This is a genomic window from Streptomyces sp. NPDC096310 (genome assembly GCF_044763125.1).
In the GTDB taxonomy this organism is placed as follows: domain Bacteria; phylum Actinomycetota; class Actinomycetes; order Streptomycetales; family Streptomycetaceae; genus Streptomyces.
The window spans coordinates 1-57,671 of record NZ_JBIWFO010000011.1 but is presented as its reverse complement, the minus strand read 5'-3'; the positions used below and the strand labels follow the sequence as shown (position 1 = coordinate 57,671).

42 protein-coding genes, 7 pseudogenes and 1 riboswitch (1 of these 50 running past the window's edge) are annotated in these 57,671 nt (G+C 72.4%); of the genes and pseudogenes, 22 read left to right on the top strand and 27 right to left on the bottom strand.

The genetic code is table 11. The annotated features are described in order from the left end of the window. The 19 genes and pseudogenes from ACIQ7D_RS21445 to ACIQ7D_RS21355 all read right to left on the bottom strand — a co-directional run. Positions 1–1,131, bottom strand: the beginning of a protein-coding gene (locus ACIQ7D_RS21445) for a hypothetical protein (RefSeq protein ID WP_403939800.1). Its footprint begins 1,200 nt before the window's first position; the window shows 1,131 of its 2,331 coding nt (coding positions 1–1,131); it begins with the start codon at positions 1,129–1,131; the stop codon falls past the left edge of the window. Beyond that, positions 1,131–3,347 carry a hypothetical protein gene (locus ACIQ7D_RS21440; RefSeq protein WP_403939798.1) on the bottom strand — a complete coding sequence of 739 codons (2,217 nt, stop codon included), beginning with the start codon at positions 3,345–3,347 and terminating at the stop codon, positions 1,131–1,133. The genes ACIQ7D_RS21445 and ACIQ7D_RS21440 overlap by 1 nt, the downstream gene beginning before the upstream one ends. After that, positions 3,344–5,944 (bottom strand): hypothetical protein, encoded by a 2,601-nt coding sequence (locus ACIQ7D_RS21435; protein ID WP_403939796.1) that lies wholly within the window; start codon positions 5,942–5,944, stop codon positions 3,344–3,346. The genes ACIQ7D_RS21440 and ACIQ7D_RS21435 overlap by 4 nt, the downstream gene beginning before the upstream one ends. Beyond that, the gene (locus tag ACIQ7D_RS21430) at positions 5,941–9,807 is read right to left on the bottom strand and encodes a tubulin-like doman-containing protein (protein ID WP_403939794.1); all 3,867 of its coding nucleotides are present in this window, start codon (positions 9,805–9,807) and stop codon (positions 5,941–5,943) included. The genes ACIQ7D_RS21435 and ACIQ7D_RS21430 overlap by 4 nt, the downstream gene beginning before the upstream one ends. A gap of 57 nt (positions 9,808–9,864) precedes the next feature. Continuing rightward, positions 9,865–12,327 (bottom strand): VWA domain-containing protein, encoded by a 2,463-nt coding sequence (locus tag ACIQ7D_RS21425; RefSeq protein ID WP_403939792.1) that lies wholly within the window; start codon positions 12,325–12,327, stop codon positions 9,865–9,867. A gap of 12 nt (positions 12,328–12,339) precedes the next feature. After that, on the bottom strand, positions 12,340–12,846 hold the full coding sequence (locus tag ACIQ7D_RS21420; RefSeq protein WP_403939790.1) for a Pycsar system effector family protein: 507 nt from the start codon (positions 12,844–12,846) through the stop codon (positions 12,340–12,342). Continuing rightward, the gene (locus ACIQ7D_RS21415) at positions 12,843–14,381 is read right to left on the bottom strand and encodes a hypothetical protein (protein WP_403939788.1); all 1,539 of its coding nucleotides are present in this window, start codon (positions 14,379–14,381) and stop codon (positions 12,843–12,845) included. Before ACIQ7D_RS21415 ends, ACIQ7D_RS21420 begins: the two co-directional genes overlap by 4 nt. Beyond that, a complete protein-coding gene (locus ACIQ7D_RS21410) occupies positions 14,378–16,732 on the bottom strand; it encodes a hypothetical protein (protein ID WP_403939786.1) in 2,355 nt (784 codons plus the stop codon). Before ACIQ7D_RS21410 ends, ACIQ7D_RS21415 begins: the two co-directional genes overlap by 4 nt. Next, positions 16,729–17,556 carry a hypothetical protein gene (locus tag ACIQ7D_RS21405; protein ID WP_403939784.1) on the bottom strand — a complete coding sequence of 276 codons (828 nt, stop codon included), beginning with the start codon at positions 17,554–17,556 and terminating at the stop codon, positions 16,729–16,731. Before ACIQ7D_RS21405 ends, ACIQ7D_RS21410 begins: the two co-directional genes overlap by 4 nt. Positions 17,557–17,621: 65 nt before the next feature. Beyond that, on the bottom strand, positions 17,622–18,353 hold the full coding sequence (locus tag ACIQ7D_RS21400; RefSeq protein WP_403939782.1) for a Crp/Fnr family transcriptional regulator: 732 nt from the start codon (positions 18,351–18,353) through the stop codon (positions 17,622–17,624). 331 nt (positions 18,354–18,684) lie between these two features. Further along, positions 18,685–19,551, bottom strand: a pseudogene (locus ACIQ7D_RS21395) (polynucleotide kinase-phosphatase); the annotation flags it as partial. Between the two features lie 4 nt (positions 19,552–19,555). Continuing rightward, a pseudogene (locus tag ACIQ7D_RS21390) lies at positions 19,556–19,927 on the bottom strand (3' terminal RNA ribose 2'-O-methyltransferase Hen1); the annotation flags it as partial. Between the two features lie 112 nt (positions 19,928–20,039). Further along, the gene (gene mmuM, locus ACIQ7D_RS21385; RefSeq protein WP_403939780.1) at positions 20,040–20,942 is read right to left on the bottom strand and encodes a homocysteine S-methyltransferase; all 903 of its coding nucleotides are present in this window, start codon (positions 20,940–20,942) and stop codon (positions 20,040–20,042) included. A 117-nt stretch (positions 20,943–21,059) separates the two neighbouring features. Further along, positions 21,060–21,983: an LLM class F420-dependent oxidoreductase gene (locus tag ACIQ7D_RS21380; RefSeq protein ID WP_403939778.1), complete on the bottom strand. Its 924-nt coding sequence runs from the start codon at positions 21,981–21,983 to the stop codon at positions 21,060–21,062. Between the two features lie 309 nt (positions 21,984–22,292). After that, positions 22,293–22,763, bottom strand: a pseudogene (locus tag ACIQ7D_RS21375) (DUF6099 family protein); the annotation flags it as partial. Positions 22,764–22,913: 150 nt separating this feature from the next. After that, positions 22,914–23,258, bottom strand: coding sequence for a nucleotide pyrophosphohydrolase (locus ACIQ7D_RS21370; protein WP_403939776.1), 345 nt, complete (start codon positions 23,256–23,258; stop codon positions 22,914–22,916). Between the two features lie 119 nt (positions 23,259–23,377). Continuing rightward, a pseudogene (locus tag ACIQ7D_RS21365) lies at positions 23,378–23,785 on the bottom strand (ATP-binding protein); the annotation flags it as partial. Between the two features lie 64 nt (positions 23,786–23,849). Next, positions 23,850–24,254, bottom strand: a complete 405-nt coding sequence (locus ACIQ7D_RS21360) for a cell division protein SepF (RefSeq protein WP_403939774.1) — start codon at positions 24,252–24,254, stop codon at positions 23,850–23,852. A gap of 293 nt (positions 24,255–24,547) precedes the next feature. Then, a complete protein-coding gene (locus ACIQ7D_RS21355) occupies positions 24,548–26,725 on the bottom strand; it encodes a glycogen debranching N-terminal domain-containing protein (protein ID WP_403939772.1) in 2,178 nt (725 codons plus the stop codon). Positions 26,726–26,954: 229 nt separating this feature from the next. On the opposite strand from ACIQ7D_RS21355, the gene ACIQ7D_RS21350 reads away from it, so the two are divergent. The 7 genes from ACIQ7D_RS21350 to ACIQ7D_RS21320 all read left to right on the top strand — a co-directional run bounded on the left by ACIQ7D_RS21350 (position 26,955) and on the right by ACIQ7D_RS21320 (position 34,144). Further along, complete coding sequence (locus tag ACIQ7D_RS21350; protein ID WP_403939770.1) at positions 26,955–28,004, top strand: LacI family DNA-binding transcriptional regulator; 1,050 nt, start codon at positions 26,955–26,957, stop codon at positions 28,002–28,004. Between the two features lie 174 nt (positions 28,005–28,178). Then, entirely contained in the window at positions 28,179–29,423 is a 1,245-nt protein-coding gene (locus ACIQ7D_RS21345; RefSeq protein WP_403939768.1) for an extracellular solute-binding protein, read from the top strand. Positions 29,424–29,428: 5 nt separating this feature from the next. Continuing rightward, complete coding sequence (locus ACIQ7D_RS21340) at positions 29,429–30,607, top strand: carbohydrate ABC transporter permease (protein WP_403939766.1); 1,179 nt, start codon at positions 29,429–29,431, stop codon at positions 30,605–30,607. Next, positions 30,604–31,503, top strand: coding sequence for a carbohydrate ABC transporter permease (locus ACIQ7D_RS21335; protein WP_403939764.1), 900 nt, complete (start codon positions 30,604–30,606; stop codon positions 31,501–31,503). The genes ACIQ7D_RS21340 and ACIQ7D_RS21335 overlap by 4 nt, the downstream gene beginning before the upstream one ends. A gap of 148 nt (positions 31,504–31,651) precedes the next feature. Then, complete coding sequence (locus ACIQ7D_RS21330; protein ID WP_403939762.1) at positions 31,652–32,329, top strand: ferritin-like domain-containing protein; 678 nt, start codon at positions 31,652–31,654, stop codon at positions 32,327–32,329. Further along, positions 32,326–33,135 (top strand): ferritin-like domain-containing protein, encoded by an 810-nt coding sequence (locus tag ACIQ7D_RS21325; RefSeq protein ID WP_403939761.1) that lies wholly within the window; start codon positions 32,326–32,328, stop codon positions 33,133–33,135. Before ACIQ7D_RS21330 ends, ACIQ7D_RS21325 begins: the two co-directional genes overlap by 4 nt. A 148-nt stretch (positions 33,136–33,283) precedes the next feature. Beyond that, positions 33,284–34,144, top strand: coding sequence for an endo alpha-1,4 polygalactosaminidase (locus ACIQ7D_RS21320; RefSeq protein WP_403939759.1), 861 nt, complete (start codon positions 33,284–33,286; stop codon positions 34,142–34,144). 47 nt (positions 34,145–34,191) lie between these two features. Here the strand turns inward: ACIQ7D_RS21320 and ACIQ7D_RS21315 are convergent, their stop codons facing one another. The 3 genes from ACIQ7D_RS21315 to ACIQ7D_RS21305 all read right to left on the bottom strand — a co-directional run bounded on the left by ACIQ7D_RS21315 (position 34,192) and on the right by ACIQ7D_RS21305 (position 36,500). After that, positions 34,192–34,587: a hypothetical protein gene (locus tag ACIQ7D_RS21315; protein ID WP_403939758.1), complete on the bottom strand. Its 396-nt coding sequence runs from the start codon at positions 34,585–34,587 to the stop codon at positions 34,192–34,194. A gap of 46 nt (positions 34,588–34,633) precedes the next feature. Then, positions 34,634–35,353 carry an HAD family hydrolase gene (locus ACIQ7D_RS21310; RefSeq protein WP_403939756.1) on the bottom strand — a complete coding sequence of 240 codons (720 nt, stop codon included), beginning with the start codon at positions 35,351–35,353 and terminating at the stop codon, positions 34,634–34,636. Between the two features lie 235 nt (positions 35,354–35,588). Continuing rightward, complete coding sequence (locus ACIQ7D_RS21305; protein WP_403939754.1) at positions 35,589–36,500, bottom strand: ScbA/BarX family gamma-butyrolactone biosynthesis protein; 912 nt, start codon at positions 36,498–36,500, stop codon at positions 35,589–35,591. A 101-nt stretch (positions 36,501–36,601) separates the two neighbouring features. Here ACIQ7D_RS21305 and ACIQ7D_RS21300 point away from each other — a divergent pair, with 101 nt between their 5' ends. The 7 genes and pseudogenes from ACIQ7D_RS21300 to ACIQ7D_RS21270 form a co-directional block, all read left to right on the top strand. Beyond that, positions 36,602–37,444, top strand: coding sequence for a ScbR family autoregulator-binding transcription factor (locus tag ACIQ7D_RS21300; protein WP_403939753.1), 843 nt, complete (start codon positions 36,602–36,604; stop codon positions 37,442–37,444). A 2-nt stretch (positions 37,445–37,446) separates the two neighbouring features. Further along, on the top strand, positions 37,447–37,578 hold the full coding sequence (locus ACIQ7D_RS21295) for a hypothetical protein (RefSeq protein ID WP_403939751.1): 132 nt from the start codon (positions 37,447–37,449) through the stop codon (positions 37,576–37,578). A gap of 80 nt (positions 37,579–37,658) precedes the next feature. Next, complete coding sequence (gene iolC / locus ACIQ7D_RS21290) at positions 37,659–38,723, top strand: 5-dehydro-2-deoxygluconokinase (protein WP_403939749.1); 1,065 nt, start codon at positions 37,659–37,661, stop codon at positions 38,721–38,723. Continuing rightward, positions 38,716–39,585: an aldolase gene (locus ACIQ7D_RS21285; RefSeq protein WP_403939747.1), complete on the top strand. Its 870-nt coding sequence runs from the start codon at positions 38,716–38,718 to the stop codon at positions 39,583–39,585. The genes iolC and ACIQ7D_RS21285 overlap by 8 nt, the downstream gene beginning before the upstream one ends. Before the next feature lie 17 nt (positions 39,586–39,602). Continuing rightward, positions 39,603–40,508, top strand: coding sequence for a 5-deoxy-glucuronate isomerase (gene iolB, locus ACIQ7D_RS21280; RefSeq protein ID WP_403940026.1), 906 nt, complete (start codon positions 39,603–39,605; stop codon positions 40,506–40,508). Further along, complete coding sequence (gene iolD, locus ACIQ7D_RS21275) at positions 40,508–42,391, top strand: 3D-(3,5/4)-trihydroxycyclohexane-1,2-dione acylhydrolase (decyclizing) (protein ID WP_403939745.1); 1,884 nt, start codon at positions 40,508–40,510, stop codon at positions 42,389–42,391. The genes iolB and iolD overlap by 1 nt, the downstream gene beginning before the upstream one ends. A gap of 112 nt (positions 42,392–42,503) precedes the next feature. Next, positions 42,504–42,824: pseudogene (locus ACIQ7D_RS21270) on the top strand (aldehyde dehydrogenase family protein); the annotation flags it as partial. Here the strand turns inward: ACIQ7D_RS21270 and ACIQ7D_RS21265 are convergent. Then, positions 42,820–42,972, bottom strand: a pseudogene (locus ACIQ7D_RS21265) (aldehyde dehydrogenase family protein); the annotation flags it as partial. The pseudogenes ACIQ7D_RS21270 and ACIQ7D_RS21265 sit on opposite strands and share 5 nt — an antisense overlap. A gap of 135 nt (positions 42,973–43,107) precedes the next feature. On the opposite strand from ACIQ7D_RS21265, the gene ACIQ7D_RS21260 reads away from it, so the two are divergent. From ACIQ7D_RS21260 to ACIQ7D_RS21250, 3 genes and pseudogenes are all read left to right on the top strand, one after another. Next, positions 43,108–43,473, top strand: a complete 366-nt coding sequence (locus ACIQ7D_RS21260) for an MFS transporter (protein ID WP_403939743.1) — start codon at positions 43,108–43,110, stop codon at positions 43,471–43,473. A gap of 40 nt (positions 43,474–43,513) precedes the next feature. Further along, on the top strand, positions 43,514–44,536 hold the full coding sequence (locus ACIQ7D_RS21255; protein ID WP_403939741.1) for a Gfo/Idh/MocA family protein: 1,023 nt from the start codon (positions 43,514–43,516) through the stop codon (positions 44,534–44,536). Continuing rightward, positions 44,533–45,143: pseudogene (locus ACIQ7D_RS21250) on the top strand (TIM barrel protein). The gene ACIQ7D_RS21255 and the pseudogene ACIQ7D_RS21250 overlap by 4 nt, the downstream one beginning before the upstream one ends. Here ACIQ7D_RS21250 and ACIQ7D_RS21245 read toward each other — a convergent pair. After that, positions 45,121–46,293: a PP2C family protein-serine/threonine phosphatase gene (locus tag ACIQ7D_RS21245; RefSeq protein WP_403939739.1), complete on the bottom strand. Its 1,173-nt coding sequence runs from the start codon at positions 46,291–46,293 to the stop codon at positions 45,121–45,123. The pseudogene ACIQ7D_RS21250 and the gene ACIQ7D_RS21245 overlap by 23 nt on opposite strands. A gap of 256 nt (positions 46,294–46,549) precedes the next feature. Between ACIQ7D_RS21245 and ACIQ7D_RS21240 the strand changes: the two genes are divergently transcribed. The 4 genes from ACIQ7D_RS21240 to ACIQ7D_RS21225 all read left to right on the top strand — a co-directional run bounded on the left by ACIQ7D_RS21240 (position 46,550) and on the right by ACIQ7D_RS21225 (position 50,551). Further along, entirely contained in the window at positions 46,550–47,089 is a 540-nt protein-coding gene (locus ACIQ7D_RS21240) for a nitroreductase family deazaflavin-dependent oxidoreductase (RefSeq protein ID WP_403939737.1), read from the top strand. Positions 47,090–47,278: 189 nt separating this feature from the next. Beyond that, on the top strand, positions 47,279–48,403 hold the full coding sequence (locus ACIQ7D_RS21235) for a trypsin-like serine peptidase (protein ID WP_403939735.1): 1,125 nt from the start codon (positions 47,279–47,281) through the stop codon (positions 48,401–48,403). 131 nt (positions 48,404–48,534) lie between these two features. Continuing rightward, entirely contained in the window at positions 48,535–48,945 is a 411-nt protein-coding gene (locus ACIQ7D_RS21230) for a hypothetical protein (RefSeq protein ID WP_403939733.1), read from the top strand. Positions 48,946–49,150: 205 nt separating this feature from the next. Beyond that, positions 49,151–50,551 carry an amino acid permease gene (locus tag ACIQ7D_RS21225; RefSeq protein ID WP_403939731.1) on the top strand — a complete coding sequence of 467 codons (1,401 nt, stop codon included), beginning with the start codon at positions 49,151–49,153 and terminating at the stop codon, positions 50,549–50,551. Positions 50,552–50,647: 96 nt separating this feature from the next. On the opposite strand, the gene ACIQ7D_RS21220 is transcribed toward ACIQ7D_RS21225, so the two are convergent. From ACIQ7D_RS21220 to ACIQ7D_RS21210, 3 genes are all read right to left on the bottom strand, one after another. After that, entirely contained in the window at positions 50,648–51,433 is a 786-nt protein-coding gene (locus tag ACIQ7D_RS21220) for a transglycosylase SLT domain-containing protein (RefSeq protein ID WP_403939729.1), read from the bottom strand. Between the two features lie 4 nt (positions 51,434–51,437). Further along, positions 51,438–51,602: riboswitch (cyclic di-AMP (ydaO/yuaA leader) on the bottom strand. Positions 51,603–52,045: 443 nt separating this feature from the next. Further along, positions 52,046–53,374: an enolase C-terminal domain-like protein gene (locus tag ACIQ7D_RS21215; protein WP_403939726.1), complete on the bottom strand. Its 1,329-nt coding sequence runs from the start codon at positions 53,372–53,374 to the stop codon at positions 52,046–52,048. Between the two features lie 58 nt (positions 53,375–53,432). Continuing rightward, positions 53,433–54,770: a gluconate:H+ symporter gene (locus ACIQ7D_RS21210; RefSeq protein WP_403939723.1), complete on the bottom strand. Its 1,338-nt coding sequence runs from the start codon at positions 54,768–54,770 to the stop codon at positions 53,433–53,435. A gap of 270 nt (positions 54,771–55,040) precedes the next feature. On the opposite strand from ACIQ7D_RS21210, the gene ACIQ7D_RS21205 reads away from it, so the two are divergent. Beyond that, complete coding sequence (locus ACIQ7D_RS21205; protein WP_403939721.1) at positions 55,041–57,509, top strand: SpoIIE family protein phosphatase; 2,469 nt, start codon at positions 55,041–55,043, stop codon at positions 57,507–57,509. Positions 57,510–57,671: the final 162 nt, after the last annotated feature.

Here is a 57,671-nt window from a genome sequence, read left to right as displayed (position 1 = left end):
GCGGTCGTCGTGGCGGTCACCGTCGCCGTAGGGGTCGCGGCGCGGCCGGTCGTACGCGTCGCCCGTCCCGTACGGGTTCCCTTGCTCCTCCGGGCGGTCGCGGTCGTACGGCACCCGCTGCGGGGACGGCGGACGCTCCTCGTACAGATCCCGCTCCGTGGGGTTCCGCTCCCTGGTGTCCCGTTCCCGCAGCTCCCTTTCCCGTCCGCGCGGCTGCCGCTCGGTCAGCCGTGCGAGCGCGTCTTCCGCCGTGTCCAGGAGGGTGCCGCGGGCGCCGGGCGGCCACGGGCCGGAGAGCGCCGCCAGCGCCTCGGCCACCTCGTACTCGCGGCCCTCTCCCCGTTCGATCCGGCGCAGATAGTGCCCGACCAGCCCGGCCGCCAGCGCCTGGGCCCGGTCGTCGGTCCGTTCCCCGGGGTCCGTCCGCAGCCGCTCGGTGGACTGCGGGGCCGGGCCCGGCCAGCGCCGTACGAAGACGAAGCGGGTCGCCGGGGTCTCGACCGTGTCGTGCGTCGCGAACGTCCAGCCCTCGGGGAACAGCCCGCTGAAGATGCCGTACAGCCCCCACAGCACCCGGTCGGGCGCGTCGCCGCCGTGCCGGTCGAGCACCGTGAACCGCTGGCCCGGGTGGCGCAGCAGCTCCGCGGCCATCGTGGTCAGGGAGTCCGCCAGCCCGGGCAGTCCGGCGAGCAGCGCGCGCTGGCCCTTCTCGGCGGACGCCAGCAGCTCCGCCACGCGCACCTGTTCCAGTACGCCCCTGACCCTGCCCAGCGGCAGCCCGCTGCCCTCCCACTCCCAGTCGTGCAGCCCGAGGCAGGTCTCGGGGTCGAGGGTCTTGGCCGGGCCCAGCAGGGCATGGCACACCGCACCGGAACGTCCGTCCGAATCAAGTACGGGGGCTCGGCGCACGAACAGCACTTGTCCTCGGTTCCCCAGCCTGACCAGGGCCGGGACCGTCTCGGAGGCCGTGGTGCGCAGCAGCGGCGCGGCGCTGTTGAACAGGCTCTCTGCGGTGTCCCGGTCGCAGGACCAGGCCACCGGGCCGAATCCGGTCGTACCGAGGCTGTTCTCGGTGTCCCAGCGGAAGACGATCTGGTCCACCAGCTCTTCCTGACGGGCGATCGGAGCCATCAGGTCCCCACCTCTCTCAGTTCCGCTCCGGGGAGGAGCCCGCACATGGCGAAGATCGACAACAGCGGTGCCAGGACGCGTCGCGGCCTGACGCCGTGGGGGTAGACGTCGCCGCGCTCCTGCGCCCCGGTCGCCGCCACGAAGTGGAGGGTGCAGCGCGCGCAGTCGTCGAACGGCTTCAGCCAGGCGGGGCTCCCGTGGTGGGCGACGAACGCGTAGGCGTCACGGCTCTCCGCGCGCAGGGTCTCCTCGTCCAGTTCCACGGGCAGGGCGCGGCTGAGCCAGCGGTCGGCGGACGGGTCGAAGCGGATCAGGTCGCTCTTGTTGAGGGCGACGGCGGCGGGCGCCTCGATATAGGCGCCGAGCCGCGGGATCCGGTTGAGGACGGTGGTGAACGCCTCGTCGCCCAGGTCGCGCTGCTGGAGCCTGGTGCGCGCGCGGACGGGGTCGAGCGAGGGCAGCCGCAGGGCACGCAGCGGGTCGAGGACGAAGATGAAGGCGCCCACGCCCATGAGGAAGCTGGTCACCTCGCCGTTCTGTGCCAGGTCCTCGCCCGCGAGGTCGAAGAAGACCACGGGCCGGGTGCCGTCGGCTCCCGTGACCAGCAGTCCGTCCGTGAAATGCGCGAAGGAGGCGTGCCCGGTGGATTCGAGCACCTTGCCGCGGTGCAGCCGCTGGACCCGTTCCTGAAGGAACTCGCGGTGGGTGTCAGGGTTGAGGGGCAGGCACTTCAGTCCGTACGGTTCGAGGCCGCCCTGTTCGATCTCGCCGAGCATCGCGGCGAGCAGATGGGTCTTGCCGGCCGCCGAGCTGCCCACGAGGGCGATGGTGAGCGGTTCGCCGCTGTTGAGATAGGGGACGGGCAGGTAGTGCGGCGCCCCCACCGGGGCGTGCGGGCAGGCCTGGTACGCCTGGCGCAGCGCGTCCTGGTAGTGCATGGGGCGCCGTTCCGCGCTGAGGTCCAGCGGTTTGGCGACCTTCTTGGAGTCGAGGGTGACCAGCCGGCTCTGGTCGAAGGAGACCGGGAGCAGGCAGTGCGGGCAGAGTGTGGGGCGGCGCGTCGGCTGCGCAGGGCGCGGGGTGTTCTCGACGGGCCGGGGCGGCGGAGCGGGGGTCGTCCCGGTCAGCCAGGAGCGCAGGGAGCGGCGCGGGGGCGGCGACTCGTAGTACGTCAGGTCCTCGGCCGCCTCCTCCGGTGGGTCGTCCCGCCCGGTCTCCTGGCGCTTCTTCGCCCGCTGGATGTCGAACTCGGCGCGGGCCCGGCTGAGTACGTCCGCGCCGCCGGTCGCGTGCGCGAGCGGGTCGGGGACGTTCAGGAGCCGCATCAGCTCGCGGGCGGACGGGCGCCGGTCGGCGCGCGGTGCGAAGGCACCGCCCTCGTGGAGGGCCGCGAGCCGGCGGAACTCCCCGAGGTCGGCGGGTGGTCCTGTACCGGGTCCCGGTCGGCCTGCCAGCAGGAAGTAGACGAGCTGGGCGACGGACCACAGGTCGTCCCTGGGATCGGCCCTGCCGGCGCCCTCCCGCTGCTCGGGGGAGGCCCAGGGCGCGGCGCCGTAGGCCTCCCGGGGCTCGCCGGCACGCAGCGCCCCGTACGGCTCGGCGAGCCGGACATGGGTCCCGTCCCAGCGGACGGTGTACGGGGTGATCGCCCGATGGACCAGTCCCACCTCTTCCAGCAGCCGTACGGCCAGGACGAGTTGCGCGATCACCTTGCCCTGTTCCTCGACCGTGAGGGTGCCCTGGCGGCGGGCGATCGGCTCGCCCTCGGGGACGCGGTAGAGCACGAAGGGCTCCGGCGCCTCCAGGTGGAAGCCGACCATGCGGGTGAAGACCTCGCCGTACCGCTCGGAGCCGTACCGCCGCTCCATCGCGACCCCGGCGCTGACCTGACGCTCCAGTGCGCTGTACGCGGCGGGGTCGGTCTGCGCGCTGAAGGGCAGCCGGTACTGAAGGACGCGCCATCCCTCGCCGAGGGTGACCGGACGGGCCAGCAGCGGGGCGGGTTCGGGCATCCGGAGGTCGGGGTGCAGCCGGGCGGCGAAGCGGACCGCCTCGCCGCCGTGGGTGAAGAACTCCAGCTCCACGGAGTCGCCGTGCGCCCGTGTACCGGCGGGGCCGCCTCCGCCGGGCCCGTTCCCGTTGTCGCGGGGGGCCCTGCCGGGCTCCCCGGCGGTGGGGTCGTCGCCCTTCCTCGTACCGTCGTTGCCTGTGATCATGGCGCGTCCCTCTGCTCGGCCCGGACGGTCCTGACGATCTCTCCGCGCAGCGGGACCAGCCGCAGCACACCCGCGTGGCGGCCGCCGGGCGTCCACACCACGTCCTCGCCGGCCCCCGCCCCGCTGTCGTGCGCGGGGTCCTGTTCGGTGCCCCGGCGCATCGCCTCGGGGGCGAATCTGACCCTCCGTATCCCCATCGGATCCCTGGACAGCATCCTGCGGTCCTCGGCGGCGCACAACGGCACCACCTCGTCCGTGTCGTCGGCGGTGGAGATCAGCCGTGCCGCGTGGTCGGCCGCCACGCCCAGCAACTCGGCCGCCCCCGGGCGCAGTTCCGGGTCGGCGGCGAAGTGCGGTGCCGAGGTGGCGCCGTCGCGCAGCAGGACGGCGTGCTCCTCGTCGAGCACATCCAGCAGCGGACGGCGCAGGGAGACCCGGCCCGCCTCGGCAGGGTCGCGTTCGACGGCCGCCCACCGTCCGGCGAGGATCCCCCGGACACCGTGGGCGAGATCGGCGAGCAGCGTGTCCACGAGGGCGGGGCCGCCGTCGCCCCACTCGCGCTCCAGCCAGGGCGGATCGGCCGGGGCGGCGGAGGGCCAGGGGTCCTCGGGGAGGTCGTACTCCAGCGGCGCGGCCGGTTCCGTGCCCGCCGCGCCGCCCGACCAGCCGTCGTCGGCGGAGCTGTCGCCCCAACTGTCCCAGTTCCAGGCATCACCGGGCTGCTGAGCCGGGCCGTCCTGGGCGAAGGCGTCCTCGGCGGCGGGGGCCGTGGAGTACGTGGCCCGGCTGGCCGTGTGCGCGGCTCCGCCCCGGTCGCCCCGGTCGGCGGCCGGCGCGGCGGTCATCAGCCGTTCCTCGACCGTCTCGGCGAGGCTTCTCACCATCAGGGAGACCGCGCGCGCCCCGTCCGAGCAGTGGTAGCGGGCGTCGGCGAAGAGCCAGTCGTGCAGGACGGTCTCGATGAGCAGCCCGTCGACGGCGACGAGGGCGTCCGCCGCGAACGCCGTCTCCGTCTCCCGCCACCACAGGTCGACGGCGGCCGTCCAGTCCCGCGCCACGAGCAGCCCGAGAGCGATGAGCGCCAGGCCCAGCCCGGCCGCCCCCGCCCAGAGCGGCAGATCGAGCAACTGCCCGGTCAGCGCGCCGCCGACGCCGCCCGCCACGCCCGCGACCAGCCGGAGGCCGGAGCGGGTGGTGCCGCCTCCGTCGAGACGGCCGTCGTAGGAGCGGCTGGGCCTGCGCCGCACCATGAGCAGGGTCAGGGCCGCCGCCGCGAACCCCGTCAGCGGGCCCAGCACCCAGCCGAGCACCGGCCACAGCCCCGCGACGAACGCCAGCAGGAAGACGGGCGCCGCGTGGACGAAGGGCGAGCCCCGCACCGTGAACGGCGGCGACACGGCCAGCTCCGCCACCCGGCGGGCGGGGCAGATCTCGTCGAGCCTGGCCAGCCGCGCCGCGCTGCCCGCCGGGGCGGACAGGTCCGACAGCGCGCCGAGCCGGGCGGCGACGGAGCGCAGCGGCAACCCGTACGCCAGCAGCCTTTCGGTGTACGTCCGCAGGCCGGGGCCGACATCGGCGCGGGGCGCCGCGGGGAGTTCGGGCAGTTGGATGCCGCGCTTGAGGAGACGGCCGCGCTGCTCCGGCCGCAGCCGGTCGCCGCCTCCGTCGCTGAGGGCGCCCGCGATGGTGTCCCGGTACGCGCCGAGCGCCTCCGAGAGCTCCTCAAGACGCTCGGGCAGGTCCACGGCGCGGGCGCGCGGGATGAAGAGCGAGGTGGGGCGCCGTACCTGTTCGTAGTCGTCCTCGGCGTCCCGCAGCGCCCGGTCGCCGGCCAGCCGCGCCTCCTCGGCCGGTCCGCCGGGCACCAGGCAGGAGCCGTCGGCCAGGGTCCCCGTCGGCACCTCGCCGAGGAAGCGGGCCAGCCCGGCGGGGACGGAGTCGCCCGCGCCGGAGCCGGGCGCCGTCGAGCCGGACCAGGCCCGTGTCTCCGTACGCGCGCCGGGCGAGCCCTCGGTGACCAGGACGGGCGCCGGGATGTCCTGGCCCGCCAGGTTCTCCAGCGTCCGCCGCCAGGCGCGGGTCCTGGCCTCCTCGGTCAGATCGTGCTCCAGGACCTGGGCGGCGGGCACCGCGACGCCGTGCAGGACCTCACCCAGTTCACCGAGGACGGTGTCGAAGAGGGCGGCGTCGGCGAGCAGTTCGACCAGCGGACGCAGCGCCTCGTCGGCCTCCTCGGGGAGCGGTACGTGTTCGCCGTCCCGGCCGCCCGCCCCGGCGAACACGTCGGGGATCCACAGCACTCCGGCGGACGGCGGACTCAGCGCGTGCGGGCGGCGCAGGGCGCGGTCGCCCCCGCCGCTCTGGGCCAGACAGAGCACCTGGGCCGGTCCGTACGCGTAGAGCCGTTCGTAGAGGAGCTGGTGCGCGACGAGTTCGGCGGCGTCGTCGAGGACGAGGAAGCGCCGTACGTCCGACTGCCGCGTCCGCGCCAGGGCGTCGCCCACCTCACCGTGGAGGGCGGCGGGGGCGTCGGCCGGGTCGCCGCGGTGACGCAGGTCGAGGCAGACCACCCCGGCCTGGAGTCGGTCCGTGATCACAGCCTGGTCCCCTCCTGCCCGTCTCCGCGCCGGCGCGGCGCGCCCCGTCCCGCATCGCCCCGTCCTGAGCCGCCCCGTCCCGGGTCGCCCTGGTCGGCGTCGCCGCGTCCCGGGCCGCCCCGGTCGGCCTCGCCGGGTTCGCCGTCGCCCCACTCGTCCTCGTCCCACGGGTCGGCCCCGCCTTCCGGGCCCGCCGTGCCCCCGCGCTCGTCGGGCTTCGGCCCCCGGGACCGGGCCGGCTTCCTGTACGGCGACTCCTCGTACCGGGATTCCTCATGGCGGGACTCCGCGCGCCGGGGGCGCTCCACACGGGGCTCCTCGTCACGCGGTTCCTCGTAGGACGGGTCCTCGTACGGCGGGTCCTCGTACCGCCGTGGCTCGCTCCGCGTGTCCTCGTGGCGAGGTTCGTCGTACCGCAGGTCGTCGTAGCGCGACGGCTCGTGCCGGGTGTCGTCGTACCGAGGGTCCTCGTAGCGCGACGGCTCATGGCGCGCACCGGCGTACCGCGGGTCTTCCTCGTACCCCGGGTCCTCCTCGTACCGGGAGTCCTCGTACCGCCGGTCCTCCTCGTACCGCGACGGCCGCGCCTCTCCACGCGGCCGTTCCTCCTGGCGCGGTGGCTCCTCGTGGCGGGGCCTGACGATCCTCGGCTCCTCCTCGCGGTACTCCGTGGAGGGCGCCGCGCGGCGGTGGCCGTTGGTCCTCGCGGCGGCGGGGGCTCCCCTGCCCGTCCCCGCGCCCTGCGTGTGACGCTGGTCGAGCGCCCGCAGAGTGGGCCGCGTGGGCCGCTGCGCGCCCGGGAAGCGCAGGTCGAGCGCGCCCGCGAAGGTCTGCTCCCAGAAGTGCCGCAGCGGTACGAGCCATTCCTCGTCCTCCGCGGTGAACTGCCCCGACAGCTCGTTCAGCAGCTTCAGTTGGCGGGGCGCCACCTCGTGCACCAGTGTGCGGAAGAGGCGGGAGGGCGGGGCCGGCGTCGTGGACAGGCCGGTGGGCTGGGTCCGCATCAGCCGGTCGCAGAAGTCCTCGATGATCTGCCCCTCGTCCAGCAGGGCCCACTGCTCGTACGCGCGCAGCAGCCCCGCCCAGCTCGACACATTTCCGTCGAACGAGTCCAGCCGCAGCGTCATCGTCGCCGCGTCGCCCTCCTGGAGCCGGATACGGATCAGCCCGGGTGAGGCGGGATCGCCCTCGATGTCGACGCGGTCGTTCCACATCGCGCACAGCAGCCGGTGCAGGATGCGCCGGCGGTCCTCCTCCGTGCTGGCGAGCCAGTCGTCGCGGTGGCCCAGGCGCTGCCTCCAGTGCAGGAAGTCGTCCCCGCCGGAAGCTTCGCGCGCCTCTGCCCACAGCCGCAGCGCGTGCCGGACCTCGGAGACATCGGTGAGGCTCATACCGCTGCGGAAGAGCACGACGGTGATGGCCTCCGCCTCCACGGCCCGGAACTCCGGGGCGATGCCCGGATCCCTGGGCAGGTTCAGCTCCTGCTGAAGGTAGCGGGCGGCCCGCCCGTCGGCCTCGCTCTGCGGGTGCACGATGAGCACCTTCAGCGGGCCGCTGCCGTCCGGGGTGAAGCCCACCGGCAGCAGCCCGGCGAGCTGTGAGCGGAACTGCTCCAGCCAGCGGCTGTCGACCGTGGCCTCCGCGTCCTCGTCACCGGCCGCCGCGCGCAGCAGCACACCGAGGGAGGGCAGCAGAGGACGGTCGTCCAGCACGCTCGCCTCGCCGAACAGCGCCTTGACGCGCCGCTCCACGACCTGCTTGATCTCCTTCACCGCGGCGCGCGGGGAGCGGCGTACCGCGTCCAGGGCGCGCTGCCAGTCCTCGGGGTGGACCAGCCTGCTCAGCAGCCCCGCGGCGTCCGCGTTCTCCGGCAGGCTCTCGTGCTGGGCCAGCCGGTCGAAGACATCGTCGTAGAAGGCCCGGAGGTTGTTCTGCGGGGGCAGCAGATACGACACCCCCGTACGGTCGTCCCGGTACAGCTCCTTGCGGCGCTCGGCGAACAGCTTGCGCTCGTCCTCCTCATGCGCGCGCAGCGCCCGGACCAGCTCCGTGACCTCCTTCATGGAGCGCATCAGCGGCGGGCGCCAGCGGGACTCCTGCTCCTTCCAGCCGCGGTGCCACTGCCGGTTGGCCCGCCAGCGGTACCACGCGTCCTGCTCGTCCACCGCTTCCTGCGCGTCGGGGTCGCCCCAGCGGGCCGGGACCATTCCGCCCACCGAGCCCTTGATCCGGGGGATCGGCGGCGCGGAGGGCTCGACGCCCTCGGGGCGCTCCGGATCGTTCTTCCGGTTGTCCAGCATCCCGGCGAATCCGGCCTCGGCCGGGCGCTGCGGATGGCCCGGCAGCCCGGCGATCACCCGTTCGAGCCGGAACGGGCCGAGCAGGCCGAGCAGTTCGCGGGCGCCGGTGCCCGGCTTGAAGTCCTCCACGAGCCGGGGGATGTCCCGGTCCAGCTCCCGGTCGAGCCGGCCGAGGCCGACCTCCATGTCGCCGATCCGGTCGCGCAACGCCTGGCTGATCGCCCGGCTGCCCTTGGGGAGCGGGTCGGGCGCGGGCACCTCGGGCGCCTCGCGGGTCCACAGCCGTCCGATGCCCGACCGGTCGAAGAGGTCCCTGACGAGCTGGGTGCCGTCCTCGTCGTGGCGCCTGGCGTCCTCGGCCATGCCGCGTACGGCCTGGGCCAGCAGCCGTCCCGCGACAATCTCCGCGAGGTCGTCGACGGGGACGGTGAGGGAGGCGGCCAGGCTCGTGGACATGCCCCGGTAGCCGATTCCGGAGCGGGACGGGGTGGAGCGCTCGACGCTCTTGTTGACGAACCCGGCGGCGAACGACTGGTGGTCACCCTCCGTGCGCCCCTGGGCGGTCTCGTCGCCGAGTTCCGTGCCGATCAGGGAGAGCACCATCGCGGTGATGGACCGGCGCAGGTCCTCGGGCCGGATGCCGGAAGGCCGGCTGAAGAGGAACGCGGTCTGTACGGTCGAGGGGCGCAGCGCGACGTAACCGTCCCCCGGGTAGCGGACGCCGAGCACGCCGCGCTGTTCGACGTCGCCGAAGTCGGCCTGCGCGTCGGGCACGTTCTGGTCGTCGACCAGCCGGGAGAGGTCCACCAGCGCGCGGGCCGAGTTCAGTTCGGCCTCCCGGCCCCCGCCGGCCTCCGGCGGGAACGCCGACGGCATGACCACCAGCGGATAGATCTTCACCCCGGGCACCTTGGACTTGCGGAACTCGTGCCCGATGAGGTGGAGGAAGTCGTAGAAGATACCGGCGCCGGTACCGCCCGCCACGGAGAACGCCACGAACACGTCGCAGCCGCGGATCTGCCGGCCGCCCATCTCACGCAGATCGCCCGCCGAGCCGGAGATGGTGCCGATGGCTGCGCGGAGTTGGCGCAGCACCGGCTCCAGTCCACTGCGCAGGGTCGCGAAGAGCGCGGCACGGCCCACCGTGGGGAGCTGTCCCGCACCGTTGTGCAGCGGCGCCACGCGCGGCTGCCGGTCCTGGGGCGGCAGCCAGTCGTGGGTCTCGTCGTGCAGGGCGACCCGCAGCATGCGGGTCACCTCGGGCGAACTGTCGTAGTTGGCCGGCAGCAGGTCGTGGATCACGCGCGCGGTACGGGCGTACGCCGCGGCCTCGGTGCCCTTGGCGCTGAGGTGCGGCAGCCGGTTCAGCTCGGACTCGCTGAAGTCGGCGTACACGAACTGGAGGCAGTCCGGAAGCTGGAAGGGGGCCCGCCGGCCGTCCGACACCAGTTTCGTACCGTCGGGGCCGCACAGTTCCCGGCGCAGGCCGCGTTCCAGTTCGGCGCCGATTCTGCCTCCGGTGCCGCCCAGACCGACGAACAGCATGGGCTGGTAGATCTTCATGTCGTCTCCCGTAGGGCCGTCGCCGCGTCGCGGTGACGGCCCGTCGTCACTCAGAACTCAGAAATTCGGGTCGAACCGGCTCGCGCCCGCCCGCCGCTCCCCCTCCCCGGTCGGCGCGCCACCGCCGTCGCCGGGCGGTCCGTTCTCTCCCCCGGCTGGCGTACGGGGCGACCTGACCCGGGCACTGTCGCGGTCCCCGCCACGGTCGCGGTTCCTGCCCCGGAGCCCGGTGCGGGCGTGGTCCCCGTCGCCGGTACGCGATGCCCTGCCACCCCGGGTCCGGTCACGGTCGCCGCGTCCCCGGCCGGTGGCCGCGCGCCGGTCGTGGACCACCAGTTCCAGCCCGTCGCCCAGCGCGGCGGGCTCCTCAGGCCGCAGCGCGCGCTCACGGCCCTCCGGTGGCTTGAGCAGGAACTCGCCCGCAGCGGTGCGCCGCAGCCGGTAGGAGGCGGCCGCGCCCGGTCCGCCGCGCTGGAGCGAGGGCGCCGCGCCCCGGGCCCGGTCGATCACGAAGTGGAACACGCCGCCGGGGCTCTGTCCCGTCCTCACGGTCAGTTCGTCGGGCCGGACCCCCTCGCCGCGCAACTCCAGCTTCACGCCGACGAGATCGCGGCGGCGCCGCTTCGCCACGTACCGCACCGCCAGGAACCCGGCGAGGGCCAGCAGTACGCCGGCCGCCAGAGCGACCGCCCACCACAGCCGGTCCCACCAGGTGGGCACGGGGTCGACGTCGGCCTCCAGGAACGCGTTGTCCAGGACGCGCCCCCCGTCGGCGGTGTCGGCGGCCGTGACCCGGGCACCGATCTCGCCGGGCGCGGTGCCGGAGCCGATCCTGACCCGGAAGGGAACGCTCTTGCCGGTGCCCGCGGCGATCTCCACCTCGGCGGGGCTGATCGTCAGCTCCTTGCCGGGCGGCTGGTCGGCGAGGGCGAGCCGTACCGTACGTGTCTCCTCGGCCTTGTTGTCCACCTTCAGGAGGCCCTTGACGCTCCCGCCCGGGTGCACGATGTCCCGCTCGACGGTCAGCGACGCGGTGACCGGCGGAGGCTCCGAGGTGATGCGGGCGTTGAACGGCCGGTGGTCGCCCGTGACTCCGGGCGCGGCCATCTCGGCGGTCAGGGCGAGGTCCCCGTCGGCGGTGGACGGCACGGTCAGCGTCCCGGTGAACCGGACGTCCCCCGCGCGCGCGTCCGGCGCCTTGCCGTCGTCCGCGAGCGGCACGGACACCGGTTCGAAGCCGCTGCCCGTGAGCCGGGCCGCGACCGTGATGCCCTTCAGCTCGTCCGGGTCGTCGAGGACGACGCCGCGCCGGGTCTGCATCCGTACCTCGACGGAGGTCTTCTCGCCGGGGCGGGGGGACGCGGGGTCCAGGATGACGGAGGAGCGCAGCCGGCCCTGCCAGATGGCGCGCACGGCGACGACACGCTCCCGGTGTCCCTCCGGCGCTTCGAGATGGACGCGCCAGCGTCCGGGACGCGGATTTTTCACCCGCAGCGCCTCGACCGGCCCGCTCTGACCGGTGATCTCGAAGGTCGAGCCGTCGAACGACCCGTCGGTGACGACCTTCCGGCCGCGCGGGTCGTAGTAGGTCGCGCTCACCTTCGGATCATGTTTGCTGACCGTGATCGAACCGTCCGTGGCGATCTTGGGGATGGTCACGTACAGATCGGTGGGCGGCTTGCCCTCCGTGCCCTGGACGACCTGGGCGCAGCGGGCGGCGGCGAAGGTCTCCTGGAGCGCCTTGTCGATCCCGGCGGCGCTGCCGACCACCCTCAGCCGCGGGGTGGCCGAGGGCAGTTCGGCGCAGCCGTTGCGGAAGCCGCCCTCGGCCATCTTCTTGAGCGCGTCCCGGTCGATGGCGTCGCCGAATCCGAGCGGCCAGATCTGTACGGACTCCTCGCGGGCCCGGGCGAGCTGTTCGGTGAGCTGGCGGGCAGCGTCGGCCTGGCGGCCGGCCGCGTCGGCGCCGTACTCCGGGCTGTCGCGGACGTCGAGCTTGCCGTCGGTGAGCAGGAAGATCACCTTCGGTGCGTCGGGCGCGCCCTTCTCGGTGAGCCGGGTGAGCGCCTGGCGCAGGGCGGCCGGGAAGTCGGTGCCCGGGCCCATCCTGGCGTCGCGGCGGGAGAGTTCCTTGACGCAGCCGTTCAGGTACGAGCGTCCCGAGGAGTTGACGACGGTCGGGGGGCACACCTCGTCGACCGGGGTCTGGCCGGGCTTCTCGGAGCTGCCGAAGCCGATGACGGTGGCGCGTGAGCGGTCCGAGATCTCACCCTGGGCGATCAGCGCCGCGGCCTCCACCTCACGGTTCAGGTCCTCCTCGGAGAGGCTGTCCGACTGGTCGACGACCACGGCGAAGTCGATGGGGTCGGCCCCTTCGGTCACCGCGCCGGTCCGGCCGGGCGCGCCGGCGGCCTGGCCCGGGGCCGCGCCGGTGACGGCGATCAGCCCGGCCAGGGCGAGCAGGACGCCGGCCAGATGTCTCACCGCGGCCAGATGGGTCGCGCGGGTCGTGTCTCTCATGTGCACCGTCTCTCACCACAGCTCACTCAGTAGGACCAGCACCGCGCCGAGCATCAGGGAGCAGCCCCCCATGCGCAGCCAGCGGTACTTGGCGGCCAGCACCGCGGCGTGCACGGTCGCCTGGCTCAGCAGCCAGCCCACGACGTCCTCGCCTGTCGTGTTCAGCCGGACCAGCAGTTCGTCGGACGGGGTACCGGCGAGGAGGTCGCGCAGGAAGGTGTTCTCCGCCCCTATCCGGGTGCGGGGCAGGACGACCGCTATGAGCATGAGCAGTCCGGCCACGCAGAGGACCCCGCCGGCGGAGAGCAGGGAGATCCGTACCGGGGCGAGGGGCTGGTGCAGTCCGTCCTTGGTGAACGCGACGGCGCAGAAGGCGATGGCCCCGGAGAGCAGGATCGCGGCCTTCGTGTCGGCCCTGCCGATGTCCTCCCGGACCGAGACGACCAGCCGCTCGGCCAGATATCTGACGTCGGCGCTCTCGGATCCGTCCGGCCGCAGGGCCGGGACTCCGCTGCTCATTCGTCCCCCCAGTCGTCGAAGTCGGCGCTCGGCCTGGAGCCGTGCCGCGCGCTGCCGTGTTCGTCGCCCCGGTCGCCCCGGTCGCCCCGGTCGCGGCGGTCGGCGCGCCCGCGGCGCGCGTCGCGGTCGCGTTCCGCGGACGACTCGACCCTGGTCGGCCGGTAGACCCGCGGTTCGTCGTCCCACGGGGGGCGGTCCGGTTCGCCGCGGTCGTCCCCGTAGCCGTTCTCGCGGTCGTCGCGGTGGCCACCGCGCCGGTCGTCGGCGAAGCCGTCCCCGTCGTCCGCCCGTCCGGCACGGTAGGGCTCCTCGCGCCGGCGGCGGACGGGGCCCTCCTCCAGCTCGCGCCTCGGCCGCTGTCCGAGCAGCACCTGGTCCGCGACTCCGCCGATCACCGCGCCTCCGCTCTCCCGGAGCAGCCGCAGAGTTTCGAACATCTGGTCGCCGATGTCGTGGCGTTCGAGGTGTCCGGTGTCGAGCAGCCGGTTGAAGAGGTTGATGAGGTCGGTCTGTCCCTCGCGCTTCTGCTCCCTGATGGCCTCGCGGATCTCCCACTCCTTGGCGGGGTTGCGCGCCATGAGGTGGATGATCTCGGCCTCCTGGCCGCGGCGGAGCACCGCTTCGAGTTCGGCGGCGCGCTCCCTGACGAGCCTGCGCTCCATTGCCTCCTTGCGGCGGTCCGCCTCGGCCTGCGCCTCGTCCCTGGTCATGTCGAAGTCGATGTCGTCGCGCTCGCTCTTGCGCTGGCGGACGACATCGCTCAGATCGATGAACACATGGATGCGCAGCCGCAGTCCGAGATCGCGGCCCAGGTCGATACGGCCCTTGGCCAGTTCCTCCTGGACGGCCTCGTCGGCGCGCTGCGCGTCCGTGAGCCGGAAGCGGCGGGAGAGCTGGCGCAGCGCGAGGAGGAGTTCGCCGTGGAGCAATTCGCGTACGTCCCAGACGCGCTTCACGACGACGGTGTGCGGCTCCTCGACCTCCCAGTGCACCTCGGCCCTGGCCTCGAAGAACTGGGCGTCGCCCGCGGCGGGCAGGGCCAGTTCGAACGAGGTCACGTTCCGCCCGAGCAGCACCTCGAACACGGTGTACGGGGCCCGGAGTCTGGGTCTGTCGACATCGTCACGGCGGTCGGGCCACACCACGCTGTGCCCGCCGTTCTGGTACAGGAGTACGGCGGCGATCTGGCCGCTCTCGCGCCGGTAGGGCGGCCTGCGTTCGCGCACCAGCGGGCCGACGGGGATGTCCCGGTACTGCTCCACCTCGTCCTCGGTCCCCGGCTGCTCCGTCATCCCCGGGCCCCGCCGGTCCGGTGTCGCGTGGTCGGGGCGGCGCTCGGCGTACCGCTGCTCCCCGTACCGTCGTTCCCCCTCGCGGCGGACGGCGGGGCGCTGCTCGCCGGCGCGCTGGTCACCGGCCTGCCGTTCGCCGTCGCGCCGGGGCGGCTCCTCGTGCAGCCACTGCGCGTACTGCTGTTCGCCACCACGGTCACGGTTCCCCTCGGCGGATCGCTCTTCGTACGGTGACGGGCTCATGCCTCGGCCCCCTCTCCCACCGCGTCCCACATCGTGCGGGCGGCGGTCTTGTCCAACGGTTCGTCGGGGTCCTTGACCAGCCGGGCCAGCAGGTGGCGCAGCCGGTCGCGGTCCCTGCGCTCCTCGGCCAGCCGGACCAGGAAGTGGCGGACGAGCTCCAACTGGTGGGTGTCCGCGGCGGCCTGGCGCAGCAGGAGGGCGAGGGCGTCCTGGGTCGCGGCGCCGGCGCGTGGGGTGGCCAGTGTGCGCCGCACCAGGGAGGCCAGCCGTCCGGTCAGTCCGGGATGGGTCTCCAGCAGGGCGGAGAGCAGCATCCGTTTGGCGTGCGCTTCGAGTGCGGGCATGTCCTGGAGGCCCCACAGGAAGGTGGTACGGGTGCGCAGCGCGCGGATCACGGTCAGCAGGGCGAGGGTGGCGGGGCCCCGCCGGGTGTCGCGCAGCCAGGCGTCGAGACGGTGGACGACGGTCTCCGGCTCCGGTCCGGCCAGCAGCCGGGTGACGCTGAACGACGCGTCGGACAGGATGTCCGTGTCGTGGGCCGAGTCGGTCTCGTCGTGCGCGCGGACGGCCACCTTGGCCAGGGCGTCGAGCGACGCGGTGACGGACCCGGCCGCCATCCCGTAGCCGTGCGCCAGGACCGCGGTGGTCAGCAGCTCTTCGTGGCCGCTCTTCGTCCAGTCCTTGAGCAGGGCGGCGACGGCGGGTTGTACGGAGGGTTCACGCGCCGCCTCCGCCAGGGCGGTCGCCGCAGACATCCGCTGTACGGGGCTGTCGGAGGAGGCCATGGGGACGACCAGCTCGCCGGAGACGTAGGGCAGGTCCCAGGAGCACAGCACTCCGGCGGCGATGGACGCCCGTACCCACAGGACGGGCCGCGGATCGTCGCACAGGGTCCGCAGCCAGCGGACGAGGGGGCCGCGCGCGTTGTGGTAGCCGTGCCACACCTCGCGCAGCACCGCGGTCGCCAGGGCCTGGCCCTGGAAGCGGATGACCCGTACCGGTACCTGGGCGTCGCCGAGGTCCAGCTCGCCGTCCTGGAGCACGGATCTCGCGGCGACCGGCCTGACCTCCGCGTGGGTGCCGAAGAGCCTGCGGCCCGTGGGGGTCCCGGGGTCGAGCGTGACCGCCAGCTCCCAGGCGAGCTGTTCGCCCGCCTCCGCGGTGAGGCTGTACGGGGAGCCGTTGAAGACGGCGACGGCGATACGGAACGCGGCGGCGCTCAGCGTGGGCAGGGCCTCGGGCAGGGTGCCGGGCCGGTCCGCGCCCGCGAACCAGCTCCTGGCCTGCGCGTCGACGAAGGTCGCACAGTCGGCGAGGAGCTGGCGGTGGGTCAGTTCCGACTTCTGGCGCCGGGCGAGATGGTCGGCGAGCCGGGCGGCCTCGCCGGGCCGCAGCTCGTCCAGGCCGAGCGCGTCGGTGACGTCCTCCCCCGCGGCGAGGGCCAAGGCCTCGTCCAGGGCGCCCTCGTCCGCGTCCGCCAGGAGGACCCGGAGGTGCTGGAGGAGGACCTTCTCGGAGGGCGGCGAGGCGCAGACCACTCCGTACCGGCCGCGCAGCAGCCGGTCGGCCAGTTCGCCGTTCTCCACGACGAGCACGCCGAAGGCCCCCGCCTTGACGAGCTTGCTCCGCAGGCCGTCGAGGTGCAGCTCGGTGGGGCCGGCCCGCCGGACGCGGGTCCTGGTGCGGCCGCCCACCTGCTCGGTCTCCTGCCATCCGGTGTCCTCGGACTCGATCGCCAGGAGATGGCCGTGACCCGGCTCGATCTCCTCGATCTCGTGGACCTTGACGCCGGGGTCGAGCCGCGTGACCTTGTCCCCCGCCACGCCCGCGAGCAGGGAGAGCGCTGTCGCCGTACGGCCGCTGTTGCGCTCCCCGCAGAGCACCAGCAGTCCGTGCTTGCGCAGCCGCTTCTCCATCTCCTCGTAGTCGGGGGCCTCGCAGTACACACCGATGAGGCGGGTCAGCTCCTCGGCCGGGACGGGGCCCTGGACCATGGCGTGTCCGCCGCCGATGCCGAGCCGTCCGATGAAGGTGTTGCCTTCGTAGTACTGGCCGTCGGCGCCGAAGCCGATGGCGCGTCCCGTCTTGCCGGCCGCGAAGGTCTGGAGGGCCGCGTGCGCCGTACCGGAGCCGCCCGTACCGCCGCCGCCGAGGGGGTTCCGGCCCGCCTGGTCGAAGGGGTTGGGTTCGGGGGGTTCGGGGCCGTCGCCCTGCGTCCGCCGGTCGGCGCCCTTCTCGGGCTTGTCGGCCTTCTTGTCGGACCGCTTGTCGGCCGCGTTCCTCTCGGGCGACCGGTCCTCGGACTCGTCCTGGGGATCCGGTACGTCCGGTGTCTCGTCCTGGTCGCTCATGCGGGCTCACCCGGCTCCGGAGAGGCGGGGCCCCGGCTCTTGCGGATGCCGGTGAATCCGTGCATCACGTTGTTCTCGAAGTACTGGAGGTCACCCTGGGCGGTGATGACCCTCCCCGTGGAAGGTGGCGGTGGGCCGTCCCCCGGTGTCGGCCCACCGCCGGTCTGTTGCCGCGCCGCACCGCCGCCGTCCGGAGGCGCGCCCCCGTCGGGCGCTCCGGCCGCCCCGGCCAGGCCGGAGAGGGTGGACGCGGGTAACCGCGGGATGTGTAACCAGGCGGTCTCGTCCGTCTCCTTGAACCGGACCCGTGTCCTCACATAGTGCTCGGGCTCCACGTGGCGCCCGCCTTCCGCCACCACGTTCACGTACAGCCAGTCGGAGACGACCAGCAGCAGGTCGGAGCCGGGGGCGTCCGTCATGGTCCGCTTGGCCGTCGGGCTGTCGCAGAGCCGGCAGGCGAGGTCCACCGCCCGGCCCACCAGCCCCCTGCCGTCGTCGAGCACGGGGCCCGCGTTCATCCCGATCCGCAGCCGCAGCCGCTGCGCGCTGCCCGCGTTGTGCTCGCGCAGGTACTGGTAGAGCGCTTCGAGCCAGCCCCCGACCATCAGGGACGACGGTGTGCCCGGGTCGAGCGCGGTGAGGATGCCGTCCCCGCGGTCCTCCTGGTGACGGCCGCGCGGATCGATGTCCACGGCGGCGAACGCCTCGTCGAACGCGCCGTACAGGGCGTTCCGCATCCGCTTCTTGGCTTCCATCCCCAGCCTGCCCGAACCACTGACATCGCCGAAGACCACCAGTCTGCTGACCGCTCCCACACTGCTCACTGTTCCCCCTGTGCCGTGGTGACAGATCAAGCCTGGCCGCGAAACGCGGCGGGCGGTGTAGCCGTTTACACAGCCGGAGGAGTTTTCTCCGGCCGTTCCCCGCGAGGCCGCTGCGACTGCCGTCCGTCGGCGAGCAGCCGCAGCACCTGTATGTCCGTGACCATGAGCCGCCGGTTGCCCGTCCGTACGACGTCCTGCTCCCGCAGCAGGCGCAGCGCCTTGGCGACGGCTTCCCGGGTGGCGCCGATGGCCGCCGCCAGGTCGTGCTGGGGCAGCGGCAGTTCGACCACGGTGCCGTCGCCGCCCGTGCGCCCGACCCGCTCCGTCAGCTCCACGAGCCGGGCGGCGAGGCGTTGCAGGACCGAGCCGGAGGCCAGCGAGCGGCGTTCGACGTCGGAGCTGCGCAGCCGGGCGCTGAGCTGGCGCATGATCAGTGAGGTGGCGTGCGGGCGCGCGGCGAGGAAGCTGCGGAACCGCTCGCCGGAGACGGCCGTGGCGTCCACCCGGCCGAGCGCGGTGACGGTCGCGCTGCGCGGCCCCTGGTCGAACGCGGCCAGGTCGCCGACCACTTCACCCGCGCCGCGCAGCGCCAGGATGAGCCGGGCGCCCCGGTCGGTGTCGACGGAGACGACGGACCAGCCCGAGCGCAGGGCCAGGACGAAGGTCGTCGTGTCCCGCTCCCTGAGCATCACCTCGCCCGGGGCGTAGACCCGGCGTGAGCCGAGGGCCAGCAGCGCGGCACGGTCCTGGGGGGTGAGGGCGTCGAGGAAGGAACGATTACGTTCGAAAAGACTCATACTCACCCCCGTGAGAATTACATATTCCGGACAGCCGTCACACCGGTAACAGCCGCCACGCGCGGTGCGCTTGTTATGCGCCAAGTTGCCTTGACCGACAAGCTTTTGACTGGCGGTCAACTGACGGGGACGAAACGTTAGGACCTCGTCACAGCCCCGTCAACTCGACCATGATGCTCCTCAAAACCTCCCGTTACCGCCGGAATGGCAGGATCGATTTCCAGACGGCGGCGAACGTGATACGCGCGTTCGTCCCCGTGCCTGGAGAACACCGTAGGGGGAGGCACTGACAGCGCCCCCCCTACCTGTGGATAACCCGCGCGACCGCAGGTCAGAGCCTTGGGTCCACCGGTTCCGACTCCAGGGCCAGTACCGCGAAGACCGCTTCGTGGATCCGCCACAGCGGTTCGCCGTCGGTCAGCCGGTCCAGCGCCTCAAGACCGAGGGCGTACTCCCTGAGCGCCAGCGAGCGCTTGTGGCCGAGGACCCGGCCGCGCAGCCGCGCCAGATTCTCCGGCCGGGTGTACTCCGGACCGTAGATGATCCGCAGGTACTCGCGGCCCCGGACCTTGATCCCCGGCTGGAGCAGCCGTCCCCTGCCGTCCTTCACCAGCGCCTGGAGCGGCTTGACGACCATGCCCTCGCCGCCGCGCACCGAGTCCGCGTCGCCCGTGTCGACCAGTAGCCGCCGGGTGACCTGGAGCAGCCCCGCCGGGTCGTGCTCGACGAGCCGGTCCAGCCAGGCCGACTGACGGTCGTGCGGCACACCGGCGAGGTTGCGGCCCCGCACCGCCAGAAGCTGGAACGGCGCCAGGCGCACCCCGTCCAGACCGTCCGTGGTCCAGCAGTACCGCTGGTACGCCTCGGTGAACGCGGCGGCGTCGGCCGCCCGTTCACGCTGGGCCGCCAGCAGCCCGGCCGCCGGCACGCCCCGCGCCACCGCGGCTTCGAGGGCGCCGGTGACCGCGGGGAACGCCGCGCCCGCCGCGGCCCCCACCGCCGCGTACTGGGTGCGCAGCAGTCCGGTCGCCTTCAGGGATCAGGGCATCAGTTCGGCGTCCAGCAGCAGCCAGCCCGTGTCCAGTTCTCGCCAGAGACCGGCGGCGGTCACGGCGGTCCGCAGCCGGCCGAGGATCTCCTCGGTGCCCCCGGGGTCGTCGAAGAACGGCCGTCCGGTGCGGGTGTGCAGCGCGCCCGTGACGGGGCGTGCGCGCGGACCCGGCCCGAGGTGCGGCCGTGGTACTTCTCGGGCAGCCCGGCGTGAACACCGTGGCCAGCGCCACCGCGAGCAGCGAGGAGGCCGCGTAGGGGCGGTCGTTGACGTACTGCGCGAGCGCCGCGTCGGGGGCGCCGCCCCGGCCCTTCCCCCTGCCCCGCCGGACCAGAGCAACCGGATCGATCTCCAGCAGCAGCGCCGCCGTGCGGCGCTCGGCGGACGCCTCGGGGTAGAGCACATGGGCGGTGCCATGCGATGTGGAGAACGTCTGCGCCCGGTCGGGATGCTTGTGCAGCAGAAATCCGAGGTCGGTCGCGGGGCGCTCTGGAGTGCCGGTGGTACTGATCGTCAGGAACACCTCATCGAGTATTGCCCGGTCGGCCCACCACCACGAGGGGTTTTCCCCGCCGACACCGACACCGCCGACGACGCCGCCGCCGTCCCGGCCACCACCTTGCGGCGCCCAGGCGTCAGTGGCCTGTGCGGCCGGCGAGTGCGGTGATCTCCGCCGGGCCGACCCGGCAGCACCCGCCCACCAGCCGTGCGCCCGCCGTCTGCCAGGAGCGCACCCGGGACGGGTCGAACGCCGGTTCCCCGTGCCAGGCACGCGCGGCCGCGTCCCACTCCTCGCCGCTGTTCGGGTAGACGACGACGGGCTTCCCCGTCACCTCGGCGGCGATCTCCACGGCACGGTCGGTGTCACCCGGCTCACAGCAGTTGACACCCACCGCGATCACCGACGCGTTCCCCGCCGCCAGGGCGAAGGCGTCGGCGAGCGGCTGACCGGCCCGGGTGCGCTCCCCCGCGATGGAGTACGAGAGCCACACCGGCACCCCGCACCCTTCGACGGCACGCAGCAGCGCCTGCGCCTCGTCGGAGTCCGGCACCGTCTCCAGCGCCAGCACATCGGGGCCGGCCGCGGCGAGGGTTTCGATCCTCGGCCGGTGGAAGCGCTCCAGCTCCGCCACCGTCAGCCCGTAGCGTCCGCGGTACTCGCTGCCGTCCGCGAGCATCGCGCCGTACGGGCCGACCGAGGCGGCCACCCACACCTCGCGCGGCTCCACCTCGGCCGCGCGGCGTGCCAGTTCCACGCTTCGGGCCAGCAGCGCGCTCGCCTCGTCCCGGCCCGCACCGCGCCGCGCGAACCCCTCGTACGTCGCCTGATAGCTGGAGGTGATGAGCACCTGCGCGCCCGCGCGCACGTACGCCGCGTGGGCGGCCTCGATCTGTTCGGGGCTGTCGACGAGGAGCCGCGCCGACCATAGTTCGTCGGACAGGTCGCAGCCCTGCGCCCTGAGCTGGTTGGAGAGACCGCCGTCGAGGACGACGGTCCCCTCGGCGAGGGCGGCGGCGAGGGTACGGGCGGGCTTCACGGCGGCTCCAGAACTCAGGGACGGCGAACGCACAGCGGTGTCGGGCGGGCCGGTCGCACTCCGGCCGGTCGCCCCGGCCGGTCACCAGGGCCGGGGGCGTCAGGACGTACGGGTGGGTCAGCCCAACTGCGACTGGACCTGTGCGGAGATCAGTTCCAGGTGGTCGAGATCGTCCAGATCCATCACCTGGAGGTAGATCCGCGAGGACCCGACCGCGGCGTACCGGCCGATCTTGTCGACCACCTCGGCGGGCGAACCCGCCAGCCCGTTCGCCTTCAGCTCCGCCACCTCCCGTCCGAGGGCGGCGGCCCGGCGGGCCACCTCCGCGTCGTCCTTGCCCACGCACACGACCAGCGCGTTCGAGTACACCAGGTCGTCCGCGGCGCGCCCCTCCTTCTCGGCCGCCGCCCGCACCCGGCCGAACTGCCGCTCGGTGTCCTCGACGGAGGCGAACGGGATGTTGAACTCGTCCGCGTACTGCGCGCTGAGCCGCGGGGTGCGCGTCGCGCCGTGCCCACCGATCAGCACCGGCACCTTGCGCTGCGCGGGTTTGGGCAGCGCGGGCGAGTCGGTGAGCTGGTAATACGTGCCGTCGTACGAGAAGGTCTTGCCGGCCTCGGTGGCCCACAGCCCCGTCACGACGGCGAGCTGCTCCTCCAGCCGGGCGAACTTCTCCTTGGGGAACGGGATCCCGTACGCCTTGTGCTCCTCCTCGAACCAGCCCGCGCCCAGGCCCAGTTCGACCCGGCCGCCGGACATCTGGTCGACCTGGGCGACCTGGATGGCCAGGACGCCCGGGAGCCGGAACGTACCGGCCGTCATCAATGTGCCCAGCCGGATCCGCTTGGTCTCCCGGGCCAGCCCGGCCAGGGTGATCCAGGCGTCCGTCGGTCCGGGCAGACCGTCCACGGAACCCATCCGCAGATAGTGGTCGGACCGGAAGAAGGCGTCGAAGCCCAGATCCTCGGTGGCCTTGGCCACGGTCAGCAGTGTGTCGTAGCTCGCCCCTTGCTGGGGCTCGGTGAAGATGCGCAGATCCATGGCTCCATCCTGCACCTTCGTGCCCGGTGCCCTCTCCGGTGTCCCCCGTCAGAGGGGCCCCACCGGCGAGTCGGCCGCCTCCTCCCTGCCGCGCCCTCTGCTCCGCTCCCGTCCGCGATCCCCGCCGTGGTCCACACCCCGGTCCCCGACGCGGTCCGGAACACGGTCCGGAACGCGGTCCGGGATGTGATCCCCGGCACGTCCCCGGTCACGGCCTCCGGCCGGCATCCCGTCCCACCCGCGCTCGCGGCGCCACTCGCTCGGCCAGACCCGCTCCTCCTCCCTGTTCCGCTCCCGCTCCCTCACCCGTTCCTCCTCACGCTCCTGCGTGAGGAGCCGCCGCAGCATCCCACCCACCCGGTCGTTCGACTCGTCCGCCGCGTCGATCGCTTCGATGCACTGCCAGTACAGAGCCTCCTCCTCCGTCGCACACGCCACCGCGACCAGCGCGATGCCCACCTCGCCCAGCAGGGCGCCGAGTCCGGTCAGCGCCGCCCGTACATCCCGTACCCCCGAGAGCTGAAGCGCCCGTATCGCTCCGACGCCGAGCCCCGGTATCTCCGGCGGGACACAGCCGCCCCCGCCCGCCCCGTACAACTCCCGCAGGTCGCGCAGATCCCGCGCCTCGCCTCGCAGTTCCTTCGGGCCCCTCAACACCAGCTGATGGCCGATCGCCTGGGCGAGGGCCTGTGCCTGCCACGCCTCCGCGATGACGTCCATTTCCTCCGCGCTCGCCGCCAGGGCATGCCGGCTCACGCCGATGAGCCGTTCCGCATCCATCCGCAGTCCCCATTCCCACGAGAATCCTGCCCATGAACTCCACTACCCAGAGTGAGCGCATCGGAGCAGAAAAGCTAGAGCATTGCGGAAATCTGTGGACAGCAGGCTCGTTGTGCATAACTCGGCCACTCCGGAGAGTGACAATCGCCATCAATCATCATGATCGACAGGCCTCTTGGGCGGGAAGCGTGCCTCGTTCCGCTCCACCTTCGCGGCGAGCGCCGCGAGCGGATCGACACCCAGCACTCCGCAGAACTGGAGGAGATACGCGAGGACATCCGCGACCTCGTCCCGCACACGGTGGGCCGTCTCCGGGTCGGTCATCACCCGCGCCGACTCCTCGGGCGTCAGCCACTGGAAGATCTCCAGCAGCTCCGACGCCTCGACGCTCAGCGCCGCCGCCAGGTTCTTGGGAGTGTGGTACGACTCCCAGTCCCGCGCCGCCGCGAACGCGGCCAGCCTCCGTTGCAGTTCCGCCACATCGAGTTCGCTCACGGGTCCAGGTCTACCACCGTCACCCCGGCCGCCCCTCGGGCGGACGACGCGTCGGAGACCGCCCCCACCAGTCCCGTCCGGCCCTCCGCGCAGACCGCCGCCGCATGGGAGAGCAGTTCGCCGGTCTGCCGCTCGCCGACGACACGGAGTTCGCGCTCGGCCTGGACGGCGAGGTCGAGCTGTACGGGGCAGGCCGGGCCGTCGACGCTGCAGCCGATCCGGAAGCCGCGTCTCCCCTGCGCGTCGGCCGCGGCCCGTTCGGGGACGCAGGCCACCGGGTCGGGGAAGACCTCGCCGAGCGTGGCGCCCGCGCCGAGCCTGGCCAGCGACTCGTACGCCGCCGGCGCGGTCGACTTTCCGCTGCCGCTCGCGCCGGTGAAGAGCGTCACGGGACCGAGCGGGAAGGCCGCCCCTCGGTGCGAGGTGTAGGCGGAGAGCCGGAGTTCGGTGACGACGGGGCGGGGCCGAGAGGCCACGGCCCCCTGCCGGAAAGGACCGGTGGCACGGGCGGCGTGGACGGGGCGGATGGCTTCCGTGGCCGGACCGTATCCGGCGGCCCGGGCGGCGAACCGTTCCGCCTGCGGGACCTTCCTACGATCGGGGGATGGTGTCCGCCGCGATCCCCTCGACCTCCGTGCCGATCGGGGCCAGCAGGAAGACGTTCTTGTCGACCCGGTGCATCCCGCTGCCCAGGCCGAAGACCACCCCGCTGCTGAAGTCGAGGATGCGCTTGGCCACATCGGGCTCGGCGCTGGTCAGGTCCAGCAGCACCGGGATCCGGGCGATGAGATGGTCGGCCACCTCCCGCGCGTCCGCGAAGACCTGGACCCGCAGCACGATGAAGCGCCGGTGCTCCTCGACGGGTTCCCGGGGGACGGTCGTGTGGTCCACCCGCGAGGGCCACTCGTTGCGGCCCCGCAACGGGACGACCTGGGCCAGGCCCTCCCACTGTTCGTCGGTGGCGTCATACCCGTCGTAACGGCCGTACCTGCTCACCGGACCACCCTGCCCGCACGCTCTGTCTGCATCAGGTCATCCTCCCGTGTATCACTCGTTCGGCCCATCAGCGACACGGCCGTCCACGTCTGTGTGACGATCGACTCCCCGGACAATCCGAGCGGACACGACCAGGCGGACACGACCGAGGGACATGACCGGGCGGACATGCCCGAGGGACATGACCGGGCGGACATGCCCGAGGACATGGCCGGAGCGGAGATGGCCGCAGGGATGGGCCCCCGCCCCCGTACCCTCCGGGGTCCCATCCTCACATCGCGCGCGCCCTCGTCTCAACGGGAGGGCAGGTGCTCCCTCCTGATCTCCAGTCCGGCGGGCGCGTCGATGTGCGCCGTACCGTCCGCGTCGACCGCGATGTCGAGCCGGCCGCCCGCGATGTCGAACCCCTCGGCCTTCAGCGGCCGGTACGCCTCCGTGAAGGTGGGCGCGACGGTGAGGGTGCCGCCCGGGACATCGGCGGAGAGCCCCAGCGCGGACTGGAGGACGAGTACGGACGAGGCCGCAGCCCACGCCTGCGGACGGCAGGACGCCGGATACGGCGAGGGCACCCGGTCGGTCGCCGCGCCGTGCCCGGCGAAGAGCTCGGGCAGCCGCGCCTCGAACCCCGCCGACGCGGTCAGCAGCCCGGCGGCGAGCGGCGCCGCGGCGTCCGGGAAGCCGGCCCTGGCCAGCCCGTGGACCGCGATCGCGGTGTCGTGCGGCCAGATCGAACCGATGTGGTAGCCGTACGGGTTGTACCCCACGGAGTCGCTGCTCAGCGTGCGCAGCCCGTGCCCGGAGTCCAGGTCGGGCGCGCTGATCCGGGCCGCGAGCAGCGCGCTCTCCTCGTGGTCGAGCAGCCCCGTGCCGAGCAGGTGGCCGAAGCCGGAGGTGACGGAGTCCACCGGCCGGCCGTCCCGGTCCAGCGCGACGGCCGGGTACGCGCCACGCTCGTCCTCCACCCAGAAGCGGCTGCGGAACCGGTCGCGCAGCCGCTCCGCCCACTCCTCCCAGCGGTCGGCGCCGGGCCGGCCGAAGGCGCGCAGCAGGGCGGCGCCGCCGCGGGCCGCCTCGTACGCGTACGCCTGGACCTCGCAGAGCGCGATCGGCGAGGTGGCGAGGCGTCCGTCGCGGTGCCGGATCGCGTCGCCGGAGTCCTTCCAGCCCTGGTTGGCCAGGCCCCGGCCGGTGCTGTCGACGTACTTCAGGAAGCCGTCGCCCTCGCCGTCGCTCCGGTCGCCGATCCAGCCGAGGGCCGCCTCGGCGTGCGGCAGCAGCTCCTCGACCTCCTCGGGGGCGAGCCCCCAGCGCCAGGAGTCGTGCAGCAGCGTGATCCAGAGCGGGGTGGCGTCGACGGTGCCGTAGTAGCTGGGCGGCAGGGCGAAGGTGTCGTGGAACGACTGGGCGGCGCGGCGCACTTCGTGCAGGATCTTGCCGGGCTGCTCCTCGGTCTCCTGGTCGGTGCGTACGCCCTGGCGGCGGGCGAGCGTACGGAGCGTCCCCGCGGCGAGTCCGGTGCCCAGCGGCAGCAGCATACGGGCCGCCCACAGGGAGTCGCGGCCGAAGAGCGTGAGGAACCAGGGGGCTCCGGCGGCCAGGAACTGGTCGGTGGGGCGGTCCGGGGCCGTGAGCGCGGCCGGGTCGGCACCGTCGGGGGCCCCGCCCGGCGCCACCGGGTCGCTGAGCCGCAGCCGGTCGAGGTCCGCCGCCGACTGGTCGATCCACTGGTCGAAGCGGCGGTCGGCGCTGCGCAGCACCGGCGTGCGCCAGGGCACGCTCTCCGCCGTCGGCGCCGGGAACTGGTCGCCGTCCTCGTGGGCCGCGTCGCAGCGCAGTACGGCGGTCCACTCCGTGCCGGGCGCCAGTTCGACGTCGTACGTCAGCCGTCCGGTCGCCGCGTCGAGGGTGGCGGGCTCCGGGGTGCTGGTCAGCCGTACGGAGAAGGTGTCCCTGGCCCAGTCGAGCCCGGCTTCCGTGGCGGTGGGGGCGAGGACGGGCTGGGTGTCGCCCTGCTTGACACGCTCCATGAGGGCGAGGTCGGTGGCGGCCGTGACGATCAGGGTGACGCGGACGTACTGCCGCCCCGCGTTGACGAGTTCGAGGGTCTCCTCCAGCCGGCCCGGGGTGACCCGGCGGCGGCGCAACAGGGTGACGGCGGGGTCCGGGGTGGACTCGCCGAGGCCGCGCAGCACCCCGCGGAAGGAGGCGCGGTCCGCTCCTTCGAGGGCGCCGCGCACCGGCGCGATCCCGATGCCGTCGGCCTCGACGGTCAGCCGGGCGAGGGCTCTGCTGTCGCCGTGGTAGAAGCCGTCGGCACCGCTGTGGAACTGCCCGTCCGCGTGGGATATCGCGAAGCTCGGCGCGTACAGCGTGACGTGGGCGTCGTGCAGGAACGGCTGAAGTCCCTCGGCCGCCGGGATGGCCTGTGCGACGGAGTTCATAGTGTCGTGGGTCTTGACAGTGGTGGACAACAGAGCAGAACCTCTCAGTCATTGGAGCGTTCCAAGAACCCTAACGACGACTTCAGCTCGTTGACAATGGCATTGGAACGCTCCAATAAACTCGTAGAGTCACCAGAAGATCCACCCGCCAGATCCACAGCCGAACAGCCGAACAGATCCCCAGCCCCAGATCCACAGCCCCACAGATCCACCCGCCAGATTCACTCGTCGATGCGTGAGAACGGTTCCGGAGACAGCCATGCCCCGCTCCACCCAGCCCCCTTCGTCCAAGCCGGGTCCCGTGACCCTGGCCATGGTGGCGCGGCGGGCCGGAGTCTCCCCGCAGACCGTCTCGAACGCCCTCAACGCCCCGGGACTGCTCAGGCCCGAGACCCTGGAACGGGTCCGCGCCACCGTCGACGCGATGGGCTACCGCCCGCACCGGGCCGCGCAGACCCTGCGCACCCGCTCCAGCAAGCTCATCGGGTACGGCATCCGCCCCACCGCCCCCGGAATCACCGCCCCGGTGATGGACCGCTTCCTGCACGCCCTGTCGCAGGCCGCGGACGAGGCCGGCTACCGGATCCTGCTGTTCGCCTCACCGCCCGGCAGCCCCGGGCTCGACGGCCACGAGGAACTGCTCGACCTGCACAGCGTCGACGGTTTCGTGCTGAGCGGCACCGACCGCGGCGACCCCCGCCAGGCGTGGCTGGCCAAGCGCGGCGTGCCGTTCGTCGGGTTCGGCCGGATGTGGTCGGGCCGTCAGATCGGTGACTGGGCGGACGTCGACGGCGCATCGGGCACCGACGCCGCGGTCGAGCATCTGGTGGCCCTGGGCCACCGGAAGATCGCGTTCCTCGGCTGGCCGCGCGGCTCGGGCGTCGGTGACGACCGCGCCGAGGGGTGGCACCGCGCGATGCGCCGGCACCGGCTGCCCGTACGCGGCCGGCGGGCGCAGAGCGTCGACGACCTCGACGCCGCGCACACCGCCGTACGACCGCTGCTCGACGCGGGCGCGACGGCGGTGATCGCCGCCAGCGACATGCTCGCGCTCGGCTGCTACCGGGCGCTGCGCGAACGTGACGCCGTACCCGGCCGGGACGTGGCCGTCGTCGGCTTCGACGACTCGCCCACCGCCGCGCTCCTCTCCCCCGGACTCTCCACGATCGCCCAGCCCCTGGAGGCCGTCGGGCGCGAGTGCGTCCGGCTGCTGCTGGCCAGGATGGCGGCCCCGGACGCGCCGCCCGAGCGCGTCCTGCTCGAACCGTCCCTGGTCATTCGGGACAGCACGCCCCCACCGGGCGGCTGAGCCCGGCCCCGAACCCCCGGGGCGGGTCCGCCCCGTTACCGCCCCGGGCCTTTTCCGTACCTGCCTCAACACGCCTGAACACGCCCGTACGCCCCCGGCACCGCCCGCCCCCACCGGGCGCCCGGGTCCGTGTCCGTACGCGTGCCGCACATTTCATCTTTTCTGGAGGAATACATGGTCACCCGCACGGCCGTCGCCGCCCTCGCCACCTGCGCGGCGCTGCTGACCGTCACCGCCTGTTCGTCCGGCTTCGACAAGGAGAAGGAGCCGGCCCAGGCCATCACCGGCAAGCAGAACCTGACCGTACTGATCGCCACGTCGGGGGATGCCGAGACACAGGCCGTCAAGAAGGCCGCCGCGGCGTACGCGAAGAAGTCCGGCAACACGGTCGACGTCCAGGTCGCCAAGGACATGAACCAGCAGCTCGCCCAGGCGTTCGCCGGGCACAAGCCGCCGGACGTCTTCTACGTCAACTCCGACCAGTTCGCCAACTACGCCAAGGGCGGCTCGCTCTACGCGTACGGGGACCGGATATCCGACGCGGACGACTTCTCGCAGCAGCTCCGCACGTCCTTCTCGTACGACGGAAAGCTCGTCTGCCTGCCCAAGGACACCTCCACGCTCGGGCTCGCCATCAACACCGACCTGTGGAAGAAGGCCGGGCTGACGGAGAAGGACTACCCGAAGAGCTGGGCCGACCTGAAGAAGGTCGCGGACAAGCTCACCGGCGGCGGCGTCACCGGCCTGGTCACCAGCGACGAGTTCCAGCGCCTCGGTGTCTTCATGAAGCAGGCGGGCGGGTGGATCACCGATCCCGGCCAGACGAAGATGACGGCGGACACCGCGCAGAACGCCGAAGGACTCTCCTATGTGCGGTCCCTGCTGAAGTCGGGCTCCATGAAGTTCGCCAAGCAGGTCGACACGAGCTGGGGCGGCGAGGCCCTGGGCAAGGGCAAGGCCGCCATGACCATCGAGGGCAACTGGCTCGACGGCGGGATGAAGAACGACTACCCGGACGTGAAGTACGCCGTCGCCCCGCTCCCCGCGGGCCCGGCAGGCCAGGGCACCCTCGCCTTCAGCAACTGCTGGGGGGTCGCCGCCGACAGCGCGCACCGCGCCGCCGGGGTCGACCTGGTGAAGTCCCTCACCTCCGCCGACCAGCAGCTCGCCTTCGCCGACGCGTTCGGCGTCATGCCCTCGCGCACCAGCGCGCTGAAGACGTACGCGGCGCAGGAGCCCCAGGCCAAGGCGTGGGTGGACGGCAGCGCCTACGCGCAGGGCCCGGTGACCATCGCCGGCTTCGACAAGGTGCTCAGCCAGTTCAACACCGACCTCCAGTCGCTGCGCACCGCCGACCCGAAGAAGATCCTCGCCGACCTTCAGCGCAACGGCGAACAGGCGATCGCGAAGGGCAACTGAGCACCATGCCCCTCCGTACCACGCCACGCCGTACGGTGCGCGCGAGCCGCGCACCCCGGACCACCGGCGCGCCGGGCGAACCTGACACGCCCGGCGCGGCCGGTACGGCCGCGAAGGGCCGCGCCTCGCGCGCGGCCCTTCGCGGGGAGAACGCCTGGGGCTGGTTCTTCGTCAGCCCCATGGTGATCGTCCTCAGCCTCTTCCTGGTGCTGCCGATCCTGATGGCGCTGTGGGTGAGCCTGCTGCACTGGGAGGGGCAGTCCAACCCGTTCTCCGCCGACGCCGACTTCGTCGGTCTGGACAACTACCGGACGCTGCTCACCCAGGACGGTCTGGACCGCACGCTCTTCGCGACCGCCCTGCGCAACAACGCCTACTTCGTGGTGCTGACGGTGCCGCTCCAGACCGGCCTGGCGCTGGCCCTGGCGCTGATCGTCAACCAGAAGATGCTGCGGGGGCGCGGCGCGCTGCGCACCACGTTCTTCTTCCCTTCGGTCACCAGCTCCATCGCCGTCTCCACGGTCTTCCTCTTCCTCTTCCAGGGCAGCGGGGCCGTCAACTCCCTGTTGTCGTGGATCGGGGTCAAGGGGCCGAACTGGTTCGCGGACCCGCGCGGTGTGCTCTCCCTGCTCCTCGGCGCCCTCGGCGTCGTCGACCCGGACCATCCGGCCGGGATGCTGGCCGAGCACACCACCATGGGGCTGTCGTGGTTCGAGTGGCTGTCGGGCCCGTCGATCGCGATGTGCACGATCATCCTGCTGTCGGTGTGGACCACCTCGGGCACCTTCATGCTGATCTTCCTCGCGGCGCTCCAGGACATCCCGAGAGAGCTGGAGGAGGCCGCGGCGCTCGAAGGGGTGAACCGCCGCCAGCTCCTGCGGTACGTGACGCTCCCCGCGCTGCGTCCCGTGCTCTTCCTGGTCCTCACCCTGGGACTGATCGCCACATGGCAGGTCTTCGACCAGGTGTACGTGATGGGCCAGGGCGCCCCGGGCAACACGACGCTGACGCCCGCGTTCCTGTCGTACTCCGCGGGCTTCGACAACGCGGACTTCGGCCAGGGCTCGGCGATCGCGTTCATCCTGCTCGCCCTGATCCTCTGCCTCACCGCCTTCCAGCGCTGGGCGCTGCGCGAGCGCGGTGCCCGTACCAGGGGGAACCGACGTACCAGGAGGAACCGATGACCGCCTCGGGCACGCGCGTACGGGACCGGGCCCGCCCCGTACTGCCCCGGTTCCCGCTGCCGCTGCGCGCGGTGGGGTACGCGCTGGTGGTCGGGATGGCGCTGCTCTATCTGCTGCCGTTCGCGCTCCAGTTGGTGACCGGGTTCAAGACCGATCCGGACGCCGCCGCGCATCCGCTGTCGCTCATGCCGACGACGCCGACGACCGCCGCCTACCAGCGGCTGTTCGGGCTGAGCCAGTCCGGGGACGGGGTGCCGTTCCTGCGCTGGCTCTCCAACTCGACGCTGGTGGCGGTCCTGGTGACGGCGGGGCGGGTGCTGTTCAACTCGATGGCGGGGTACGCGCTGGCGCGGCTGCGCTTCCGGGGCCGTTCGCTGCTGTTCGGCTTCGTCCTCGCGGTGATGGCGGTGCCCGGGGTGGCGCTGCTCATCCCGAAGTTCCTGGTACTCAACACCTTCGGGATCTTCGACACGTACACCGGCATGATCCTGCCGCTGATGGTGGACGCGGCGGGCATCTTCATCATGAAGCAGTTCTTCGAGTCGGTGCCGCGCGAGGTGGAGGAGGCGGCGCGGGTCGACGGGGCGGGGGTGTTCCGTATCTTCTGGTCGGTCGTGCTGCCGATGGCGCGGCCCGCGCTGATCACCCTGACGATCCTGTCGTTCCAGGGGTCGTGGAACGAGTTCACGCACTTCCTGGTCGCCACGCAGTCCGCGCAGTACGAGACCCTCACCACCGGCCTGGCGCGCTTCGTCTCGGGCGGGCTCGGCGGCGGTACGCAGTATCCGCTGAAGCTGGCGGCGGCGCTGCTCTCCACCCTGCCGGTGGCCGCGCTGTTCTTCTGCTTCCAGCGGTACTTCGTCAGCGGCGCCAACTCGGGGGCCGTCAAGGAGTAGCGCCGCCCGGGCGGGGCGGGGCGCGTAATCGGCCGATCCGGTGAAACACCACCGTCCCGCCGGTGACGCCCCCGCCCCGCCCGCGCTCCGCTCGCGAAGGTGTCGTGGGGCGCCCGCGTCCGTGCGGGCCCCGACGAGAGGGGGCGTGATGGGAGCGGAGCGCGTGGGCACCCGGCCGCTCGCACCACACACCGGGCGGCCGTGGGATCCGTACAGCGGCACGTCGCGCGGCACGGGCGGGGTGCGGGCGCCGGTCGCGTCCGAGGACGACATCATGGCGCTGCGGACGGCGGCGTCGCTGGAGAACCTGGCGGTCGGCGCCTATCGGGCCTTCGCCCGGCTGCCGTTCGTCAGGAACGGCAACAGGACCGTGGCGGAGTTCGTCGCCAGGACCACCCGCCATCACGAGGAGCACGCCAAGGCGTTCAACGAGGCGGTGACCCGGGCGGGCGGCCGGGCCCAGAACGGCACCGACCCGAAGTACGCGGCCGTGGTCGCCAAGGCGCTGCCGACCCTGCGGACCCCGGGGGACGTGGTCGGGCTGGCGATCTCGCTGGAGGACGTCACCGCGCAGACGTACACGAAGAACATCGGCCAGGTCGGCAGTGGATCGCTGCGCCGGCTCTTCGGCTCGGTCGCCCCGGTCGAGGCGCAGCACCGCGCGACACTGCTGGTGGTACGGGCGCTGCTCTCGGCCGGTGACGAGAGGCTGATCGCGCGCCCCACCGATGGGGCGAGGCTCCCGGCGGCGGTCGGTTCGGCCGGCTTCCCCGACGCGTTCCAGTCGACGGCCGACGCGTCGCCCGTCTCGGAAGGAGCCCGATGAATACGGGTACGGGTACGGCGCACGGTGGCTGGGAACTGCCCATCGGCGAGGACCTGCTCGACCGTCTCACCCGTGAGCTGGCCGAGGCGCACCGGGAGACCCTGCCCGCACTGCGGGCGTCCGCCGCCGCTCCGGCGCGGCGGCTCCGGGCCGGCCGTACGGAGCGGGAGGGGCCCGCGGACGCCGGGCGCCGCCGGTTCCTGCGGGGCGCCGGGGGCGCGGGAGCCGCGTGGGCGCTGGCCGGCTGCTCGGGCGCCGCGTCCTTCGGTGACGCGGCGTCCCCTGTCGCGGACCCGGCCATGTACACCGGCGATCTGCGGACCGTCGCGCTGGCGGCGGCGCTGGAGAACCAGGTGGCCGACACCTACCGGAAGGCCCTGGCGGCGGGCGAGGCGGGCCGGTTCGGCGCCGTACCACCCGCGGTGTCGGCCTTCCTCACCACGGCGATGGCGCACCACACCGACCACGCGAAGGCGTGGAACGCGGTGCTGGCGGGCGCGGACAGGCCCGCGGTCACGGGGGTGCCGCTCTCCGACCGCGAGGAGGTCGCCGCGGCGCTGGGCAAGGCCCGGAGCGTGGGCGATGTCGCGGCGCTGGCGCTTCAGTTGGAGAACCAGGCGGCGCAGACATATCTGCTCTCGACCTACAGCGTGCGGACCGAGGCGGTGATCGGGACGGCGGCGACGATCGCGCCCGTGGAGGCGATGCACGCGGCCGTCCTGTCCTTCGTGGTGGGGCGTTCCCCGGTGCCGGACGCGTTCCTGCCGGTCCACCGGGCGGCGCGGCCCACCCTTCTGACGGTGTGAGCGGGTCGCGCGGCGCGCCCCGCGCGACCCCTCCGACCGGGGGCGGAGCCGTCCCGGGGCGGATGCGGTGGGACAATGGGCCCGTCACATCGCACCACCCCGCACCCCATCGCACCACACCTCACCGCACCGAGATCGAGGCACCACCTTGCCGTTCGCCCCAGCCGCCCGCGCGTCGGCGGCTCCCCTGCTCGCCCTGTCCCTCGCGCTCACCAGCTGCGGCCCCGCCGAGAACTCCCCCGGCAAGACCGCCGGCACGTCCCCGGCCGCGAGCGCGAGTTCGGCCCCTCAGGTGAAGCAGCCGAAGGCGAACGAGCCCTTCGACTACCAGCTCGGCGGGGCGTACGACCCGCCCGCCGGGGTGCGTACGGTGATCAGGGACCGTACGGCGCGGCCCGCGCCCGGGGCGTACAACATCTGTTACGTCAACGCCTATCAGGCCCAGCCGGACGCCGTGGAGTGGTGGGAGAAGAACCACCCGGACCTGCTGCTGCGGGACACGGACGGCGGCACCGTCATCGACGAGGACTGGGACGAACCGCTGCTGAACGTCTCCACCGCCGACCGGCGCGAACGGCTCGCGGGCATCGTCGGCGGCTGGATAGACGGCTGCGCGCGGGACGGCTTCGACGCCGTCGAGGCGGACAACCTGGACTCGTATCTGCGCTCGGACTCCCTCCTCGACCGCGAGCAGGCGGTCGCCTTCGCCGATCTGCTGGCGGCCCGCGCCCACCGGGCGGGGCTGGCGATCGGCCAGAAGAACGCGGTGGAGATGAGCGGGGCCCGGGACGAGATCGGCTTCGACTTCGCGGTCGCCGAGGAGTGCGGGCGCTACGACGAGTGCGAGGAGTACGCCGACGCGTACGACGACAAGGTGCTGGTGGTCGAGTACCGGCGGGCGGACTTCACCACGGCGTGCGAGAAGTGGGGCGACCGTCTGTCGATCGTGCTCCGCGACCTCGACGTCGTACCGGCGGGCGAACCGGACCACGTCAACGCGCGCTGCTGAGCTTTCCCCCCGTACGCCCGTACGGGTGCGGTGCGGCCGGAGCCGGGTCAGTGACGGCGGAGCCAGCGGGGCCAGCGGGGGGTTCGGCGGGGGCGGTGCGGGGGGAGGGCCGGGGCCGCGCCGGGGGGCCGGGCGGGGGTGTCCGTGTCGACCGGGAGGCGCAGCCCCTCCTTGTCGTAGCGGGTGGCCGCGATCACCTCGACGAGCCGTTCCTCGTCGAAGTCCTCCGAGCCCCGCACATGCGGGACGAAGCCGACGAGCACCCCGTCCTCGACGACCTCGGCCCGCAGTCCCAGCTCCCCGTCGATGTCCCAGACGGCCTCACCGCCGCCGAACAGGACGACCCGTACACCGCACTGGTACACGCCCAGGTGCGCGAGATGGGCCGGTACGCCCCGGGCGCGCAGCGACGACACGAGACGGCCGGCACGTTCCTCGTCCATCCGATGGCCATCTCCCTGTGCGGCGGCTTCTAGGAGGGATTGGTCCTCAGGGGTTCATGGTAGGCCGATTCCACAGGATCTGGGCGGGCACGCGGTCGCCCGCCCAGCCGCGTACCTCCGGCTCGTCCAGTGAGCGCACCCACAGGTCGACCAGTGCCGCGGTGCGGTCGGCGGGCGACGGGCCGACGCCCAGGATGCGCATCCCGGCCCGTTCCGCGGCCTCGATCCCGCAGTGGGAGTCCTCGACCGCGAGGGTGTCGGCCGGGTCCGTGCCGCAGAGCCGGGCCGCGGTGAGATACACGTCCGGGTGCGGCTTGGGTCTGATGCCCAGGCCGTCGTCGGGTACGACGACATGCGCGAAGCGGTCGAGCAGCCCGGCGGTGGCGAGCGAGGACTCCACCACCTCTCTGGGGCAGTTGCTGGCGACGGCCAGCGGCGCGAATCTGGCCGTCTGTTCGACGAGCCGGCGCGCGCCCGGCATGGTCAGGGGCCGGTCGGCGACCAGGGCGCCGAAGTGTGCGAGCAACCGTTCCGTCAGGTCCTCGCCCAACTCGGGGTGGCCCGCCTCCTCGGCCATGAGAACGCCGCACTCCGTGTAGTGCAGTCCTTGGGCGCGCTCGGCGAAGCCCGGCGCCGGGGTGAATCCGAACTCGCGCAGGGCGCGGAGGCGCGCGTCCTGCCAGTGGCATTCGGTGTCCATGAGAGTGCCGTCACAGTCGAAGACGATGGCGGCGGGTGTCCAGGAAAGGATGCGTTGAGCTGTCATCCGATTGTTTCCGTTCAGGAGAGCCCTGACAGCGGTAGCGCCTGCCACCGCATCGATGTGGATACACCGCGGGCGCGGGGGCACCCGCGGAAATGCGGGTGCGGTTCCAGGTGGTCGTCGGATACGACCTCGAAATGGAGGCCGGATCCAGCGACCACCGAAGAACATAACGATCGCTACGCTAGAGAGGGCAACATTGAGCAGTCAAGCGATCGCATTTAGTATCGCTATCTGCTTATTGGTAGCGCAGCACCCCGAAAGCCTTCTGCCGATCGTCCTGGAAAATGCGGAAAACGCAGGTCGCGTGGTGCGGAACGCACAGCACACGGGCAGGCGGCGCGTATTCGATGAAGCGCGCCGTTTTCAGCCGACCGGCGGTAGGGCGCAGCAGTCTGCCCCGGCTCACGAAGGCCGCCGCCTGACGCGCGGCCTCCAGAACGATCATGCCGGGCAGATGGTCGGTCACGTGGTCGAAGAAGTACGGATGCCTCATGTCCGCGGGTTCCACCAGCAGGGTGGCGCCGTCCGTGCCGATCACGACGTCGTGCGCGCCGCTCACCCCGACCCCGGCCGGCTCGGGGCGGATCCGGTCGGCGGGCCCGGCGGGCGCGGTGGCCGTCGTACGGCCCTCCCGTACGGCGGCGTACTGCTCGGGGCGGAAGAACCGGGCGCCGCCCCCGGCCCGCGCGAAACGCACCCCGCCGGCCAGGTAGTCGACGTCCAGCCGGAGTCCGGTGACCGCGCCGTCGGCGTCGTGCCGCACACCGCTCACGGCGACCCGGCAGGTGACGCCGGTGGCACCGGAGACCAGCCGCGGTTCGGCGGCCGGATCGGTCTCGAAGAACAGATCGGTGATGACCAGGTTCGCGGACGGCGGGACCGCGAAGTACCGCAGGGGGATGTAGATACCGAGCTGGCGCAGCGTCTCGACGATCATCAGCGGGCTGTGCAGTTCACCGCCCCCGCGCGGGAAGGTCGGATGGGAGCGCGGCCAGGAGGCCGCGGCCTCGAATCCGCCGCCCCTCGCCCGCCGTACGTCGGTGAGCAGCACCTCGGCGACGGAGGCGCGGTGCACCAGTTCACGGGCGACGGTGCGCGACCAGGAGAGCGGTCTGTCGTACCCGTCGATATCCACCGATGTGTTCATGCGACAAGAACATCGTAATTCTCATGTCTGCGCACCCGCTCCTGTCCCGGGGGAGCGCCGCCGGGGCCCGCCGGTAAAGGCGCTAGATTGCCTATCGTCAGGTGACGGAACGGCAATTCGGGGTACACGTGCAGGTACGGGCGGAGCAGGTGCGGGCGAAAACGACACGGAGGTTTCTGCTGGAGGCGGCGGCACGTTTGTTCGATGAACGGGGTTATGTCGGAACCAGTATCAGTGATATCAGCACACAATCAGGTCGCACCAGTGGGGCAATTTATTTCCATTACGCCAGCAAGGAGAATCTCGCACTCGCCATCGTGCAGGAGCATTTCGCGGCCTGGCCCGAGCTGATCGGCCGCTACCGGGCAGCGGAATTCCCCGCGCTGGAGCGACTGGTCGCACTGAGTTTCGATGTGGCCAGGGCCTTCCGGGACGATGTGGTGATCCGCGCCGGATCCCGGCTCTGGGCGGAGCGCACCGCCATCGACGTCACGCTGCCGCGCCCCTTCGTGGGATGGCTGGAGACGGTCACCCAACTGCTCGAAGAGGCGCGCGAGGAGGCGGCGCTCGCCGAGGGGATCGCCCCGGACATGGCCGCGCACGGACTGGTCTGCGCGTTCTTCGGGCTGCACACCGTCTCGGACGCGCTGGAGGGGCGCCGGCAGATCGAGGAGGGGCTGCACGATCTGTGGCTGCTGCTTCTGACGGCGCTCCAGCCGGAGTGCGACGCGCGGGCGCTGATCGGCCGGGCGCGCGAACAGGGCGAGCGGATGCGGCGGTCCGCGGAAGCGGCCGAGACCGCGACAGCGGCCGGGGAGGAGACCCCGGGGAAGCGCCCGGGGAAGACTCCGCGGAAGAGGAAGACCGCGGCGAAGGGGGACGGGCGGCGCGGCGCCCTGGCCACCGCCCCTCCGGGCCACCGGCGGGACGGCGCCGGATCGTAGGCGTGGAGAGCGACACGGGCCCCGACGGCGTCGCGTCCGTCGGGGCCGGAGGCGCCGACCGACAACAGGGCGTCGTGGCCGAGGCGTTCGTCGCCGCCGGGTGGACGGAGAACCGCATGTTTACAAACTATTGACAGGACATATGGACATCGAGCATCGTACTCGCAACCAGTGTGCGCTAGTGGAGCGTGCCAGGTGCTGGAGGTCCCCACACATGACAGTCCTGGACGTCCTGACCATGGGACGGGTCGGAGTCGACATCTATCCGCTGCAGACGGGCGTCGGCCTGGCGGAGGTCACCTCGTTCGGCAAGTACCTGGGCGGCAGCCCCACCAACGTCGCGGTCGCCGCGGCCCGTTACGGCCGGAACGCGGCGGTGATCACCAAGACCGGCGACGATCCCTTCGGGCAGTACGTGCGGCGCGCGCTCACCGAGTACGGCGTCGACCCCACCCATGTCGGGGTCTCCGGCGTCGCGCCGACCCCGGTGACGTTCTGCGAGATCTTCCCGCCGGACGACTTCCCCCTCCACTTCTACCGGCTGCCCCTCGCCCCCGACCTGGACATCCGCCCCGACGAGTTGGACCTCGGCGCCGTCGCGTCGGCCCGGATCTTCTGGATGTCCGGCACCGGGCTGAGCGCCGAGCCGAGCCGGTCCGCCACGCTCGCGGCGCTCCGCCACCGCGACCGGGCGGGCATCACCGTCTTCGACCTCGACTGGCGGCCGATGTTCTGGCAGGGCGCGTACGCGGGCGGCCGCGACGTCCGGCCGGACCAGGTGACGGCGGAGGCCCGTACGTACTACCGCGAGGCCCTGGCCCACGCCACCGTCGCGGTCGGCAACCGGGAGGAGTGCGAGGTCGCCACCGGTGAGAGCGAGCCGTACGCCGCCGCCCGCGCGCTGCTGGCACTCGGGGTCACGACCGCCGTCGTCAAACAGGGCCCCAAGGGCGTGCTGGCGATGGACCGGTCCGGTATCGCCGTCGAGGTGCCGCCCGCGCCCGTCGAGGTGGTCAACGGCCTCGGCGCGGGCGACGCGTTCGGCGGCGCGCTCTGCCACGGGCTGCTGGCCGGCTGGGACCTGGAGCGGACGATGCGCTTCGCCAATGCCGCGGGCGCGATCGTCGCCGGTGAGCTGGCCTGCTCGGATGCCATGCCCGATGCGGCGGCGGTCGAGGCGAAGCTCGCGGAGAGCGCGAAGCTCGCAGAGAGCGCGAAGGGCGCGGAGTCCACGATCGAGGAGGAGAGCAAGGGTGTCCAGGGAGTCCAGGGTGTCTGACCGGATCCGGCGGATCGTCGAGACACGGGTCAACAACCCCGGCGCCATCGCCGAGGCCGCCGCCCGGCGGGTCAGGGCCGCCTCGCCGCTCGGCGGGAACGGCCGGGCGATGATCATCGCCGCCGACCACCCCGCGCGCGGCGCCAACTCGGTCGGCGCCGACCCCACCGCGATGGCCGACCGCGGCCGGCTCCTGGACCGGATGTGCACCGCGCTGGAGCGACCCGGGGTGACCGGGGTCCTCGCCACCGCCGACATCCTCGAAGACCTGCTGCTGCTCGGGGTGCTCGACGGCAAGAGCGTCTTCGGCTCCATGAACCGCGCGGGGCTGGCCGGTTCGGCCTTCGAGATCGACGACCGGTTCACCGGGTACGACGCCGAGACCATCGCCGCCATGCGGTTCGACGGCGGCAAGACGCTCACCCGGATCTGCCTGGACGACCCGGCCACGCCCTCCGTGCTGGAGCAGACCGCGCGGGCCGTGGACGAACTGAACGACCGCGAACTGATCGCCATGGTCGAGCCGTTCCTCTCCCGCTGGGTGGACGGGAGGATCCGTAACGACCTCTCCCCCGACGCGGTGATCACATCGATCACCATCGCGTCCGGACTCGGCCGGCGCAGCGCCTACACCTGGCTGAAACTGCCGGTCGTGGAGGAGATGGAGCGGGTCCTCGCCTCCTCCACGCTGCCCGTGCTGCTGCTCGGCGGCGAGGTCAAGGACGCCGAGGCGGCGTTCACCGCCTGGCAGAAGGCGCTCTCCCTGCCGACCGTGCAGGGCCTGATCGTCGGCCGGTCGCTGCTCTACCCCGCGGACGGCGATGTCGCCGGCGCCGTGGACCGCGCGGTGAGCCTGCTGTGAAGGACAACGAGGAGTCCATGGTGAGTGACCACACCCTGCATCTGCCCGCCGGTTCCACCGCCGAGGGACCGTTCACCACCGTCGTCACCCCCGAGTCGGCCCGCTGGGGCCACTCCGGGCTGCGCGTCGTCGAACTCGCCGCCGGCGAACAGGTGTCCCTCGCCACCGGCGACAGCGAGTATCTGGTACTGCCGCTCAGCGGGTCCTGTACGGTCGCCGCCGACGGCACGACCCTCCTCCTCGCGGGCCGGGACGGCGTCTTCGACGCGGTCACCGACTTCGCGTACCTCCCCCGCGACACCGACGCCGTGGTCCGCAGCGAGCGCGGCGGCCGGTTCGCCCTCCCGTCGGCACGCTGCGAGCGGCGGCTGACCGTACGGTACGGCCCCGCCAAGGACGTCCCCGCCGAGCTGCGCGGCGCCGGGAACTGCTCGCGCCAGGTCAACAACTACTGTCTGCCCGGCACGTTCGAGGCGGACCAGCTCCTGGTCTGCGAAGTGCTCACCCCCGGCGGCAACTGGTCCTCGTACCCGCCCCACAAGCACGACGAGGCCCGGCGCGACGCGGACGGGAACCCGGTCGAGAGCGAGCTGGAGGAGATCTACTACTTCGAGATCGCGCCCGGCCCCGCCGGACCCGGCCTCGCCTACCAGCGGGTGTACGGGACGGCCGAACGGCCCCTCGACGTCCTCGCCGAGGTGCGCGACGGGGACACCGTACTGATCCCGCACGGCTGGCACGGCCCCTCGATCGCGGCCCCCGGCTACGACCTCTACTACCTGAACGTCATGGCGGGCCCCGGCCAGGACCGCGCCTGGCTGATCTGCGATGACCCGGCCCACGGCTGGGTCCGCGCCACCTGGGAGGACCAGGCCACCGACCCCCGGCTGCCGTTCGGCACCGGCACCCCGAAGGAGCTGTGATGGCGACGGAAACCGTACGGCTCACCACCGCGCAGGCGCTCGTACGGTTCCTGGCGCACCAGTACAGCGAGCGCGACGGCCAGGAACAGCGGCTGATCCCGGGCGTCTGGGGCATCTTCGGACACGGCAACGTGGCGGGCATCGGGCAGGCGCTGCTCCAGGCGGACCGTACCGGCGAGGCGGACCTCCCCTACCACCTGGCCCGCAACGAACAGGGCATGGTGCACGCCGCCGTGGCCTTCGCGAAGATGCGCGACCGGCTCTCCGCGTACGCCTGCACCGCGTCCACCGGCCCCGGATCCACCAACATGATCACGGGCGCGGCGCTGGCCACCACCAACCGGCTGCCGGTGCTGCTGCTGCCCAGCGACATGTTCGCCACCCGCGCCGCCGACCCGGTGCTCCAGCAGTTGGAGGACACCCGGGGCGGCGACGTCACCGTCAACGACGCCTTCCGCCCGGTCTCCAAGTACTTCGACCGGATCAGCAGGCCCGAACAGCTCGTGCCCGCCGCGCTCGCCGCGATGCGGGTGCTCACCGACCCGGTGGAGACCGGCGCGGTGACGCTCTGTCTGCCGCAGGACGTGCAGGCCGAGGCGTACGACTGGCCGGTGGCGTTCTTCCGCCGCCGCGTCTGGCACATCGGGCGTCCCGTACCGGAGCCCGCCGCGCTGGGGCGCGTCGCCGAACTGCTGCGCACCGCGCGCAGGCCGCTGCTGGTCGCGGGCGGCGGGGTCGTGTACTCCGGCGCCGAGGCCGCGCTGCGCCACTTCGCCGAGGCCACCGGCATCCCGGTCGCGGACACCCACGCCGGCAAGGGCGCACTGCCCTGGGACCACCCGAGCGCGGTCGGCGGCCTCGGCTCGACCGGTACGGCGGCGGCCAACGCGCTGGCCGCCGAGGCGGACGTCGTCATCGGCGTCGGCACGCGCTACAGCGACTTCACCACCGCGAGCCACACCGTGTTCAACGACCCGGACGTGCACTTCGTCAATCTCAACGTGGCCCGGCTCGACGCGGTGAAACACTCCGCGGAGCCGCTGGTCGCCGACGCCCGGCTCGGACTCCAGGCGCTGGAGCGGGAGCTGGACGGCTGGAAGACCGACGACGCCTACCGGCAGCGGGCACTGGAGCTGGCGGCCGAGTGGCGGCGTACGGCCGAGGAGTGCTTCTCCGCCGGCCACGGGCCGCTGCCCGCGCAGACCGAGATCCTGGGCGCGCTGCGCCGGTCGCTCGACGACCGGGACGTCGTGATCAACGCGGCGGGCTCGATGCCCGGCGACCTCCAGATGCTGTGGCGCTCACGCGACCCGAAGGCGTACCACGTCGAGTACGCGTACTCCTGCATGGGGTACGAGGTGGCCGCCGGGCTCGGCGCGAAGATGGCCGATCCGAGCCGCGAGGTCGTCGTCCTGGTCGGTGACGGCTCGTATCTGATGATGGCCCAGGAGATCGTCACCATGGTCTCCGAGCGGATCAAGGTCATCATCGTGATCGTCCAGAACCACGGCTTCGCCTCGATCGGCGCGCTGTCGGAGTCGCTGGGCTCGCAGCGCTTCGGTACGCGCTACCGCTACCGGGACGCGGAGAGCGGGCAGCTCGACGGCGAGGTCCTGCCGGTCGACCTGGCCGCCAACGCCGCCTCGCTCGGCGCCGATGTCCTGCCCGCCGCGACGGTCGAGGAGTTCGTCCGGGCGATGGCCAAGGCCCGGGCCTCCGCGCGGACGACGGTCGTCCATGTCGAGACGGATCCGTACGGGCCGAACCCGCCCGGCAGCGCCTGGTGGGACGTCCCGGTCAGCGAGGTCTCCGAACTGGAGTCGACCCGGCGGGCGTACGGGACCTACCGCGACGCCAAGCGCTCCCAGCGCCACTACCTCTGACGCCGCTCGTGGCGCCGCCCCTACCTCCGAGGAACCCGACATGCCCACGATCGACCACTGGATCGACGGAGCGCCCGCCCCCGGCACCTCCTCCTCCTCCTCCTCCTCCTCCTCCGACCAGGTGTCCACCGATGTGGATGTGCACAACTTCCGCCAGCCGCTGGGTGTGTGCGCGGGCATCACCCCGTTCCACTTCCCCGCGATGGTGCCCCTGTGGATGCACCCGGTCGCCATAGCCACCGGCAACACCTTCGTCCTCAAGCCCAGTGAGCGCGACCCGTCGGCCGCGAACTTCGTCGCGCGGCTGTACGCCGGGGCCGGACTGCCCGACGGTGTCTTCAACGTCGTGCACGGTGACAAGGCCGCCGTCGACGCGCTCCTCGACCACCCGGACGTCGCCGCCGTCTCGTTCGTCGGCTCGACGCCCATCGCTCACCGGCCGAGCCGTAGGCGGCGGCGATCAGCTGCCCGGCGGCGAAGTCGAGGTCGGCGTCCGCCATCACCACACCGTGGTTCTTGGCGCCGCCGAGCGCCTGGACGCGCTTGCCGCCCGCGGTGCCGCGCTCGTGCACGTACCGGGCGCGGTTTCCCCACCTCGCAGTGACCGGCTCCACCTGATCGGGGCCGCCTCCCCTCTCCTCTCGGGCCCGCCTCCCCTCCTCTTTTACCGGGGGCCGCCTCCCCCTCTTTTTCGCCGCCGGAAAGAGCCATCTCCCATGACAAAGACGTCAGCCTCCTCCGCACCCGGCTCCTCCACCTCACCCGCCGCGCCGACCGCGGGGGGCGGCGATCCGCCCCCGGCGATCTTCCCGACGCGGATGCGCGGTTTCGGCATGGGCGTCTGCGGCGTGGTGCTCTGGATGGTCAACTTCGCGATCGGGCTGACCTTCCCGGTCCTGGTCGACGCCGTCGGGATATCCGCGGCCTTCTTCGTCTTCGCGGTCCTCGGTGTCGCCGCGATCACCTTCGTCGGGCTCCGTGTTCCCGAGACCCGCGGCCGGTCGCTCGAAGCGCTCCAGGGCGAACTGCGGGCCCGCTACGGCAAGCCGGTCGACCACCCGGCCCCCTCACTTGCCTCCTGAACCTCGTCGGCTTCCCCTGATCCGAAAGGGCAACACCCCCATGACTGTGCGCATCGGTGTCATCGGCACCGGAATGATCGGCCAGGACCATATCCGCAGGCTCACCCAGGTGATCACCGGCACCCGGGTCACGGCGGTGTTCGACATCGACACCGCCCGGGCCGAGGAGGTCGCCGCGTCCGTCGGCGCCCGCGCCCTGGCCACCGGGCGCGCGGTCATCGACGCGCCCGACGTGGACGCCGTCGTCGTCACCTCGTGGGGCCCGACCCACGCGGAGCATGTCCTCGGCGCCGTCGCCGCGGGCAAGCCGGTCTTCTGCGAGAAGCCGCTCGCCACGGAGGCAGAGGACTGTCTGAAGATCATCGACGCGGAGACCGCCCACGGCTCCCGGCTCGTCCAGGTCGGCTTCATGCGCCGGTACGACGCCGGCTACCGCGAGATGAAGAAGGTCATCGAGTCGGGCGCCATCGGCACGCCGCTGATGGTGCACTGCGCCCACCGCAACGCGACCGTCCCGGCCTCCTACACCTCGGAGATGGCCGCGCAGGACACCGCCGTCCACGAGATCGACGTACTGCGCTGGCTGCTGGACGACGAGATCCGCTCCGTACAGGTGGTGACACCGCGCAGGACCGGCAAGCGGCACGCGCACCTCCAGGACCCGCAGATCATGCTCTTCGAGACCGCCGAGGGGGTCAGGATCGATCTGGAGGTCTTCGTCAACTGCCAGTACGGCTACGACATCCAGTGCGAGACCGTGGGCGAGGAGGGCCTGGTGCGCCTTCCCGATCCGGCGGCCGTCTCCGTACGGCGGGCCGGGCACCGCTCCACCGGAATCCTCCAGGACTGGCAGGGCCGCTTCGAGAGCGCCTTCGACACCGAGTTCCGCGAATGGGCCGGATCCGTCGCGGCGGGCGCCGAGCCCACCGGCCCCTCGGCATGGGACGGCTACGCGGCGACCGTGATCACCGGCGCGCTCGTCGAGGCGCTGGAGTCCGGCGCGATCGTACGGGTCGACGCGCTGGAGAAGCGGCCCGCCTTCTACGGAGGGGACACCCGCTGAAGATCGCCCTCGACCCCCGCATGCTCCGCGCCCCGCCGCTGAGGGAGATGGTGCGGGAGATGGTACGCACCGTCGCCGATCTGGGCTACGCGTACATCGAGCTGTCCCCGCGCGACGACTTCAGGAGCTGCTGCCGGTCTTCGAGCGCGAGGGCATCGCCCTCAACCTGGAGGCCCACCCGGACGACTTCTGCGAGAAGAACGACCCCGCCGTCGACCTGGTCCGGGCCATCAACAAGCCGTACGTGAACTACCTGTACTGCGCCCCGCTCACCTTCCATCTCCCCGGCACGGCCCCGGGCGCCGACATCGCGAGGATGCCCCGGTACACGGGCGACAAGCTCCAGCAGCTGCACATCGCGGACACCTTCGGCCACAAGGGCTCGTCCGGGCTGCGGTACATCCTCAACCCGCCGGGCACGGCGGCCCGGATCCACCAGCATCTCGACATCGGGCAGGGAGGGGCGGACTGGAACCCCTTCTTCTCGACCCTGCGCGGGATGAACTTCGACGGGGTCGCGACGGTCTGCGTCTTCGCGTGGGAGGAGCGGGCGAAGGAGTCGTCCGCGTTCATGCTGGAACGCGTCACGAAGAAACCGGCCCGCTGAGCCCCGGGGGCCGCTCCCGTTCCTCCAGCCGCTCCCGCCGCTCCGGTGCGTACCGGAGCAGCAGGGTGGCGGCGTCGTCGTGCAGCGGCCCCGCCACATGGCGTACGAGATCCCTGCGCAGCGCCTCCAGCGCGGTCGCGGGGTCGGGGTGGGCGAGGAGCGGGGCGCGCTCGCCGAGCGGATAGAACGTCCCGCCCGCGTCCCGCGCCTCCGTCACCCCGTCGGTGTAGAGGAGGAGTTGGTCGCCGGGGGCGAACTCCGCCCGGAAGGGCCGGGGGCCCTCGGTGCCGTGCGCCTCCAGGCCGAGGGGCAGCGCGTACTGGTCGGGCTCGGGGAACTCCACCGCACCGTCCGCGCGCACCAGCATGGGCGGCGGATGCCCGTAGTTGAGGAAGACGGCTCCGCCGTCCCCGCCGAACTCCGCGATCAGCGCGGTGACGAACTTCTCGCCGTCCAGCTCCCGGCTCATGGCCCGCTCCACCCGGGCGCCGACCCGGGTCAGTTCGGGCTCGTCGTGCGCCGCCTCGCGGAACGCCCCGAGGACGACCGCGACGGTCTCCACCGCTTCGAGCCCCTTGCCCTGGACGTCACCGACGATCACGCGTACACGGTCCTCCCCGACGGCCACCTCGTACAGATCGCCCCCGATCCGGGCCTCCGCCACGGCCGAGGTGTACGAGACGGCGGCGCGCAGCGGCCCCGCCGTGCCCGGTACGGGGCGCAGCAGCGCGCGCTGGGCCACCTCCGCGATCGAGCGGACGCTGGCGAGTTCGGCCTCGCGGCGCTGGCGCATCACGACCGCGACCAGGCTCGCGGCCGTCGCACCCGCGACCGAGCCGAGCGCCGTGTAGCCGCGGCGGCTCTGCACCAGCCCGTCGTACAGCCCGAGTGTGAGACAGCACACGAGGGCGAGGACGCCGATGAAGGCGGTACGCCGCCAGCCGCCGACGAGTCCCGCGAAGGCGGGGCCGAGCGAGAAGAGCGGCAGGAAGCCGACCTTGGGCCCGGCGACCAGCTCCACCAGGGCGACGACGGCGAGCGCGGCGAACGGCAGAACGCCCAGCACAACGGGGGTGGAGAGGTCGCCGCCCGCGGTGGCGTGCCCGGTCGGCGGGCCGGGACGCGGGCCGGTTCGCGGGTCCGTCCGCATGCCGCGCTTCCTTCCCGGGCCGGTGGGCCGGCCGCTTCCTGGGCCCGCGCCGGTGCCGGGGTCCGGACGCGCGCCGGACCCTGCGCCGGACCGGCCTCCCGATCGGCCCTCCCGCAGCATGTCCGCTCCCGCCTCGCCCATGTTTAGACTATGCAAAGGTTCTGTTGTCAAAGCATCGTGAAAGCTCCATGAACGTCCCGTCGTTATCGAATCGACGCCGTCATCCGGCCTCTCCGGTGCCAGGAGGTGCAGGGCTGTGAACCAGCCGTACCCACCGCCGCGCGCGCGTCCCCCCACCAGATGGCGGCGGAAGCTGGCCGGGCTGCCGATCCTCCTCTACCGCGCGGGCCTCGGACCGCTGTTCGGCCGGCGCATGCTGCTGCTCATCCACACCGGACGGGTCTCGGGACTGTCCCGGCAGGACGTGATCGAGGTCGTGGAGCAGGACACGGCGCCCCGGAGCTGGACCGTCGCCTCCGGCTCGGCCGCGTCGGCGCACTGGTACCGGAATCTGCGGCACACCCCCCAGGTCACCATCCAGACCGGCCGCCGCTACCACGCCGTCACGGCCCACTTCGTCCCCCCGGAGGAGTGCGGCCTGATCATGGAGCGGTACGCGCGGACCCGCCCCCGCGCGGCGCGGACGCTCTGCTCGTCGCTGGGTCTGGCCGCGGAGGCCGACGGCGACCGGGGATACCGGGGGGCGGGCGAGCGGATCGCCTTCGTACGGCTGGAGGAGTCCCGGCCGTCGTTCCCGCGCCCGGCGTCCTCCCCGGCGCCGGAGCCTCCGGCCTGAACCGCGCGGGAGCCTCCGGCCTGAACCCGGGCGGTACCCCCGGCCCGAACCGGGGCGGGGCCGCCGGCTTGAACCGGGGCGGGCTCCACCACGTACTACCTCCTCAAGACAGGTTGTCGCCGGACTCCGTACTTCCCGGGCCCCGTGCGCACACCGTTCGACGCACTTGAGGGACCGGAGGAACGATCCATGCGCTCCAGGCACCGCCCGGCGATGCTCATGGCCTGCATGTTCGCCTTACTGGCGATCAGCGCCACCGCCTGCTCCACGCCCGCCGGGAGCGCGGGTTCCGGGTCCACCGTGGGGGTCGGCCCCGCCGGGGCCGCCGGCTCCGACGCACCGGAGGGCTGGCGCGAGGGCGGCTGGCGCGACTGGGACGCGGCGGACTGGGCGCGGGAGGCCGCCGCCTTCTTCAACCCGGTCATCGAGGGGCTGTGGATCCCGGGCCGGATGCGCCAGGGCGCCAGCACGGACCGGCCGGTGGACGGGGAGTTCGAGGACGCGGGCGTCTCCGACCCGGAGCCGGAGCCCGTCCCGGCGCAGCCGGCGCCCGTCTCGTACCGCGACAACGCCCCGATGGTCGGCAAGCTCTTCTTCGACACCCCCGAGGGTCCTTCGGTCTGTTCCGCGACGGTGGTGACGGACCCGGCGAACCCCGGTGCCTCGAACCTGGTGTGGACGGCCGGGCACTGTGTGCACGCGGGGGCGAAGGGCGGCTGGTTCCGCAACATCGTCTTCGTCCCGTCCTACAACGACGAGGGGCTGGACGGCGCGGCCCTGGCGGGCGTGCGCAAGAGCCGGCTCGCGCCGTTCGGGATCTGGTGGGCGGACTGGGCGCAGACCTCGCCGCAGTGGATCTCCGAGGGGACCCCGTCGGGCGGCAGCGGTTCGCCGTTCGACTTCGCCGTGCTCCATGTGAAGAAGCCGGCGGGGAGCGATTTCGCGTCGCTGGAGGAGACGGCCGGCGGCGCGTCCCGGGTCATGTTCGACGCGCCGTCGGCGACGAAGATCGCGGGGATGGGCGTCTGGGGGTATCCGGCGGCGGAGCCCTTCGACGGCGAGCGGATGTTCACCTGCCGGGGCCGCCCGGGCCGGCTCTCGGTCAGGGACGACCAGCCGCCGCTGTACCGGATCGGCTGCACCATGACGGGGGGCTCCTCCGGCGGCGGCTGGTTCATCGAGGACGCGAAGGGGCTGCCCGCGCTGGTGAGCAACACGTCGATCGGCCCGACGGCACAGACCTGGCTGGCGGGACCGCACCTCGGCGCCGGGGCGAAGGCGGTGTACGAGGCGGTCAGCGACAAGTTCGCCTGAGCGGTGAGGGCCGAGGGACACCAAGGGGCAACAGGGGGCGGTACGCGGCCGGTACGGGCGACGGGCAGACTCAACGGATGTCGCCGGGGCTCCGGCGTCTCCCGTACGGATGACGAAAGCGAGATCCGAAGGTGCCGCACATCATCGTCGAGTACACCCCGAACCTGGCCGAGGATCTGGACGTCGACACCCTCCTCGACGCCCTGCACGAGACCGCCCGCGCGCTGGGCGTCTTCCCCCGCTGGGGCACCCGGACCCTCGCCATGCCGGCGACCGCCGCGCGGGTCGGGGACCGTCCGGAGGCCGGGCCCGAGAACGGCCATGTGCAGATCAGGCTGACGATCGCGCCCGGCCGCCCCGAGGAGGTCAAGAGCCGGATAGCGGACGAGTTGTTCGCGGCGGCTCAGAAGCATCTGGAGCCGGTCGCCGCCCGCCGTCCGGTCGGGTTCCAGCTCACCCTCACCGAGTTCGACCCCACGGTCACCAGGACCGGCGGCAGCATCGCCGGCTCCCCGACCCACCGGCCGCCGCTGGACGCGTAACCCTCGCCGCGTAGCCCGTGCCCGTCTCGCGCCCGCCTCGGCCGCCGCCGGATCCGGTGGCGGCCGAGGCGGGCGCGAGACGTCGCACGGTGCCCGGCATCGCATCCGGAGGAAACGTTTTGCCTGGACCGGGGCCGTCCGGGGAGACTGCCAGGGCCGCATCTCCCCGTCCTCACCAGCCCCGAAAGCAGTCTGAACCCACCCCATGCACGACCGCACCCCCCACCACCCCGCCCCCGGGCTTGCCTCGGACTCCGGCGAACCACTGGCCGGCGGGCTCAAGCAGCGCCACCTCACCATGCTCGGGCTCGGCGGTGTCATCGGCGCCGGGCTCTTCGTCGGCTCCGGCGCCGGGATCGCACTGGCCGGGCCCGGCATCGTCGTCTCGTATCTGATCGCGGGCGCGCTCGCCATGTGCGTGATGCGGATGCTGGGCGAGATGTCGACGGCGATGCCCGCGTCGGGCTCGTTCTCCGTGCACGCCGAGCGCGCGCTCGGCCGGTGGGCGGGGTTCAGCGTCGGCTGGCTCTACTGGTTCCTGCTGGTCGTCGTCCTCGCCGTGGAGGCGACAGGCGCGGCGCAGATCGCGAACGGCTGGCTGCCCTCCGTGCCGCAGTGGGCCTGGGTGCTGGTCTTCATGGTCGTCTTCACAGGCGCGAACCTCGCCGCCGTGAAGAACTTCGGCGAGTTCGAGTTCTACTTCGCTGCCCTGAAGGTCTTCGCGATCGTCGCGTTCCTGGTGCTCGGACTGCTCGCGGTCTTCGGTGTGCTGCCCGACACCAGCCCGGCCGGTCTCGACAACCTGACCGGAGAGGGCGGCTTCCTCCCGAACGGCTGGCAGGGCGTCACGTCCGGGGTGCTCGCCGTGATCTTCGCCTTCGGCGGTCTGGAGGTCGTCACGATCGCGGCGGCCGAGTCCGACGACCCGGTGCGCTCGGTGGCCCGCGCGGTGCGCAGCGCGGTCGTCCGGATCCTGTTTTTCTACGTCGGCTCGATGGCGGTCATCGTGGCCGTGCTGCCCTGGACGGCGCAGAAGGCGGGGCTCAGCCCGTACGTCACCGTCCTCGACGCGATCGGCATCCCGTCGGCCGGGCAGATCATGAACATCGTGGTGTTCGTGGCGCTGCTCTCGGCGCTCAACGCCAACCTCTACGGATCGTCCCGGATGGTCTTCTCGCTGGCCGAACGGGGCGAGGCGCCGAAGGCCCTGCTGAAGGTGGGCGGCGCGGGGGTGCCCCGGCGGGCGGTGCTGGCGTCGGTGGCGTTCGGGTTCGTCTCCGTCCTGCTCAATCTGAAGTGGCCCGACTCGGTCTTCCTGTACATGCTCAACGCGGTCGGCGCGGTGCTGCTCTTCGTCTGGGCGATGATCGCGGTGTCACAGCTCCGGCTGCGCCCGCGGATCGAGCGGGAGACACCGGAGCGCCTGGTGCTGCGGATGTGGCTCTTCCCCGGCCTGACCTGGGTGACGCTCGCCGCGATGGGGACGGTGTTCGTCCTGATGCTCGCCGACGACACGGCCCGCCCGCAGCTCCTGTGGTCCCTGGGCGCGACGGCGCTGGTGCTGGTGGTGGCGGGGGTACGGGAGCTGCGCGCGCGGCGTGGGTGACGCGCGGGGCGATGGAACGGGCCCCGGCCCCGCCGTCGCTGGACGGCGGGGCCGGGGCCCGGTGCGTTCGTCGCCCGTGGGGCGGCGCGGGTCGGGTCAGTAGGGACCGTTCACGTTGTCGATCGAGCCGTACCGGGCGGCGGCGTAGTTGCACGCGGCCGTGATGTTGGCGACCGGGTCGTAGCTGTCCGTCGACGTGCCGGGCACGTGGTACGCCTGGAACGTCGGGGCGATGACCTGGAGCAGACCCTTGGACGGGACGCCGTTCTGGGCGTTGATGTCCCAGTTGTTGATGGCGTTCGGGTTGCCCGAGGACTCCCGCATGATGTTGCGGTGGATGCCCTCGTAGCTGCCGGGGATCCCGTGGCGGGCCATGATGTCCAGCGACTCGCGGATCCAGCCGTCCAGGTTGTCGCTGTACGTCTTCACCGCGGCCTGGGTGACGGTGCCGGTCGTGGCGGTCTTCGCGCTCGCCTTGGCGGCGGTGGCCGGCTTGGCGGCGGTGGCCGGCTTGGCGGCGGTGGCCGCCGCCTTCCCCTTGAGGGCCAGCTTCAGGCCGGGGTGGATGTGCGACGGGTCGGCGCCGATGGCGCTCCGGTTGTCCGCGTAGAGCTTCTGCCAGCCGCCGCTGACGGAGTGCTTGTGCGCGATCTTGGACAGCGAGTCGCCGTAGACCACGACGTAGCTGGTGGCCTTCGTCGCGGCGGCGGGGGCCTGCGCGGCCTTGGCGGCGCTGACGTGCTGCGTCGCCGGGGTCGCGGCCTGCGCGGTGGCCGCGGAGACCAGCGGAATCGCGAGGGCGGCGCCCCCGGTGCCCACCGCGACGAGGCGTCGGGCGATCGAGCCGGTTCTGGGGCGGCGGTGCTTGGCGTTTCTGGGCACGACGAATTCCTCTCCGTCGCCTGCGAGGTGAGCTGTCGGGTTCGGGCTGGAGATGCCCGGCCGTACGGCGGTGCGTACGGCTTCACCCCGAGCCGTTCCGGAAAATCCGGACCGGCGACTTACCTGGGTCCCCCGCTCCTGCCTTCTGACGGATAGGTGTGTGGGTTTCCGGACAGCGGCAGGATTTGGCGTTCCATCCGGATGGACGAGAACGTAAGCGAGATATCAGGACGGCACAAGTTCCGAATTTTCGGGGCAATCGCCCTTTCGGAGCCGTCCCGGGAACTCAACTTTCGTCTCTCATGAGAGAAAGCGGCCGCCTCGCTCCGCCCGCCGGCCCACGCCCACGTGACGCACGTCACGAACGTAACGGAATAATCGGACAGGCAAAAGCCTTTCAATGCTTCAAGAGCCCGCAATGCCACCTAAATTCACTTAACAGAAATGGTGGACAAAACGCCCTTATGGGTCAGGTGCGGGGCTCTCCGCCCCGCGCCCTCCCGCCCGACGCCCCGACAACTGGGAACAGTCCGCGGGAATTGACCGGGAACGCCACCGGATTCGCCGCCGGATTCATTCTTCTGACGGCCTGTCGTATCAGCGGACGCCTTTTCACCGCACCAGGCTGGGCCGCTTGCCGTCGAACTCCCAGTCCGGTACGAGAAAGCGCATCGCCGCGGCGTCGTCCCGGCCGGAGAGGCTCTTCTCCCGATACAGCTCATGGGCCGAAAGGAGCCGGTCCATGTCGAGTTGGACGCCGAGACCCGGGGTGTCGTCGACGGCGACCTCGCCGCCTGCGATCCGCGGGGGCGTCACGGTCAGCCGCTCCAGGCCCTCCTGCCAGATCCAGTGGGTGTCCAGGGCGTTGTACTCCCCCGGGGCGGCGGCCCCGCAGTGGGCCATCATGGCCAGCGAGATGTCGAAGTGGTTGTTGGAGTGGCAGCCCCACGTCAGCCCCGTCGCCTGGCAGAGTTCGGCCACCCGCACCGATCCCCGCATGGTCCAGAAGTGCGGGTCGGCGAGCGGGATGGAGACCGACTGGAGCGCCATCGCATGGGTGAGCTGACGCCAGTCCGTCGCCACCATGTTGGTCGCGGTGGGCAGTCCGGTGGCCCGGCGGAACTCCGCCAGGATCTCCCGGCCCGAGAACCCGTCCTCGGCCCCGCAGGGGTCCTCGGCGTACGCGAGCGTGCCGGCCAGGGGCCGGCACAGTTCGACCGCTTCCCGCAGCGACCAGGCGCCGTTGGGGTCGAGGGTGATCCGGGCCCCGGGGAAGCGTTCCTTCAGCGCGCGTACGGCCTTGACCTCCTCCGCTCCCGGCAGGACACCGCCCTTGAGCTTGAAGTCCCGGAAGCCGTAGCGCTCGTACGTCGCCTCGGCCTGCCGGACGATCGCCTCCGGGGTCAGCGCCTCCTCGCGGCGGAGGCGGTACCACTCCACGTCGGCGCCGGGTTCCCTGACGTACTCCAGATCGGTCCTGCCGGGGTCGCCGACGTAGAAGAGGTAGCCGAGGACACGGACCGCGTCGCGCTGCTTGCCCTCCCCGAGCAGCGCGGCCACCGGCACCTCCAGGTGCTGGCCCAACAGGTCGAGCAGTGCGGACTCGACGGCCGTCACGGCGTGCACCGCGGTGCGCAGGTCGAAGGTCTGCTCCCCGCGCCCCGCCGCGTCCCGGCCGGCGAACCGCTCCCCCAGGACGCGCAGCACCCGCTTGTGGTCGCCCAACGAGGCCCCGACGACCAGGGGTTGCGCCTCGCGCAGGGTACGGGTGATGCGCTCACCGCCCGGCACCTCGCCCACGCCGGTCCGGCCCTCGGAGTCCTGGACGACCAGGACGTTGCGGGTGAAGTACGGGGCGTGCGCGCCGGAGAGATTGAGTGCCATGGAGTCACGGCCTGCCACCGGGTACACGGAGAAGCCGGTGACGACGGGCTGGCTCATGGGGCGGGTCCTTCCAGAGTGCGGGGAGACGCGGGGGTACGCGAAGTGCGGGACCGGGTCAGAGATCGAGGATGTCCAGGACGCGTTCCATCAGGAGCACGCCGCCGAGTCCGAGGACGGAGAGCACGGTGGTGTAGGTGGTACGTGCCTTGATCGCGTCGATGACCGACAGGTTGAAGTACTCCTTGAACATCCAGAAGCCCGGGTCGTTGACGTGCGAGAGGGCGATCGAGCCGCAGGAGACGGCGAGCACCATGATCTCGGGCGGCACCCCGCTGTCCGCGAGCAGCGGCAGCACCACGCCGGACGCCGTGACGACGGCGACCGTCGCCGAGCCGAGGGCGACCCGGAGGATCACCGCCACGAGCCAGGCGAGGATGATCGGTGAGACGGACCAGCCGTCGGTGACGTCCTTGATGTAGTCCGATATCCCGCCGTCGACCAGGACCTGCTTGAAGGCGCCGCCGGCTCCGATGACCAGCAGGATCATCGCCATCGCCTGTGCCGCTCCCCGGCACGAGGCGCTGACCTCCGCCAGGCTCCGGCCGATCCGTGGCCCGAACGCCCAGATCGCCACAACCAGCGTCAGCAGCAGGGCGATCGGGGCCGAGCCGATGAAGGCGACGAAGTGGGTGAGCGGGGTCTGCGCCGAGGTCGCCATGTCGGTGACGGCGGCGCCCGCGATCAGCACGACGGGCAGCAGCGCGACCGCCAGCGACCAGGCGAGACCCGGCATCTCCTCGTCCTCGAAGACCCGTTCGCTCACCAGGCCCTCGGGTACGGAGGGGTTCATGGCCCGGATGAACGCGAGCCGCGGCCACACCAGGGCGATGAGCGCGCCGATCGGCACGGCGATGAACAGACCGTAGAACAGGGTCAGTCCGACGGAGGCGTGGAAGGTCGAGGCGACCGCCGTCGGGCCCGGGTGCGGAGGCAGGAAGCTGTGCATGGTGGACAGGGCGATGGACATCGGCAGCCCGACCCACAGCAGGTTCGACCGGGTGACCCGTACCAGGGTGAAGACGACGGGCACGATGATGACGAAGGCGACCTCGTAGAACATCGTGACACCGATGAGCATGGCCGTCGCCACCATGGCCACCTGCACCCCGCGGGTGCCGCAGACGGCGAGGAGTCTGGTGGCGATGCGCTGGGCGGCGCCGGAGTCCCCCATCACCCGCCCGACCATGGCGCCGAGCCCGATGGTGAGCATCGTGTCGCCGATCTGGCCGCCGATGCCGTCGGAGAGGATGTCCGGGATCTTCGTGAGGGGAATTCCCTGGACGAGGGCGACTCCGACGGCGACGAGCAGGAGGGCCGCGAAACCGTTCAGCTTGAGCCGTGTCATGAGGAAGAGCAGGACCAGCACGCTGATCCCGACGACGACGAGTGGCATGGGTCAGTTCCCCTTTGGACTGTGCACCGGACAAGCGGACGGACTGTGCGGTGGAGCAAGGGGTGCGCACGCGGGCGGAGCGCGCCTCACGGTGGAGCGGGGTCAGCGGTCGTTTCCATGTATAAGGACGTTGTCCATGTACAAGAACGGAGGCTAGAGAGGTGAGCCCTACGGGGTCAATGGGTCTGCGGTGACGGATCAGGCTCTCGGTTGCTCCTGCGCGGGGCGCGGCCCATGGTGGAAGGACCGAGGCGAGGGCGGTCGGACACGATGACGCGATCGGACACCGCCGGTGACGACCGGGCGCCGGGGCAGGGGGTTCCCACCGCCGGCAGCGCTGCGGACAGCGCCACGGCCAGGGCCACGCTGGATCCGCGCGGCATCGTCACCGGCTGGAGCGAGGGGGCGCGACGGCTGCTCGGATACCGCTCCTCCGAGGTCGTCGGCCGGTCCGCGGCCGCTCTGCTCGCCGTGGAACCACCGGCCGGGGCGGTACGGGCCCTGGCGAAGCTGCCGAGGTGGGACGGGACGGTGCGGCTGCGCCACCGGGACGGCCGCACGCTCCCGGTCAGCCTGCTGGCCCACCGCCGGAAGCCGTGGAGCGAGGACGGCGGCGGGGATGACGACGGCGGCGGGAGCCGTACCGGCGGATGGCTCCTGGTCTCCGCCCTGCCCCGGCCGCCCTCGCCGCTCCCCGCCGGGGCGCTGGTGATGTGGGCGTTCACCCAGTCCCCGGCCACGATGGCGCTCTACGACAGCGACCTGCGGCTGTGGCTGGCGAACAAGGACATGGAGCGCGTGCTCGGACTGTCCGAGAAGGCGATGCGGGGCCTGCGCGTCTCGGAGATCGTGGCGGATCCGCAGGGCGACCGGACGGAACGGCTCATCCGCCGGGCGCTGGAGACCGGCACCCGGCAGCAGGGGCAGGTCGCCCTGCGGCTGCCGGGCCACGAGCGGGAGAGCGTCTGGGCGCTCTCCCTCGTCCCGGTGCGGGACACCGGGGGGACGGTACGGGGAGTGCTCCTCTCCGCGCGCGACATGACCGAGGAACACCTGGCCAGGGAGCGGCTGGTGCTGCTCAACGACGCCAGCGTCCGTATCGGCAGCACCCTGGACCTCACCCGTACCGCGGAGGAGCTGGCCGATGTGGCGGTCCCGCAGCTCGCCGACTTCGTCACCGTCGACCTGCTCCCCTCCATCGAGGGCGGCGAGGACCCGCGCGCGGGTGTCCCGAGCAGCCCCGTCGAACTGCGCCGGGTCGCCGCCCGGTCCGTACTGGAGGGCTGCCCCGAGGCCGTGGTCCCGCGCGGCGCGGTGGCCGCCTATCCGGACGCCTCGCCCGCCGCGGAGTGCCTGGCCACGGGCCGGCCGCTGATCAGGGAGGTGACCAGCCCCGCGATGGCCGTATGGGAGCACGAGGCCCCGGAGCGGGCCGAGCGGGTGCGGCGGTACGGCATCCACTCGGTGCTGGCCGTGCCGATGCGCGCCCGTGGCATCACCCTCGGCGTGGCCGTCTTCGCCCGCCACCGGCGCCCGGAGCCGTTCGCCCGGGACGATCTGCTCCTGGGCGAGGAGATCACCGCCAGGGCCGCGGTGTGCGTCGACAACGCCCGCCGCTACGGGCGCGAGCGGCGGACCTCCCTCACCCTCCAGAGCAGTCTCCTGCCGGAACGGCCGCCCCGGCAGGCCGCCGTCGAGGTCGCCTCCCGCTATCTGCCCGCGAGCACCCAGGCCGGGGTGGGCGGCGACTGGTTCGACGTGATCCCCCTCTCCGGCGCCCGGGTCGCCCTCGTCGTCGGCGACGTGGTCGGCCACGGCATCCAGGCGTCGGCCGCGATGGGGCGGCTGCGTACCGCCGTCCGTACCCTGGCCGACGTCGATCTGCCGCCCGACGAACTCCTGACCCACCTTGACGATCTCGTCATCCATCTGTCCGCCGACTCCGACGGTGCGGACAGCACCGGCGACACCGGCGCCACCTGCCTGTACGCGGTCTACGACCCGGTGTCCCGGCGCTGCTCGGTGGCGCGCGCCGGCCATCCGGAACCCGCGCTGATGACCCCGGACGGCGCCGTGGAGTTCCTGGACGTCCCCGCGGGCCCGCCGCTGGGCCTCGGCGGGCTGCCCTTCGAGACCGCCGAGCTGGAGCTGCCCGAGGGATCCGTCCTGGTGCTGTACACCGACGGTCTCGTCGAGTCCCGTGAGCGCGACATCGACGAGAGCCTCGGCACGCTGCGCGAGGTGCTGGCCCGTTCCGCCCCGTCCCTGGAGGCCGCCTGCGACGCCGTGCTCCAGGCGCTCCTCCCGGACCGGCCGCAGGACGACGTGGCCCTGCTGATGGCCCGTACCCGCGCCCTGGACGCCGCCCATGTCGCCACCTGGGACGTGCCGTGCGACGCCGCCGCCGTCGCCGAGACCCGTAAGAACGCCTGCCGGCAACTGGCCGTCTGGGGCCTGGACGACGCGGCGTTCGTGACCGAACTGGTGGTCAGTGAACTGGTCACCAACGCCATCCGGTACGGCAACGCCCCCGTCAAGCTCCGGCTGATCCGCGACAGCGACCTGGTCATCGAGGTCTCCGACGGCAGCAGCACCTCCCCCCACCTGCGCAGGGCCCGCACCTCCGACGAGGGCGGCCGCGGACTGCTCCTGGTCGCCCAGCTCACCCAGGGCTGGGGCACCCGCCAGACGTACACCGGCAAGACGATCTGGGCGGAGCAGAGCCTGTCCGCGATCTGACGGCGGACAGGCCCACGCGTTCCTGGAACCGTGCCGGTCGGCCCGCGCCGACCACATCTGGCAGCTACTAGTACTCCAGTGCGGTTTCGTGATCTATCCAGCGGGTTCGTCGGCGGACCGCCGTTTGTAGTGGCTGCGTCGGGCTGTTGCCTGGTGGCGTCT

Excerpts from the sequence above, each read along its gene's own strand:
- ACIQ7D_RS21215 (WP_403939726.1), bottom strand. The coding sequence starts at position 53,374 with ATGAGCCAGCCCGTCGTCACCGGCTTCTCCGTGTACCCGGTGGCAGGC.
- ACIQ7D_RS21380 (WP_403939778.1), bottom strand. The coding sequence starts at position 21,983 with ATGGATCTGCGCATCTTCACCGAGCCCCAGCAAGGGGCGAGCTACGAC.
- iolB (WP_403940026.1), top strand. The coding sequence starts at position 39,603 with ATGGTGAGTGACCACACCCTGCATCTGCCCGCCGGTTCCACCGCCGAG.
- ACIQ7D_RS21245 (WP_403939739.1), bottom strand. The coding sequence starts at position 46,293 with ATGCGGACGGACCCGCGAACCGGCCCGCGTCCCGGCCCGCCGACCGGG.
- ACIQ7D_RS21440 (WP_403939798.1), bottom strand. The coding sequence starts at position 3,347 with ATGATCACAGGCAACGACGGTACGAGGAAGGGCGACGACCCCACCGCC.
- ACIQ7D_RS21325 (WP_403939761.1), top strand. The coding sequence starts at position 32,326 with ATGAATACGGGTACGGGTACGGCGCACGGTGGCTGGGAACTGCCCATC.
- ACIQ7D_RS21235 (WP_403939735.1), top strand. The coding sequence starts at position 47,279 with ATGCGCTCCAGGCACCGCCCGGCGATGCTCATGGCCTGCATGTTCGCC.
- ACIQ7D_RS21310 (WP_403939756.1), bottom strand. The coding sequence starts at position 35,353 with ATGACAGCTCAACGCATCCTTTCCTGGACACCCGCCGCCATCGTCTTC.
- ACIQ7D_RS21305 (WP_403939754.1), bottom strand. The coding sequence starts at position 36,500 with ATGAACACATCGGTGGATATCGACGGGTACGACAGACCGCTCTCCTGG.
- ACIQ7D_RS21430 (WP_403939794.1), bottom strand. The coding sequence starts at position 9,807 with ATGAAGATCTACCAGCCCATGCTGTTCGTCGGTCTGGGCGGCACCGGA.
- ACIQ7D_RS21205 (WP_403939721.1), top strand. The coding sequence starts at position 55,041 with ATGACGCGATCGGACACCGCCGGTGACGACCGGGCGCCGGGGCAGGGG.
- iolC (WP_403939749.1), top strand. The coding sequence starts at position 37,659 with ATGACAGTCCTGGACGTCCTGACCATGGGACGGGTCGGAGTCGACATC.
- ACIQ7D_RS21415 (WP_403939788.1), bottom strand. The coding sequence starts at position 14,381 with ATGAGCCCGTCACCGTACGAAGAGCGATCCGCCGAGGGGAACCGTGAC.
- ACIQ7D_RS21330 (WP_403939762.1), top strand. The coding sequence starts at position 31,652 with ATGGGAGCGGAGCGCGTGGGCACCCGGCCGCTCGCACCACACACCGGG.
- ACIQ7D_RS21210 (WP_403939723.1), bottom strand. The coding sequence starts at position 54,770 with ATGCCACTCGTCGTCGTCGGGATCAGCGTGCTGGTCCTGCTCTTCCTC.
- ACIQ7D_RS21315 (WP_403939758.1), bottom strand. The coding sequence starts at position 34,587 with ATGGACGAGGAACGTGCCGGCCGTCTCGTGTCGTCGCTGCGCGCCCGG.
- iolD (WP_403939745.1), top strand. The coding sequence starts at position 40,508 with ATGGCGACGGAAACCGTACGGCTCACCACCGCGCAGGCGCTCGTACGG.
- ACIQ7D_RS21400 (WP_403939782.1), bottom strand. The coding sequence starts at position 18,353 with ATGAGTCTTTTCGAACGTAATCGTTCCTTCCTCGACGCCCTCACCCCC.
- ACIQ7D_RS21340 (WP_403939766.1), top strand. The coding sequence starts at position 29,429 with ATGCCCCTCCGTACCACGCCACGCCGTACGGTGCGCGCGAGCCGCGCA.
- ACIQ7D_RS21255 (WP_403939741.1), top strand. The coding sequence starts at position 43,514 with ATGACTGTGCGCATCGGTGTCATCGGCACCGGAATGATCGGCCAGGAC.
- ACIQ7D_RS21425 (WP_403939792.1), bottom strand. The coding sequence starts at position 12,327 with ATGAGAGACACGACCCGCGCGACCCATCTGGCCGCGGTGAGACATCTG.
- ACIQ7D_RS21410 (WP_403939786.1), bottom strand. The coding sequence starts at position 16,732 with ATGAGCGACCAGGACGAGACACCGGACGTACCGGATCCCCAGGACGAG.
- ACIQ7D_RS21350 (WP_403939770.1), top strand. The coding sequence starts at position 26,955 with ATGCCCCGCTCCACCCAGCCCCCTTCGTCCAAGCCGGGTCCCGTGACC.
- ACIQ7D_RS21420 (WP_403939790.1), bottom strand. The coding sequence starts at position 12,846 with ATGAGCAGCGGAGTCCCGGCCCTGCGGCCGGACGGATCCGAGAGCGCC.
- ACIQ7D_RS21345 (WP_403939768.1), top strand. The coding sequence starts at position 28,179 with ATGGTCACCCGCACGGCCGTCGCCGCCCTCGCCACCTGCGCGGCGCTG.
- ACIQ7D_RS21335 (WP_403939764.1), top strand. The coding sequence starts at position 30,604 with ATGACCGCCTCGGGCACGCGCGTACGGGACCGGGCCCGCCCCGTACTG.
- ACIQ7D_RS21260 (WP_403939743.1), top strand. The coding sequence starts at position 43,108 with ATGACAAAGACGTCAGCCTCCTCCGCACCCGGCTCCTCCACCTCACCC.
- ACIQ7D_RS21225 (WP_403939731.1), top strand. The coding sequence starts at position 49,151 with ATGCACGACCGCACCCCCCACCACCCCGCCCCCGGGCTTGCCTCGGAC.